The 57671-nt window shown below is 50.4% G+C and carries 49 protein-coding genes and 1 riboswitch (1 of these 50 cut by a window edge); of the genes, 18 read left to right on the top strand and 31 right to left on the bottom strand.

Annotated features, from left to right (window positions below):
- Positions 1-942: a hypothetical protein gene (locus AC2YIT_RS23805; RefSeq protein ID WP_430843685.1), complete on the bottom strand. Its 942-nt coding sequence runs from the start codon at positions 940-942 to the stop codon at positions 1-3.
- A gap of 140 nt (positions 943-1082) precedes the next feature.
- On the opposite strand from AC2YIT_RS23805, the gene AC2YIT_RS23800 reads away from it, so the two are divergent.
- On the top strand, positions 1083-1745 hold the full coding sequence (locus AC2YIT_RS23800; protein ID WP_487280816.1) for a YggS family pyridoxal phosphate-dependent enzyme: 663 nt from the start codon (positions 1083-1085) through the stop codon (positions 1743-1745).
- Here AC2YIT_RS23800 and AC2YIT_RS23795 read toward each other — a convergent pair.
- Complete coding sequence (locus AC2YIT_RS23795; protein ID WP_487280815.1) at positions 1737-2810, bottom strand: glycosyltransferase family 9 protein; 1074 nt, start codon at positions 2808-2810, stop codon at positions 1737-1739. The two genes, AC2YIT_RS23800 and AC2YIT_RS23795, sit on opposite strands and share 9 nt — an antisense overlap.
- A 192-nt stretch (positions 2811-3002) precedes the next feature.
- Here AC2YIT_RS23795 and AC2YIT_RS23790 point away from each other — a divergent pair, with 192 nt between their 5' ends.
- Entirely contained in the window at positions 3003-3380 is a 378-nt protein-coding gene (locus AC2YIT_RS23790) for a DUF423 domain-containing protein (RefSeq protein ID WP_430843682.1), read from the top strand.
- A 174-nt stretch (positions 3381-3554) separates the two neighbouring features.
- Here the strand turns inward: AC2YIT_RS23790 and rodA are convergent, their stop codons facing one another.
- The 8 genes from rodA to ruvC form a co-directional block, all read right to left on the bottom strand.
- Positions 3555-4838, bottom strand: a complete 1284-nt coding sequence (gene rodA / locus AC2YIT_RS23785) for a rod shape-determining protein RodA (protein WP_430843681.1) — start codon at positions 4836-4838, stop codon at positions 3555-3557.
- Positions 4839-4860: 22 nt separating this feature from the next.
- The gene (mrdA, locus tag AC2YIT_RS23780; protein ID WP_487280814.1) at positions 4861-6849 is read right to left on the bottom strand and encodes a penicillin-binding protein 2; all 1989 of its coding nucleotides are present in this window, start codon (positions 6847-6849) and stop codon (positions 4861-4863) included.
- A gap of 121 nt (positions 6850-6970) precedes the next feature.
- On the bottom strand, positions 6971-8539 hold the full coding sequence (locus tag AC2YIT_RS23775) for an NFACT RNA binding domain-containing protein (RefSeq protein WP_487280813.1): 1569 nt from the start codon (positions 8537-8539) through the stop codon (positions 6971-6973).
- Between the two features lie 271 nt (positions 8540-8810).
- Complete coding sequence (locus tag AC2YIT_RS23770) at positions 8811-10385, bottom strand: DHA2 family efflux MFS transporter permease subunit (RefSeq protein WP_430843678.1); 1575 nt, start codon at positions 10383-10385, stop codon at positions 8811-8813.
- 41 nt (positions 10386-10426) lie between these two features.
- Complete coding sequence (locus AC2YIT_RS23765) at positions 10427-11527, bottom strand: HlyD family secretion protein (RefSeq protein WP_430843677.1); 1101 nt, start codon at positions 11525-11527, stop codon at positions 10427-10429.
- Between the two features lie 119 nt (positions 11528-11646).
- The gene (locus tag AC2YIT_RS23760; protein ID WP_430843676.1) at positions 11647-12987 is read right to left on the bottom strand and encodes a TolC family protein; all 1341 of its coding nucleotides are present in this window, start codon (positions 12985-12987) and stop codon (positions 11647-11649) included.
- Entirely contained in the window at positions 12965-13609 is a 645-nt protein-coding gene (locus AC2YIT_RS23755; protein WP_430843675.1) for a TetR/AcrR family transcriptional regulator, read from the bottom strand. The genes AC2YIT_RS23760 and AC2YIT_RS23755 overlap by 23 nt, the downstream gene beginning before the upstream one ends.
- Before the next feature lie 266 nt (positions 13610-13875).
- Positions 13876-14460, bottom strand: coding sequence for a crossover junction endodeoxyribonuclease RuvC (gene ruvC, locus AC2YIT_RS23750; protein ID WP_430843674.1), 585 nt, complete (start codon positions 14458-14460; stop codon positions 13876-13878).
- Between ruvC and AC2YIT_RS23745 the strand changes: the two genes are divergently transcribed.
- Together AC2YIT_RS23745 and AC2YIT_RS23740 are read left to right on the top strand one after the other, a co-directional pair.
- Complete coding sequence (locus tag AC2YIT_RS23745; RefSeq protein ID WP_430843673.1) at positions 14459-15460, top strand: lysylphosphatidylglycerol synthase transmembrane domain-containing protein; 1002 nt, start codon at positions 14459-14461, stop codon at positions 15458-15460. The two genes, ruvC and AC2YIT_RS23745, sit on opposite strands and share 2 nt — an antisense overlap.
- Entirely contained in the window at positions 15442-16611 is a 1170-nt protein-coding gene (locus tag AC2YIT_RS23740; RefSeq protein ID WP_487280812.1) for a glycosyltransferase, read from the top strand. Before AC2YIT_RS23745 ends, AC2YIT_RS23740 begins: the two co-directional genes overlap by 19 nt.
- Positions 16612-16707: 96 nt before the next feature.
- Here the strand turns inward: AC2YIT_RS23740 and AC2YIT_RS23735 are convergent, their stop codons facing one another.
- On the bottom strand, positions 16708-18789 hold the full coding sequence (locus AC2YIT_RS23735) for a choice-of-anchor A family protein (RefSeq protein ID WP_487280811.1): 2082 nt from the start codon (positions 18787-18789) through the stop codon (positions 16708-16710).
- Positions 18790-19199: 410 nt separating this feature from the next.
- Positions 19200-20021, bottom strand: a complete 822-nt coding sequence (locus AC2YIT_RS23730; RefSeq protein WP_430843670.1) for an XRE family transcriptional regulator — start codon at positions 20019-20021, stop codon at positions 19200-19202.
- 128 nt (positions 20022-20149) lie between these two features.
- Between AC2YIT_RS23730 and AC2YIT_RS23725 the strand changes: the two genes are divergently transcribed.
- From AC2YIT_RS23725 to AC2YIT_RS23700, 6 genes are read left to right on the top strand one after another with little or no spacing between them, the layout of a single operon-like run.
- Complete coding sequence (locus tag AC2YIT_RS23725; protein ID WP_487280810.1) at positions 20150-21049, top strand: MerR family transcriptional regulator; 900 nt, start codon at positions 20150-20152, stop codon at positions 21047-21049.
- The gene (locus AC2YIT_RS23720; protein WP_430843668.1) at positions 21009-22529 is read left to right on the top strand and encodes a phytoene desaturase family protein; all 1521 of its coding nucleotides are present in this window, start codon (positions 21009-21011) and stop codon (positions 22527-22529) included. Before AC2YIT_RS23725 ends, AC2YIT_RS23720 begins: the two co-directional genes overlap by 41 nt.
- A 3-nt stretch (positions 22530-22532) precedes the next feature.
- On the top strand, positions 22533-23369 hold the full coding sequence (locus AC2YIT_RS23715) for a phytoene/squalene synthase family protein (protein ID WP_430843667.1): 837 nt from the start codon (positions 22533-22535) through the stop codon (positions 23367-23369).
- Positions 23370-23429: 60 nt separating this feature from the next.
- Positions 23430-23945: an isopentenyl-diphosphate Delta-isomerase gene (idi, locus tag AC2YIT_RS23710; RefSeq protein WP_430843666.1), complete on the top strand. Its 516-nt coding sequence runs from the start codon at positions 23430-23432 to the stop codon at positions 23943-23945.
- A gap of 28 nt (positions 23946-23973) precedes the next feature.
- Positions 23974-24447 carry a sterol desaturase family protein gene (locus AC2YIT_RS23705; RefSeq protein ID WP_430843665.1) on the top strand — a complete coding sequence of 158 codons (474 nt, stop codon included), beginning with the start codon at positions 23974-23976 and terminating at the stop codon, positions 24445-24447.
- Positions 24444-25160, top strand: a complete 717-nt coding sequence (locus tag AC2YIT_RS23700; protein WP_430843664.1) for a lycopene cyclase domain-containing protein — start codon at positions 24444-24446, stop codon at positions 25158-25160. The genes AC2YIT_RS23705 and AC2YIT_RS23700 overlap by 4 nt, the downstream gene beginning before the upstream one ends.
- Here the strand turns inward: AC2YIT_RS23700 and AC2YIT_RS23695 are convergent.
- The 5 genes from AC2YIT_RS23695 to AC2YIT_RS23675 all read right to left on the bottom strand — a co-directional run bounded on the left by AC2YIT_RS23695 (position 25138) and on the right by AC2YIT_RS23675 (position 31960).
- Positions 25138-26277 carry an NAD(P)/FAD-dependent oxidoreductase gene (locus AC2YIT_RS23695; protein ID WP_487280809.1) on the bottom strand — a complete coding sequence of 380 codons (1140 nt, stop codon included), beginning with the start codon at positions 26275-26277 and terminating at the stop codon, positions 25138-25140. The two genes, AC2YIT_RS23700 and AC2YIT_RS23695, sit on opposite strands and share 23 nt — an antisense overlap.
- Positions 26261-26956, bottom strand: a complete 696-nt coding sequence (locus tag AC2YIT_RS23690; protein ID WP_487280808.1) for a methyltransferase domain-containing protein — start codon at positions 26954-26956, stop codon at positions 26261-26263. Before AC2YIT_RS23690 ends, AC2YIT_RS23695 begins: the two co-directional genes overlap by 17 nt.
- Entirely contained in the window at positions 26943-28907 is a 1965-nt protein-coding gene (locus AC2YIT_RS23685) for a UbiA family prenyltransferase (protein WP_487280807.1), read from the bottom strand. Before AC2YIT_RS23685 ends, AC2YIT_RS23690 begins: the two co-directional genes overlap by 14 nt.
- Before the next feature lie 241 nt (positions 28908-29148).
- Positions 29149-31056, bottom strand: a complete 1908-nt coding sequence (locus AC2YIT_RS23680; protein WP_487280806.1) for a family 2A encapsulin nanocompartment cargo protein cysteine desulfurase — start codon at positions 31054-31056, stop codon at positions 29149-29151.
- Positions 31040-31960, bottom strand: coding sequence for a family 2A encapsulin nanocompartment shell protein (locus AC2YIT_RS23675; RefSeq protein ID WP_430843659.1), 921 nt, complete (start codon positions 31958-31960; stop codon positions 31040-31042). The genes AC2YIT_RS23680 and AC2YIT_RS23675 overlap by 17 nt, the downstream gene beginning before the upstream one ends.
- A 399-nt stretch (positions 31961-32359) precedes the next feature.
- On the opposite strand from AC2YIT_RS23675, the gene AC2YIT_RS23670 reads away from it, so the two are divergent.
- Positions 32360-32809 (top strand): transposase, encoded by a 450-nt coding sequence (locus AC2YIT_RS23670; RefSeq protein ID WP_430843658.1) that lies wholly within the window; start codon positions 32360-32362, stop codon positions 32807-32809.
- On the opposite strand, the gene AC2YIT_RS23665 is transcribed toward AC2YIT_RS23670, so the two are convergent.
- The 3 genes from AC2YIT_RS23665 to AC2YIT_RS23655 all read right to left on the bottom strand — a co-directional run bounded on the left by AC2YIT_RS23665 (position 32806) and on the right by AC2YIT_RS23655 (position 34982).
- Positions 32806-33270 (bottom strand): hypothetical protein, encoded by a 465-nt coding sequence (locus AC2YIT_RS23665; RefSeq protein WP_487280805.1) that lies wholly within the window; start codon positions 33268-33270, stop codon positions 32806-32808. The two genes, AC2YIT_RS23670 and AC2YIT_RS23665, sit on opposite strands and share 4 nt — an antisense overlap.
- Positions 33271-33371: 101 nt before the next feature.
- The gene (locus AC2YIT_RS23660; RefSeq protein ID WP_430843656.1) at positions 33372-33827 is read right to left on the bottom strand and encodes a hypothetical protein; all 456 of its coding nucleotides are present in this window, start codon (positions 33825-33827) and stop codon (positions 33372-33374) included.
- Positions 33828-33872: 45 nt separating this feature from the next.
- Positions 33873-34982 (bottom strand): glycoside hydrolase family 26 protein, encoded by a 1110-nt coding sequence (locus AC2YIT_RS23655; RefSeq protein WP_487280804.1) that lies wholly within the window; start codon positions 34980-34982, stop codon positions 33873-33875.
- Between the two features lie 214 nt (positions 34983-35196).
- Here AC2YIT_RS23655 and AC2YIT_RS23650 point away from each other — a divergent pair, with 214 nt between their 5' ends.
- From AC2YIT_RS23650 to AC2YIT_RS23635, 4 genes are all read left to right on the top strand, one after another.
- Positions 35197-35673: an Lrp/AsnC family transcriptional regulator gene (locus tag AC2YIT_RS23650; protein WP_430843654.1), complete on the top strand. Its 477-nt coding sequence runs from the start codon at positions 35197-35199 to the stop codon at positions 35671-35673.
- Positions 35674-35680: 7 nt separating this feature from the next.
- A complete protein-coding gene (locus AC2YIT_RS23645; protein WP_487280803.1) occupies positions 35681-36628 on the top strand; it encodes an EamA family transporter in 948 nt (315 codons plus the stop codon).
- Between the two features lies 1 nt (position 36629).
- Positions 36630-37493 (top strand): chromate resistance protein ChrB domain-containing protein, encoded by an 864-nt coding sequence (locus tag AC2YIT_RS23640; RefSeq protein WP_487280802.1) that lies wholly within the window; start codon positions 36630-36632, stop codon positions 37491-37493.
- A gap of 77 nt (positions 37494-37570) precedes the next feature.
- The gene (locus tag AC2YIT_RS23635) at positions 37571-38134 is read left to right on the top strand and encodes a hypothetical protein (RefSeq protein ID WP_487280801.1); all 564 of its coding nucleotides are present in this window, start codon (positions 37571-37573) and stop codon (positions 38132-38134) included.
- A gap of 6 nt (positions 38135-38140) precedes the next feature.
- Here AC2YIT_RS23635 and AC2YIT_RS23630 read toward each other — a convergent pair whose 3' ends face one another.
- From AC2YIT_RS23630 to AC2YIT_RS23615, 4 genes are all read right to left on the bottom strand, one after another.
- Positions 38141-38395 carry a hypothetical protein gene (locus tag AC2YIT_RS23630; RefSeq protein WP_430843650.1) on the bottom strand — a complete coding sequence of 85 codons (255 nt, stop codon included), beginning with the start codon at positions 38393-38395 and terminating at the stop codon, positions 38141-38143.
- Between the two features lie 121 nt (positions 38396-38516).
- Positions 38517-39959: a SusD/RagB family nutrient-binding outer membrane lipoprotein gene (locus AC2YIT_RS23625; RefSeq protein ID WP_487280800.1), complete on the bottom strand. Its 1443-nt coding sequence runs from the start codon at positions 39957-39959 to the stop codon at positions 38517-38519.
- Positions 39960-39973: 14 nt separating this feature from the next.
- Positions 39974-43168 (bottom strand): SusC/RagA family TonB-linked outer membrane protein, encoded by a 3195-nt coding sequence (locus AC2YIT_RS23620; RefSeq protein WP_487280799.1) that lies wholly within the window; start codon positions 43166-43168, stop codon positions 39974-39976.
- 141 nt (positions 43169-43309) lie between these two features.
- On the bottom strand, positions 43310-44488 hold the full coding sequence (locus AC2YIT_RS23615) for a cysteine desulfurase family protein (RefSeq protein ID WP_487280798.1): 1179 nt from the start codon (positions 44486-44488) through the stop codon (positions 43310-43312).
- Positions 44489-44603: 115 nt separating this feature from the next.
- A riboswitch (SAM riboswitch) is annotated at positions 44604-44697 on the bottom strand.
- A gap of 150 nt (positions 44698-44847) precedes the next feature.
- Between AC2YIT_RS23615 and AC2YIT_RS23610 the strand changes: the two genes are divergently transcribed.
- The 3 genes from AC2YIT_RS23610 to AC2YIT_RS23600 all read left to right on the top strand — a co-directional run bounded on the left by AC2YIT_RS23610 (position 44848) and on the right by AC2YIT_RS23600 (position 46817).
- A complete protein-coding gene (locus AC2YIT_RS23610) occupies positions 44848-45930 on the top strand; it encodes a Fic family protein (RefSeq protein ID WP_430843646.1) in 1083 nt (360 codons plus the stop codon).
- Between the two features lie 126 nt (positions 45931-46056).
- Complete coding sequence (locus AC2YIT_RS23605) at positions 46057-46476, top strand: hypothetical protein (RefSeq protein ID WP_430843645.1); 420 nt, start codon at positions 46057-46059, stop codon at positions 46474-46476.
- Positions 46455-46817: a hypothetical protein gene (locus AC2YIT_RS23600; RefSeq protein WP_430843644.1), complete on the top strand. Its 363-nt coding sequence runs from the start codon at positions 46455-46457 to the stop codon at positions 46815-46817. The genes AC2YIT_RS23605 and AC2YIT_RS23600 overlap by 22 nt, the downstream gene beginning before the upstream one ends.
- 71 nt (positions 46818-46888) lie before the next feature.
- Here the strand turns inward: AC2YIT_RS23600 and AC2YIT_RS23595 are convergent, their stop codons facing one another.
- From AC2YIT_RS23595 to AC2YIT_RS23565, 7 genes are all read right to left on the bottom strand, one after another.
- Positions 46889-48262 carry a sulfatase family protein gene (locus AC2YIT_RS23595; RefSeq protein ID WP_487280797.1) on the bottom strand — a complete coding sequence of 458 codons (1374 nt, stop codon included), beginning with the start codon at positions 48260-48262 and terminating at the stop codon, positions 46889-46891.
- A 1-nt stretch (position 48263) separates the two neighbouring features.
- Complete coding sequence (locus AC2YIT_RS23590) at positions 48264-49730, bottom strand: sulfatase family protein (RefSeq protein WP_487280796.1); 1467 nt, start codon at positions 49728-49730, stop codon at positions 48264-48266.
- A complete protein-coding gene (locus tag AC2YIT_RS23585; protein WP_487280795.1) occupies positions 49727-51157 on the bottom strand; it encodes a sulfatase in 1431 nt (476 codons plus the stop codon). The genes AC2YIT_RS23590 and AC2YIT_RS23585 overlap by 4 nt, the downstream gene beginning before the upstream one ends.
- 15 nt (positions 51158-51172) lie before the next feature.
- The gene (locus tag AC2YIT_RS23580) at positions 51173-52540 is read right to left on the bottom strand and encodes a sulfatase (protein WP_487280794.1); all 1368 of its coding nucleotides are present in this window, start codon (positions 52538-52540) and stop codon (positions 51173-51175) included.
- A gap of 31 nt (positions 52541-52571) precedes the next feature.
- Positions 52572-53936, bottom strand: coding sequence for a sulfatase family protein (locus AC2YIT_RS23575; RefSeq protein WP_487280793.1), 1365 nt, complete (start codon positions 53934-53936; stop codon positions 52572-52574).
- 74 nt (positions 53937-54010) lie between these two features.
- Positions 54011-55651, bottom strand: coding sequence for an arylsulfatase (locus AC2YIT_RS23570; RefSeq protein ID WP_487280792.1), 1641 nt, complete (start codon positions 55649-55651; stop codon positions 54011-54013).
- A 24-nt stretch (positions 55652-55675) separates the two neighbouring features.
- Positions 55676-57671, bottom strand: partial view of an arylsulfatase gene (locus AC2YIT_RS23565; protein ID WP_430843638.1) — the 3' portion only. 344 nt of this gene lie beyond the right edge of the window; only the last 1996 of its 2340 coding nucleotides appear in the window; its start codon lies beyond the right edge, outside the window; it ends in the stop codon at positions 55676-55678.

Here is a 57671-nt window from a genome sequence, read left to right as displayed (position 1 = left end):
TTATCTCACCGTAAAATCGCCCTGGCCGATTTTGAAACCTTCGCTATACAGCTCGATCACATATTTTCCGTCTTTCATCGGAATGCCGCCGCGGCCATAGAAAATGTCCACTGACTGGCCTGTATTAGTGAAGCTTACAGTCTGTTTAGAACTATAAATCAACTCCTTACCATTGTACATGAACGAACCTGAACCCGTAGCCATGTCTGAAAGCACTGCCCCGTCCGGATCAAGTATGCGCAGATAAATGTCTTTCTCGTTCTGCTTCGCAACCGCATTTTCCGCCAGCTTGAAGTTGACTCTCAGCTTGTCGATGCGTTTCGCCTTGTATTTGCCGCCTTCGCGTTCCTTTCCTTTGGAAGAAACCGCATTGACAGTCACGTTTTCAGCGTGCAGCGCGGAAGCCAGCGTTACTTTCTCGGCAAGCTCCTTATTTTGAGCCGAATACGTCGATACCGAATCCGCAAGCAACTGCTTCTCCGATTCCAGGCCGGTCACCTTTTGATTCAGCTCTTCGTTTTTCGTGGTAGCGATCCCCAGTTCCTGTTTCAGACGGGCAATCTCGCCATCTTTTTCGGACAATACCGACTCGTAGTTCTTGATCTTCTGGTTATAGCTGGCAGCCGAATACGTGTTGGCATTTTTGAGCTCCTTTTTATCCTTCTCAAGTTGAGCCTTCAATGCTACCAGCGAATCCACACTTCCACCCAGTTTCTGGATTTCCGCGATTTTAATGTCAAGCTCTGTGGAAATGGAATCCAGTTTGGTTTTAATGGAAAGTACCTCTTCGGTTTTGGCGGTGATAATCTCGTCCTTCGCGAGGTTTTCCTGTTTCTCGTGGTATATAAAGTACACAAGCACCAAATTAAGCAACAGCAAAACGGCCAATGCGGCCCATAGGAGAGTTTTTCTGTCTTGCTTTTGTTCCTGGTTGTAGTCCATACAGAAGGTTAAATTTTGAATTTAGTTGGTAAAAGAAGTATGTTTTTTTCAATTTTGAAACACGCCGACCGCGATTTGTAGTGTCCGGTCAATAAATTCCTGATTTAACCGGTTAATTATCAATTTTTTAGTATCTCCACATGCCTTTCATAGCCGACAATCTGGCCCAGATACAACAAGGATTACGCCCGGAAACGCGCCTGGTAGCGGTTACAAAAACCAAACCAACCAGCTTATTAACCAAAGCTTATGAGGCCGGCGCAAGGCTTTTCGGGGAAAACAAGGTACAGGAAATGGTCGCCAAATACGAGGAACTCCCCAAAGACATCGAATGGCACATGATCGGGCATTTACAGACCAACAAGGTGAAATACATGGCGCCGTTTGTAAGCCTGGTGCATTCGGTCGACAGTTTCAAATTACTGAAAGAAATCAATAAGGAAGCTAAAAAGAACGACCGGGTAATTGATTGCCTCTTGCAGATCTATATTGCAAAGGAAGAAACCAAATTCGGCCTCTCCGAAGAAGAGGCATTGGCCATCATCACCTCCCCTGAACTCTCCTCATTAACCCATGTAAGGATTGTCGGATTAATGGGCATGGCTTCCAATACCGACGACCTCGATGTGGTAAGAGCTGAATTCCGCGGATTGAAAAACACCTTTGAATCCTTCAAAAGCCACGAAAATGGCCAGGTTACGATGCGCGAACTGTCCATGGGCATGAGCGGCGACTACCTCATCGCCCAGGAAGAGGGCAGCACGCTCGTGCGCGTAGGAAGCGCGATTTTCGGCTCACGATAATACCTTAGGCGCACTATCCGCGCTCTTTTCAAGCACCGATCGTACCCGCTCCCGCACAAACTCAAACGGAAGCTGTGCACAAGGCAAGCCTGCCTGCCTTACCAGCAACGCATTCTCCTCCCGGCCGTATCGACCCGAATATGGATTGTAATTCAGGAAGTTATTAAGCGCGCCCATCAGGATAATGCCGAAAGTACCCGTTGCATTGCCCAAGTGCGAAGGCCCGCTGTCGAGTCCGATGAAGAACGACGCCCGACGGATCACTTCCGCGGTTTCCAGAATGCTCAGCTGCCCGCAGAGGTTCCGATATGCAGGTGTTTTCACATTCAAATTACTTTCCAAACCGATTTCCACCAGCTGGTAGTCATATCGTTCCGCCAGCCAATGCACCAACTGGTTCCAGCGTTCGGCCGGCCAGTCTTTGGGCTCGTAATTAGAGCGGCAATGCATGACGATGTACTTTTCGGGCAAACCGAGCTTATCGACTTTCGCTTTGTGCGACGGTTGCAGGTATAAACGCGGCTGGTCGTCGGCCGGAAATGCTGTTTTAGGAGGAATGAGATCACCTGTCTGCGCGAAAACTTCAAGCAAATTGCCGTAATCGAAGTAATTGTGCACATTAATGTCGCGCTTCAATGCCACTGGATTTTCGGTAAATACCTGACATTTAGGGCAATGATTATTATTCCGGAATTGTAGTTCAAAAACCTTATCGAATACATTTCCTTCCAGCAATACCCGCCGCTCGGTTACACAAAACTCTTTAAAAACCTCATCGATATCCGGATTATGGTTCACCAGCTCTGCAAAACCGGGCTTTACAAACCAGACGATGTGCGCATCCGGATATTGTTCGCGCACGTAACGCGAGATCGGCTCCGCCGCGACAATATCCCCGAAATGCTCCGTACGAATGATCCCGATCAATTCCCGCCCATTTTTCAGCCTTCTTTTCACGCTCCGGAAGTATGTGCGGGCCTGCCGGCCTTTCAAATGCGCCTTGGCAATGTGTGTATATTTATGATAGCGGTGTGTCCACAGCTGTATGAAGCGTTCTATGGTCATTGGTCAAATCGTTTCCCCTGTGATCGGCATATGGGAATGCCTTTCCGAAGCGCGCAAGTTAATAAAATTGGGATAAAGAGTTGGTCGCGCCTCCGCCCGGACCTAACTTTACCGGACCGATTTGCCCGGAATACAGAAAGCGGCAAATGGCTTTTGTACAATTTAACCAATACCTTGATACCAGTTTACGATATGAAATTCATGATACAGGCAGGCGGCATCCTCGGTGCACTGGCCGTTTCCCTCGGCGCGTTCGGCGCGCATGCATTAAAAGGAATGCTGGAAGCTTCCGGCCGCACCGAAACGTTTGAAACAGCCGTAAAATACCAGTTTTACCACGCCCTCGCGATGGTGCTCGTAGGCATACTCATGCAACGCGCGGGCGAAGATGCCGTGAAGTTGCTGGGCTGGTCGGGCAATGCATTCGCGGTAGGCGTGATCATTTTCTCCGGCTCATTGTATGCGATCTGCTTCACCGGCATTACCAAATTCGGCGCCACGGCACCAATCGGCGGACTCGCACTGATCGCAGGCTGGGTGCTGCTGATTGTGGCTGCTGGCAAGTTATGAATGACTGAATTTCGAATGACCGAATGATTGAATGATTGAATTTCGAATGATTGAATGACTGAATGAAGGAAATTAATAGTCAGGAGGTCATTCATTGTGAATATTGAAACAATAAATGACTATCATGACAATACCTGACGCATTCAGTCATTCAATCATTCGGTCATTCAATCATTAACCTCTGGATAGCGTAAACGGCCGCTGCGCGTCGATTTTCAGGAAGATAAAGAGGAGTACCGAAAAGGACCACAACGACGAACCTCCGTAGCTGAAAAACGGTAACGGGATACCAATAACGGGCATCAGCCCGATGGTCATCCCAACGTTGACCAGAAAGTGGAAGAAAATAATCCCGGCCACACAATAGCCATATACCCTGGCGAAGCGACTTCGCTGTCGCTCGGCGAGCACTACCAGCCTGGAAATCAGTGCTACAAAAAGCAATACTACGACAGTCGTCCCCAGGAAACCGTGCTCCTCTCCCACTGTACAGAAAATAAAGTCGGTGCTCTGCTCAGGCACGAAGTCGAATTTGGTTTGGGTACCCTGCAAAAAGCCCTTACCCCAAAGCCCGCCGGAACCGATGGCGATTTTGGACTGGATCACGTTCCAGCCGATACCGCGAGGATCCGAATCAGGGTCTAGCAAGACCATAATGCGACCTCTCTGGTGTTTTTGAAGCACATTATTCATAAAGAAATCCACCCCGAACACGATCCCGATCATCACCAAAGCAACGATGATCGTAGCCCAGAGTCCGCCGCGCCGCCGTGTCATGACCGGCATCAGCCAGATCACCAACCCGGCGATCACGATAATGGCTCCGGCAATATACCATTTGACAAATAGCAAGGTAATGATTAGCAAAGCCGCACCGATCATCCCGATCGCGGGAATGAAACCGGGCATTCCTTCGCGGTAAAGTACGATCGCGAACGAGGCAAAAACCAGCATGGAGCCCGTTTCATTCGATAAAAGGATCAGAAATGCAGGTAATGCGATAATCCCCATGATCGGGTAATAGTCCTTTAACTTCCGATTGAGACTGATCGCGGGATCGCTCAGGTATTTGGAAATGGCCAGGCTCACCGCCAGCTTCGAAAACTCGGCCGGCTGTAACGAAAAACTACCCAGTTTGATCCACGAGCGCGATCCATTGATGTTAGAACCCGCGAATAGCACGACCACGAGCAGGAATATCACCACCGCATATATCACGAAAGAAAACGTCTCGTAAAACTTGTAATCTATCACAAGAATGCAAATAATCAGCAACGCAGCCGTCCCGATCCACATCAGCTGTTTTCCGGCATTGTTCGACAAATCGAACATATTCGTGTGCGCTTCCGGATTGTAAACGGCGGCATAGATATTCAACCAGCCAATCATCAGGCAAGCGATGTAAATCAGCACCACCATCCAGTCTACGTTCTTGGTAATCGGCTTGCTTTCAGCCATTTCAGTATCGGTTTGTAAGTTCTTAAAGTGCTTTTTGCTGGCTCTGCTTTGGCAGGGTTACCGGTCCCCTCATCGCAGCCGGGTTGGCCGGATGCGGTGCGCCCGGCAGGCGGTTGGCCGGATCGTTCGGGTCGCCGGTCGGCTTTTTCACCTCTTCTTTCTTCTTCGTTTCAGATTCGCCCGGCTTTTTCGTCGTCGGCAGCACCACTTTGCTCATCAGGTCGAGCTTCATCATACGCTCTTCCAGCGCCTTGTTGGTCACTTTCCGCGACAGGTATTTTTCGATGATCAGGTTGGCAATAGGCGCCGCCGCCGAACCACCCGCTCCCGCATTCTCCACGAACACGGCTATGGCGATTTTGGGGTCATCTACGGGCGCAAATGCAATAAAAATCGAATGGTCGTCCCCCCGCTTATTCTGTGAAGTACCTGTTTTACCTGCGATCGTAATACCTTCGACCTTGGAGCGACGTGCCGTACCTGCCTCCACCGCTCCGATCATCCCTTCGATCACCGGCTCGAAATTATGCGCATCTACGCCGGTTTCGTGCCTTTCGAGAAACTCCGGCTTCACGGTTTTCTTGTCGCCAATACCATGGATAACGTGCGGCGTGTAGTAATAACCGCGGTTGGCGATAATAGCCGCCACATTCGCCATTTTCAAGGGCGTGATCAGCAACTCGCCCTCGCCGATACTCAGCGAGTAGATGTTCGAGAACTTCCACCGATACTCGCCGTAAAAGCGGTCGTAGTATTTCTTGTCAGGCAAATTACCCTTGTACTCACTCGGCAAATCGATCCCGAGCCGCTGCCCGATCCCGAACTTCGCAATGTCGTCGTGCCAGGCATCCAGCCCCACGGCCGAGGCCTTGAAGGTGTTTTTGATATTATTTTTATAAATCAGCCTCCTGAATACATTGTAGAAATAAGGGTTGCAGGAATGCGTCACCCCGAGCGCCACTGTACTCGTCGCGGGGTGGTTGTGGCATCCTACCGGGCAGTTGGCGTGCGTAAAACCGCTGCTGGGCGTGATCACGCCTTCCTGTAAACCGATCAGCGCCTGGATCAGCTTGAATGTGGAGCCCGGCCGGTAGCTGGCCATGACCGGCCTGTTGAACAACGGCTTGTACGGGTTGCGGGCCAGTGCAGCGAAGTTCTTGGAAAAGTAGCGGCTCGCAAGAATGTTCGGATCGTAAGTCGGAGCCGAAACCATGGAAATGATCTGCCCGGTTTTCGGCTCTATCGCCACCACACTCCCTACCTTGTTCACCATCAGGCTATCGGCATACTGCTGCACTTCGAGGTCCAGGCCGGTATAAAGGTTTTCACCGGCCACCGCCATCGTATCGAGCTCCCCGTTTTTCCAGGAGCCCTTGTATACCCCGGCTACGTTTTGCATTACAAACTTCGTTCCCCTTTTCCCCCTCAGCTCGTTTTCATAAATGCGCTCGATGCCGCTCTGACCAATGTAATCGCCTTGCCGGTAGTAGGGTTCCTCCTGTTTTTCGAGCTGACCTTTGGTGATCTCGCTCACATACCCGAGCGTATTCGCGAGCGTGGGCGCGGTGTAGGTACGCAGGGAGCTTTTGGCAAACTCAAAACCTGAGTAATCGACCATAATGTCCTGGATCGATGCAAAATCCTCTTTTGAAAGCTGTCGTAAGAACAACGACGGCTTCACGCGGCTGTAAGCGCTTGCTGCGGCCATGAGGCTATCGAAATCGTGCCTTTCAATACCCAAAACCTGGCAAAAACGCAACGTATCGTCCATTTTTACCTTGTAGGGCGTCACGAGCAGGTCATAAACGGGTGTATTATATACGATTAACTTCCCATAACGGTCGTAGATCTGACCGCGGAACGGGATTTCGGTAACACGTTTGATGGAGTTGCTGGAAGACTCTATAGAATAGCTCTCATCCAGCACCTGGAGGTAGAAAAGTCGTAATAAGTATATAACACCTACTAAAGCAAAGAATCCTATGATAACAAATCGACGACTTTCGAGCATTCTGCACTAAAAATTCCGGTTCTCAATTTTCACACGAAGTTCGCAATAGCAAAAGATTATTCAAAGGGAGATTTCGGTTAATAAATAATAAAAACTTCATTTTTAGGACATTTGCTCCCTTCTATTCTCCCTTAGCCACTACCATCACGATATCCTCCTTGTCTATCAGCACGAGACCATCGGGAAGGCCTTTCGGTTTGCGGATAAATTTCTTCGGTGTGACGATCACAGGACATAACGAATCGTTCTTACGTTTCGAATAAAATGCCGCCAACTCCGCAGCCCGCTCGATTACCGGCGCGGGAAATTTGCGTCCGGGCTGGTTTTTCACTACTACATGCGAACCTGTTACATCCTTCGCGTGGAGCCACAAATCCTCCTTATGCGCCTGCTTCGTCAGCAAATCGCTGTTCTTGGCATTCCGCCCGATCAGAATGGTGTAGCCCATAAAATCGACGCGTTTGAAAAGGTCATCCATGGCCGGGGCTGCGTTCCCTTGTTCCAACTTGTTGGCCTTGATATAAGCCCGCAGATCGCGCAGTAGTTCAATACCTTCAATATGCTCCAAGTGCCCCCGCAATCTCCTCCGGTCTGCCTCGCGCGCGGCGATACTATCATTCAGCCTGTCTATTTCGATCTTTTCGTTCTTGGCCTTCCGGTAATAACCTTCCGCATTCTTCTGCGCGGACAGATCTTTTTTCAATTTAATGGTAATGGGCTGATCCCGATAAAAGTCGTAGAGTTCCACTTTTTCGGCCCGCTCGGGAATAATGTGCAGGTTGGCCATGATAATATTAGCGAGCTCATCGTTTTTCGTCGCATTTTCCAGGTCTACGAGTTTCTGAAAAGTATTTTCAAGATAATTATCCGTCTGCTGAATGCGCTTTTTCAACAATCTTACGATGTCGGCCTTCTCCTTGTCCAGCCCGCTTAGCCGGATATAAGCCAGGTAAAACGCATTCAATGCCTCAATAGGATCATGCAGCACCTGCACAACCTCACCCGTTTCGAAAAGTGTGAGCGCGGGGATATTTTCAATTTTGGTAACGTAAAAAACCGACGATTCCAGCTCCTTCAACACTCCCTGCACAATGGCCCAGCGTTCAGTCAGATCCTCCTTCCCGGCGAGCTTATCGGAAAGGTATTTGTTAGCAACCTTTCCAAATGTCGGAAACAATGGCTCGAAGCGCCCACCATTCGCCACAAACGCCTCCCACGACTGATCGATCTCCCTATTCAGCGACGCTACGGTGAGGCCGCGGTCTGTTGACAGTTTGTTATTAAAAAGCTGCGTAACCTCGCCTTCCGCATTCAACGAAATGAAATTGGATCGGTTCCCGAAGAGTTTGAATATCAAATCCCTGCCGCTTTCAAAATGCACCTGAATCGCTCGCTCATTGCTGCAGACCTTCACAAACTCGACCGTATCTCCTCCGAAATCATTAAACAGATTGACACTATTCCGCCGCGCACGATCAAACCGCTCGGGAAAACTGAGGCAGGAAAAACTGTTTGTTAGCGTCGCTTTGATGAAGAATGGCTTTACAAGCTCCTCCCCGCTCTCCTGCTCCGCGAATACAATAATGAGTTCATCCCTTTGCTGGCTGAATGCTTCCACGAAATGTTTTCCGGCCAATTCAGAATGCAGGCGCGGCGCGAGTTGTTTGAGGAAATGGTAGTTCTGATGCACTTATTAATCGGGATTGTATTCGGGCAAATGTAGGGAGGAATGGAGGAAGGAGAAAGGGAGGAGTGAATAATTGAAAAAACGGCACATCTGTAGCGGTATCAAAGCAACAGAGGGCGGGGCTTCGTGCATACCCGACCGGCCGGAGGCCTGCGAATAGTTTTCGAAGCGGGAGCTTCGAATGATCCATCCCCCTCCCTTTTCTCCTTTTAAACAAGAGAAGCCTCCCAGTGTTGGAAGGCTTCTTCTGCAATACTACTACACTTAAAAAACACTAGTGCACGGACGAAGGATCGACTTTTGTTTTGCCGCTCCGCGTCCATAACACAAAGGGAACACAAATCAAAAACATCACGCCCAGGTACAGGAACACATCCATGTACGACATTACCTGTGCTTGCTTGGACACCGTATAGTCCAACATTTTATATCCGCTGTTCAGCGCGACGTCGGGCGTCATCCCTTTGGCCATGAAGCTATGTTGCAAGCCTTCGACACGCTGCTGTACAACAGGGTTGTTCACATCCAGCTTACTCACCAGGTCGTTGCGGTGGGCCATGTTCTGTCGTGCAATAAACGTGGTGATTACCGCCACACCGAACGAGCCGCCCAGTTGCCGCATCATACCGGTGAATGCAGCCCCCTCCCCGATTTCGCGGCCTTTCAGCGTCGATAATGCCAGGGTAGTAATGGGTACAAAAAGGAGTCCCAAGCCAATACCGCGAACGATGAGCATGCTGAAAAACGCATCTTTACCGGTGTCGGGCGTCAATATGAGGTAGCCCCAGTAGCTATACACAAAAAAGAATATCATTCCGATGGCGACGAGATACTGTTGTTTCACGCCGCGTTGCAGCAACTGGCCTACAACAGGCATCATCATCGCTGTCACGATTGCCGCGGGTACCATGAGCATACCCGATTGCGTGGCCGTCCAGCCCAGCGTCGCCTGGGTGTAAAGCGGGATAATGAATGTCGAGCCATACAAGCCGAAGCCCAGGATGAAGGATAGAACCGTTCCCACCCTCAGGTTACCGTTGGCGAGCACGCGCAGGTTCACAATGGGGTTTTTGTAGGTCCATTCTCTCCAAATGAAGAAGAAGAATGCAAAAACGGATACGACGGTGAGAATCAGAATAATCTCGTCATTAAACCAGTCTTCTTCCTGCCCTTTTTCGAGGACATATTGCAACGAACCTACGGCGACGGCCAGGAGGATAATACCCCACCAGTCGATTTCATTAGCCGCTTTTTTAGCAGCGAATTTCGGGCTCCTTACAAATTCCATAGTCAGCATCGCTGCGATGATACCCAGTGGAATGTTGATATAGAAAATGTACGGCCAGCTGTAATTATCTACTATATAGCCACCCAGCGGCGGGCCCAAAGTAGGGCCTACAATCACACCCAGACCATAAATGGCCTGCGCAATCCCACGTTTTTCGGGCGGGTAACTTTCGGTGATCAGCGTTTGCGCGGTTACGAGCAATGCACCGCCACCGAACCCCTGTATCAATCTGAAAAATACCAGCTCCCATATATTATCGGCATTACCGCACAGAAAAGAGGCCACTGTAAATATGATGATCGAAGCGGCAAAGTAGTTGCGACGGCCAAACTGCTGCGAGAGCCAACTGGTCATTGGCACGATGATCACATTACCGATTGCGTAAGCGGTAATCACCCAGCTCACCTCCGACAATGTACCGCCGAGGTTTCCGCGCATGTCGTTGAGCGCCACGTTCACGATCGTGGTATCCACGATTTCCAACAGCGCACACAATACAGCCGTGATGGTAATGATTACCCTGCGGTAGCCGTATTCGACGAGTGATTCCTGTAATTCCATTCGTTATTGGTTTTTAGAATCAAAAATTCGGTTCGGACACCTTAGTTCAGTTCCACGTCCACGAACACGTTCATGCCCGGGCGCAGCTGCGCGATTTTTTCGTCGTCGGCTTTGGTAAACTCGATGCGTACCGGCAGGCGTTGTACCACTTTCACGAAGTTACCACTCGCGTTGTCAGGAGGCAGCAGCGCGAAACGGGCGCCGGTTGCAGGCGAGAAAGATGCCACCCGGGCGTCGAACTCGTGTTCAGGATAAGCGTCCACATGGATTTTCACATGCTGGCCGATCTTCATTTTGGTCAATTGCGTCTCCTTGAAGTTCGCAGTTACCCATGGCTTATGGGTTGAAATAATGCTGAACAGCGATTGTCCTGCCTGCAGGTATTGGCCAAGCTGCGCATTCACTTTGGACACGCGGCCATCAGTAGGCGCCGTAATGACGGTATACGACAGGTTCAGTTCCGCATTCGCAATCTCCGCCTGACGAGCCTTGATGTTCGCATTCGCTACGGCCGATTGTACCGACGTAGCTTTGGTTTGACGACCGGCAGCCTTTGCCTGACGTTCGGCGGCTGCTTTCTGAGCCTCCAACACTGCCAGTGCACGTTCTGCTTTTTGTTTGGTCGCCTGTGCCTGCTCAAATTCCTGTTGGGTGATCGAGTGGTCCTTGATCAGGTTTTCGTAACGTGCGTAATCCTGATTAGCTCTCCAGAGATTTACCTTCGCTTCCTCGATCTGCGCGGCCACTACGGCGATATTCGCTTCGTAAGTAATGCCGCTGGCAGCCGACGCGTTGGTCGTTTCATGCGCCACGGTCAGGCTGCCTTCGGAACCCAGGAGGCCGGCTTTGGCTTGTTCAAGTTTGATGATCTGGTCGCGGTTATCGAGCACGATCAGTGTATCGCCTTTTTTTACAGTCTGGTTATCCTTCACGCGGATTTCGGTCACATATCCTGATATTCTGGGAATTACCGGGCTGATATCCGAGTCGATCTGTGCGTCGTCGGTTTCTTCATGGTGCAGGCCGTGGTTGTATTTGGTAAAACCCCAGGTACCGCCGCCGATAATCAGCGCAGCCAGGATAATGAGGAAGCGGGTATTTTTCTTTTTAGGTGCTTCTTCGGTGATGTTTTTGGTTTCCATATCAATTTTGAATGATTGAATGACTGAATGAGTGAATGTTTGAATGCGGGAGGAAAGGGAGGATGGGGTTTGCTTATTTTTTCAAAATTTTAACACTTCCTCCCTCCTCCCTTTCCTCCTTAATTAATGACTCCCGCTGTCTGTTCGAGTTTTTTGTATGCGACAACGGCATCGGCCTTCGCTGCTTCGTAATCGATGCGCGATTGTACCTGCGCCACATCTGCATCCAGCAGTTCGGTCGTAGTCACGAGGCTGTTGTCGTATTTGTTTTTGGTGATGCGATAGTTCTCATTGGCTTGTTCCACCGCTTTGGCATAAACATCGATCTTCTTTTTACTCAGCACGTAGTTGTAATAGGCCGTGTTCACTTCCAGGTGAATTTTGTCAAGAATGATCTGTTCATTGGTTTTCAATTGATAAGCCTTCGTACGGGCCTGCGCGATCTTGGCACCTGATTTCCAGAGCGATGCGACATCATATTTAAAACCAATGCCCGCATTTACCGCGTTGGGAACGGTCACAACACCCGGGATACTCAATGCCACATAACCGGCCGAGAGGGCTACGCTTGGATACAAATCCGCTTTCGCTACCTTGATATCGCTATCTGCCGCTTTCTGACGGATACCGTTCGCTGCGAAATCTTTACGGTGTTCGAGCGCCGTCTGCTCCCATGCTGCTGCATTGCCTTCTTCTTTTAGGACGGCAAAACTGTTGGAATCAGCTTCAAGCACCGTTTCTTCGGGCAAACCCAGCAACAGGTTCATATTAATGGTAGTGATTTTTAAATCGTTTTGCGCATTCAGCAATGCCAGCTCAACATTAGATTCCTGTAATTTGGCTTTCATCAGGTCGTTGCGGGCCAGCATTCCGTTCTTTTCCCGGTTGGTAAACTCCTGCACCCGCTCACGCTCGCTTGCGAGGTTTTCGGTTACGAGGTCTACCGCTTTCTGGGCTTTGTAAAGGTTACCATAGGCAGCGACGGTGTTCTGGATTACAGCCTCGCGATCATTGTCCGCATCCAGTTTTGCGGCTTGCTCTACATACCGGGCCGATTCGAGGCCATATTTGAAACGAAAACCCGAAAACAGTGGCATCGACGCGCTCGCCATTCCGTACATCGCCTGGTGCACATTCGGCATACCTCCTGAGTTACCGGTGCTGTCGTTGCCTTCCTGCTTGATTTTCAGGTTCACATTCGGCGAGTTCACCCGCAAATAGGAACCCGATACACTGAAACTCGGCAACTGATTTTCTTTCACCTGACGGATTCCCAGCCCGGCGAGATCGATGTTGCTTTGGCTCAGTTTCAACTGCTTGCTGTTTTGCAGGCTCATGGTTATCGCCTCTTCCAGCTTGATCGTGCGTGCGCTTTGTCCGTACGAATGGCCGACCGCGACAATCCAGATGATCCCGATTGCCAGATAAACCATTCTTTTAATTCTGGATGTGGTGTTCATTGGTTATTGTTGATTTAAATAGGTTCTTAAGATGCTGGCTCAGTTCATTCCGCAAATGCTTCTTGAATTCTTCATCTGACAGATGTTCGAGACCATTGAGAATTTTATAAAAATCCTGCGTGGCAATGGCATAATTGATTGTGCCGTAAAGTGTAGTAGTTACCAGGCTCACATTGATATCCTTCCGGAAATCGCCGGTCTCCTGCCCCTCGCGGATCATGCGTTTGATCAGCGCTACGTTACGCATTTTCAGCCCGCGGATATATTCGGAAATCACGGGCGTCCGCTCCGAGGATAGTTGCTCACGCAGCATGATGTTATGAAAGCATTGGTTGCCGATCAACCGATCGATCACGCTGTCGATGAAAACATTGAACTTTTGGAGTGCCGAAAGCTCGCTGAGCATCATCAGGGTTTCCAACCGGGAGCTCGACTCTGTCATACGTAGCTGGAAAAGTGCCTCGATCAACTTTTCCTTCGAACCGAAATAGTAGGATATCATCGAGACGTTCACATCCGCTTCCTGGGCAATATCCCTGACCGAAGTCCCGGCAAAACCTTTCTGTGAAAACAGCCGCTCCGCCACTTCTATTATCTGCAATTGTTTCGCGTTGTATTCCATTTAAGTAGCTCATTAGCAGGGATTTTTTTTGCTTTTTGCTAAGGGCGCTACAAAGGTAACCGGCTGTTAAACAAAAATCAAACGATCGTTTGATTTAATTAAACAAACGTTTGATTAGTAAAAGCAAATGTTGGATTAGTACCATTAAAATTTTTTAATCTGAGAATTAAAAACACATTAATAGCTGATTATCAGAAAGATAATTACATAGCAATACCACCCGCCTCATAATGCGACCGGTATTATTATATTAAAAGCTCGCGATTTTACTTTACACGTCCGGGATTTTCGCTCACAAAGGCGTCCCAACCGCCCTTTTTGGCCTTCCTCGAACCGCCGGAAGCCGCCGAGGCGGGCGAATTGGCATGGTACTGATGGCAAATCGCGATGGCAATACCGTCGGTAGCATCCATAAATTCACGGCTAAGCTCCATTTTCAGAATCTTTTCGAGCATGTAGGCTACCTGCTCTTTAGATGCATTTCCGCTGCCGGTCACGGATTGCTTCACTTTTTTGGGGGAATACTCGACGATCGGGATATTGCGGGCGAGCGCCGCAGCCATAGCCACGCCCTGCGCGCGGCCAAGTTTGAGCATGGATTGTGCATTTTTACCGTAAAACGGGTCTTCAATTGCCATTTCATCGGGCAGGTAATCTTCGATTAGCTGGGTTAGGCGTTCAAAGATTTTCTTCAACTTCAACTCGTGCGTACTATATTTGCTCAAATGAATCACACCATATTGAACCAGCGAAATCTGCTGTCCTTTGACCGAGATCACCCCGTAACCCATCACCTGCGTGCCGGGATCAACCCCAATAATGACCTTTTCCGAAACCTCCGTTTTTAACATGGTGCAAGATAAGGAACTCTCCCCTCCAAAGCCAAAAAGCAACCAGGCAAACCTGCTCTGGATGATCAAGCTCGTGGTGACGGCGTTGATACTGAGTTACATTTACCGCACTTTCCGAAATGAGCAAAATGGCATCGGCGATATTGGAAACGTGTTCGGGGAGATATGGACCGTGCCGAACGCCCCGGTATTCGTGCTGATGGCGCTACTTGTGCCCGTGAACTGGGCACTGGAAAGCCTCAAATGGCGGAAACTCACTTCCCGCATCATACCGCTTTCGTTCCGTGAAGCCATGCGGGGAACGCTCACGGGCCTGGCTGTGGGTGTGGCCGTGCCTGCGCAGCTGGGCGATACGCTCGGGCGCGTGGCAGCCCTGAAATCCGACCGGCGACTCGAAGCGATCGGCGCTGCCCTGGTTTCCAACGGGATCCAGTTTTATGTGTCGGTATTCGCCGGTGCCTGTGGCTGGGTTTACCTGAACAACCAGCTTCCTATTCCCCAAACGGTGCGACTAATTGTGAATGGCGTTTTATTCCTGATCATTTGCCTGGGGCCAGCGCTGGTACCATTCAGAAAACAGATCGGTGCCTGGGCACCTTCGAGAAAGATTTTTGTCAAAATAAAGACGTATTTAAATGTAATAGGCCGTTACACACCTGCCGAACTGGCAACCGGTACCGGCTATGGCCTGCTGCGTTACCTAGTGTTCCTCACCCAGTTCGTACTTGCATTGTCGCTGTTTCATTTTCAAGTAAGTGCCGGACAGCTGGCAGCGTGCGTTACGTTGATTTTTTTAGCTAAAACACTGATCCCGGCAATTAATGTGCTGGGCGACCTGGGCTTACGCGAATTTACAGCCCTGGTAGTGTTCGCACCATTCAAGCTGCCTGCCGAGCAGGTCGTCGCCGCCACGTTCCTGATCTGGATATTGAACGTCCTCGGCCCGATACTCGTAGGCATATTCCTGATCTGGAAATACAAATGGAAGAAATCCCGATGAACAGCATCGCATTCATTTCCTGGACAGCAACGGCCATCTGGATATTACTGGGCAGCTATGCGGTCTTCACTCTGGCATTAACTTTTCTATGGTCCGGGATCCCCAAGCCTGCGGCGCCCGCCAGCATTCCCGCTGACCTTTTTATTACGGTCATCATACCGGTACGGAATGAGGCCGGCAACATTCTCTTCCTGCTCGAAGACCTGGAACGACAAACCCTGTCGGTTAATCATTTCGAGGTCTTAATCATGGACGACAGCTCCACGGACAACACAGCTGCAATAGTCCATGCATTCGCCCAAAATTCAAAGGCACAGATAAAACTGATCCCCCTACCCGATGTGCGCACTTCGGCACCTAAAAAACGGGCAATTGAAACGGCAATCGGGCACGCGCGAGGCAAACTGGTCGTAACCACCGACGGTGACTGCCGCGCTCAGGCGGGCTGGTTGCACGCGATCGCATCGTGCTACCTGCGCACTGGCGCGAAGCTGATTAGCTCGCCCGTCACTTTTACGGACGAAACCAGCCTCACCGACCATTTGCAGACCGTTGAATTTGCCAGCCTGATCGGCAGTGGTGCGGCTTCGATGGCGGCCGGCTATCCGTCGATGTGTAATGGGGCAAACCTTTCCTATGAGAAAGCCACTTTCCTGGAAGTAAGCGGTTATGACGGCGTCCGGCACATTGCCTCGGGCGACGACGAATTCCTGATGCACAAAATCGCCGCACGGTTCCCCGGTTCGGTACATTTCCTCCGCCACCGCGACGCCATCATCCGCACCGCACCGCACCGCAACTGGGCCAGCTTTTACAGGCAGCGAAAACGCTGGGCCAGCAAATGGAAGCATTACCAAAGCAAAACCCCACTGGTGCTTGCCGTTTACATCTTCGCGAGTAATTTTTCGATCCTGCTCGCAGGAGGACTTGCGTGCCTCGGAGGCATTACCACGGCTACCTTTGGGGGAATGCTCGCGTTAAAATGCATTCCCGAATGGTTCTTCCTGGGCTCCGTACTCAGTTTTCTACAAAAAAGAAGGTCTCTTGCATTCATCCCTGTAACTCAACTCTTCTATCCTCTATACGTTTGCTTTTTCGGATTGGCCGCTCAGAAAGGCGAGTACGAGTGGAAAGGAAGGAAACTTTCTTAGATCAGACAGGCGCGGCCGGTCAGGCATATAAAAAAGCTGCCAGCAAAATGCCGGCAGCTTTAAGTTTCACATAACGCTATATAAGATCAATTCATTCTACTTTTTGAGCACTTTCGAGGAATACTTCCCTTCCGCATTTACAACGTCCACAATATACATTCCCTGTGCAAAAGCCTGAACATTAACTTTGATTTCTGTTTGACCGGTCACCGGCATTGCCTGATAAACCTGTTTTCCTGCTAGTGTGTAGATTTCGATTTTTTTCACCGGTGAGAAACTTCTGACATTCATTTCGTCCTGGGTAGGGTTCGGGAAGAAATCCACCGCCAACCGGGCGTCGCAGGTTCCGGCTTGTACGCTGCGAACTGCGCTGTATTCGAATGTCTCGTCGTTATCTACCTGCTTCAGACGATAATAGTAGCTCTTTACAGGTACAGACTCTGATGAAAATGGTGTGTCGTTGAAACTATATGTGGCCTTGGTGGCGTCGTAACCGATCCGCGCAACAGCACTGTAAGTCTTTGCATCTGACGAGCGCTCGACTTCAAAATGTGAGAAATTTTTGGCCTCGGTTACCTTCCATTTCAGTTCCGCATTGCAATTTACATTTTGTACATTAAAAAATGCTAATGTTACCGGTAAAGCTGTTGAAGGCGGCGGTGAAGTATAACATGCTGTGGTCGACCTCGGGAAGGTAATGTTCAGCACTGTCGATGGATCGACGGTCACACGGATGCTCGCTCCATCCGTACGCAACGAGCCGTAGCGGTCTTCCGGGGCCTCCACCCACTTGCTGTTTTCCTGCTTGTATCCTGGCCATGCAATGCCATTTCCATTGATATCCACAGCAGCACCCGGAAACAGAAGACTACCTGTCAGGGGCAAATCATTATCTTCCTGAATCACTTTTCCGTCAGAATTGATCCACTCAATTTTCGCTGTCTTTCCGGTCGCGTCGTAATTCGGTGTTACGCTATAATCCAGCCAGGGAGCATTTTTTATGCATTTCGAAGAAGCCGTAACGTCGATTTTCTTTTCAACCGGCTCGGGGATCGTGGGCAGGAATGGCCAGAAATGCACTTCGTCGCTCTTGTGTACAAAACTTTTGGCGATGATCTGTCCGTTGATATTTCCATTGTTCTCTTTCACCAAATCAGCCTGCGGGGCGAAAATGGTGCCGCTGATCTGTGCATTACCGCCCAGCGTAATGCCTTTGGTCGCATCCGGGAAATTGTAGATCACATAGCCGCCTTGTGAGTCGGACATACCACCGAAGCTGGGAAAATTAATGCGGTTGCTACCGGTCACCCCGCAGAATGTAGGGAAATCTACGATGTTGATGATCAGCCCAAAGTTATTGCTGGGAGATGTTTGTCCCAGCTGAGGGCCTTGCGGGATACCTTCGATGTTTGAATTTCCAATCTTGTTCCAAACAGCCGCAGAGACTGTCAATACGTTAATTTTGTTCGGATCAACGACAATTTTAGGGTTGTCGCCAATCGCGTTGGGATCAAGGTATGGCCCGATGGGGGCCGATGCCATGATGTCACCGTTCTGATCGCGGATAGGCAGGTTGTCCGCCATATCTCTCAGTTGGTTTGACCGCTTAATAAATGTGATGAATGCGCCATCGATATCGATCTGATTCGCGCCGGTTCCGAAGACATTTTCGCAAACCGGGTTCACCGATTCGCTCACACTTGGCGACCAGGTATTAATATTCGCATTGATCGTGATATTCGGTGTATCCCAGTATTGTTTGTTGTTTTCGGTGATGCGGATCGCGGACGCTGCATTGTTGTTGTCTTTGTACCAGACTTTCAGATTGGTACCCGAAGCATCGGAAGGAGTACAGTTCCCTATTTTTACGTAGTTGTCGCCGTTGACGATGAGCGAGCCGTTATTCAATTTCACCGCCCCCCGTACCGCCAGGCCGACCGATGCATTATTAACAAAAAGTACACCGTGCTGCTTGTTGAAACTGATCTGATATTGATCGGTGGTCACGTTTCCACCTACGGCGATAGGGCCTTCCGTTTCGCTGGATTGCAAAGTAGCGTTGCCCTTAATGAATATATTAAACCGCTGCGCGGCAGATGTAGGGCTTTGAGCTAAGGCTTGGTTTACATCTAACGAGAAGAGCGCTAATAGACTTATGAGGAGAGGTTTGGCAGACATTCAGTTGAGTCGTTTTATTTTCTTGCTCAACGAAAGTAGACCGCCCGTTTCGAACCATTATTCTTTTTGTGACCAGTCAGGAGTAGCTTGGGGTGACACCAACTTTTTAAGGGGTGACAAGTTTTCAAAAAATTGCACTAATCGAATATAATATACATCATTATATCAAAAAACATTAGCTTAACACAGACGTTCTAATACTTAGAGAATGATATTTATTCTACACAAACACTTAAAAATCACGCAATATTTCTAGAATTTCGTATTTTATTAAATATAAAACGTTCGATCCACACATTCTAACTCCATTTCTTACATTATAACATTTCCAATACGCTTTAACATACAAAAACAATAAAAGCCGGGTATTACCCCGGCTTGTCTAATTATTTGTAAAGTATTCGACTTACTTATTTAAAACTCGACCGCTTCTTCAATTCCCGCAGTTCATTTTGCATTTCCTGTAACATCCGCATGAGCTGTTGCATGTCGGTTTGCGGCTCAGGCAATGCCTTGCTATGGAAACTATAATATTCCCAAAGCTCAATCACTTCGCCAATCGGCACCGTATAAGCAAAATACTGTTTGTTGAACGATTGCAGCAGCATGGTACCAGCCTCCTGGTTAATCGTCACTTGCTTGAAGACAAAGTCCTGGTCACCCTTCAAAATAACAATACAAGGAGTTTCGGGTTTCACGGTCGTCCAGTCCTGAACATACCTCGTGATAATATCCGCCCCTTCGGGCACCGGCAACATGGAGTCTCCGACGGTCGGGAACATCCTGAACGTCCCGTTTTTGGGCACCGTAGGCAAGTTAAAACGAGGTAATGAAGCCAGGAACTCCGGATCGGCGTAACCGGAACGGTAACCCGCCCGCGCCTGTACCGGCACATATTCGATATTCTCCTTGTCTTCTTTATCAACCGTAATAGCCAACACGCGGATCTGGCTACCTTTCATAAACAGCTCGCTCCCCTCTTCCAGGTCTTTCAGTTTCTGATCGGAAAGCTTACCCAGGTCCATTTTCAGGAGGCTATCAATGCTCATCCGGAAATACTCAGAGAAATTGATCAGGTCATCGACAGTCGGATTGGCCGTCCTGCCACTTTCGATTGCATTGAGCTTCACCCTGCTGATCCCGAGCTTTTCCGCCAGCGCTTCCTGGCTCAATTTCTGACGCAAACGTAGGAATTTGATATTGACCGACCAGAATGTATCCTGCGCACCCATGAGTTGATATTTTTAAAATCAGACATAAGATATTATCAATATCAAAAGTAGCAGCAATTTTTATTTTTCCTACAAAAAAGTAAACAATTTATTTTGTTTAACTATTTTTGAAAAACATTAAACAATATATGTCTACCTATTCGATACGGGATCTCGAACGCATTACCAGCACCAGGGCACACACAATCCGCATCTGGGAGCAGCGCTACGGCCTGCTCGAACCGGAACGAACAGACACCAACATCCGATTCTACAACGATGAACACGTGAAGAAACTACTCAATGTCTGCACGTTGTTGAACCGGGGCATGAAAATTTCTCGCATCAGCCAGCTGAGTAATGCCGAAATATGCGAGGAGATCGACCGCATTATCGCGGAGTCGTTGCAAACGGATCAGCAAATCGAGGCGTGGATCAACCAGGCAGTGATCGCTATTGCGGCCTATGATGCGCCCTCATTCCATCGATTGTTCACCGACGCCTTGCAACGGCTTGGGATGGTCGCTACCTATGAAAAGGTCCTCTATCCGCTGCTTGTACGAACCGGGCTGATGTGGACCAAAGATGCGTTACTACCGGCCCAGGAGCATTTTTTATCAAACCTGATCCGGCAAAAACTATTTGCCGCCATCGACGCGCTGCCGGAGCCCGAATCGGGCCACCAGAAATGGCTGCTTTTCCTGCACGAGGGAGAAGAGCATGAAATCGGGTTGCTTTTTGCCTACTACCTGCTCTTGCGTGCGGGCCAGCACGCGGTGTACCTGGGCGCACGCGTGCCGTATCCCGACCTTCAAGCCGTAGCGAACGACATTGCTCCTACTCATATCTATACTTTTTTCGTAGGCAACCAGACCGAAAATCTGACGCCGCAGCTACTCGGCCAACTTGTTCACGACTTTCCGGATTGCCGGATCTGCTTTTCAGGCGACGTCGAAGGCCTTCAAAACGAACCAGCCGTGCGTCATATCAAATCCATTGAAGAACTACATGAAACAATCGGAAAGGATGCAAAACCTGCCAAGCCATAATGGAGCCCGCAAAAGCATCGGCGTGATCGGCGCCGGGTTTGCCGGGATGGCCGCCAGTGCCATTCTCGCAAACGCCGGCCATGAAGTGACGGTTTTTGAGAAAAACGATGCCATCGGCGGCCGGGCTCGGACGTTCTCCGAAATGGGTTTCACCTTCGATATGGGGCCAAGCTGGTACTGGATGCCGGACGTGTACGAACGCTTTTTCGGGCGATTCGACCGGAACGTCGCCGATTTATACCAACTCCGACAGCTCGACCCGGGCTTTGCAGTTGCCTTTCCCGACAATACCATAATTGACATTCCGGCCGATTTCGACGAGCTGTGCCGGTTATTCGAGCAAATAGAAACTGGCGCAGGCGACAAACTGCGTCGTTTCATCGCCGATGGGGAGTATAAATACCGCGTAGGAATGGATGAGATGGTATACAAGCCGAGCCATTCCATTACCGAATTCATCAGCTTACGCCTTTTCGGCCAGACGGTGCGTTTGCAGCTTTTCAGCTCATTCAGCAAACATGCGCGCCGGTTTTTCAAAGATCCGAGACTGCTCGCACTGATCGAGTTCCCGGTACTCTTCCTGGGCGCGATGCCCAAAGACACGCCCGCCTTGTACAGCCTGATGAACTACTCCGGCCTCAAACAGGGCACCTTTTACCCGATGGGCGGATTTGGAAAGGTGGCCGACGTGTTTCACGACATTGCCCGGCAAGCTGGCGTGCAGTTCCGCACCTCCGAGGCCGTTGAAAAACTGGAAACCTCCAATGGGTGCGTCCGGCATATTCATACCATCAGCCGGTCGATAGCAGCAGACGCGGTGATTGGCAGCGCCGATTACCGGCATATCGAGCACGCTTTACTATCCGCACCGGACCGACATTACAAGGAAAGGTATTGGGCTGATCGCACCTTTGCGCCTTCCTGCCTGCTGTTTTACCTCGGTGTCAGCAAGCGCATTACCCGGCTGCGACACCATAATCTGTTCTTCGACCAGGATTTCGGGCTGCATGCCGAGGAAATTTACCAACGCAAAATGTGGCCTACCGCACCGCTATTCTATGTGTGCTGCCCGTCGGTCACTGATCCGTCGGTAGCGCCCGAAGGCCATGAAAACCTGTTCATACTCATGCCTATTGCCAACGGTCTGCCTGACCCCGAACCGATCCGCGAGCATTATTACCAGTTGTTAATGGACCGGCTCGAAAAGTTCGCCGGCGAGACGATCCGCGACCACGTGGTATTAAAGAAAAGCTATTGCGTTTCCGATTTCAAAAACGATTACAACGCATATCAGGGCAATGCGTACGGACTCGCCAATACGCTACGGCAGACTGCGGTTTTCAAACCCAAACTGAAAAGCCCGAAAGTGCAAAATCTGTTTTTCGCCGGCCAGCTTACCGTCCCGGGGCCCGGCGTACCTCCCGCGATCATTTCCGGCACCATTGCCGCTCACGAAGTTCTCAAATACCTAAACAGCTAGCTTATGAAAAGCATTTTTGACGAATTGTCGGCGTCGTGCAGCAAGAAAACCACACAGCTCTACAGCACCTCGTTTTCACTGGGCATTTATTTCCTGAAACCTGCATTGCACAGGGCCATTTACGGGATTTACGGATTTGTGCGGCTCGCCGACGAGATCGTGGACAGCTTTCTGGGCTACGACCAGACCGTGATGATGGCGCGAATCCGCAAGGAGACCCAGGAGGCTATCCGCGAACGGATCAGCATTAACCCGATATTGAACAGTTTCCAGCACGTAGTGCACAGCTACCAGATCGAATGGGAACTTATCGACACGTTTTTGAAAAGCATGGAAACGGATTTGCTTCAAAAGGAACATACGCAGGACACCTACCAGGAATATGTACTGGGCTCTGCGGAGGTGGTGGGGCTGATGTGCCTGCGTGTTTTTTCAGAAAATGATACCACATTGTATGATGCTTTGAAGCCGTATGCGATGAAACTCGGCGCAGCCTTTCAGAAAGTCAACTTTCTGCGCGACCTGAAAGCCGATTACCAGACGTTAGGCCGCACCTATTTTCCCGGCGTAAATTTCAACCTGTTCTCCGATGCCGACAAGGCACGAATCCAGCAGGAGATCGAGGCAGATTTCGAAGAGGCCCTCACGGGTATTCGTCGCCTGCCAGCCAGTTCGCGCAGAGGGGTTTACCTGGCCTATTATTATTACAAAAAACTGTTTCTTAGGATCAAGGAAACGCCGCCGGAAAAAGTAATGAATGCGCGGATCCGGATTCCCGATATTGATAAGTTCGGATTGATGTTTCGGTCACTACTGAGGCACCAGTTTGATCTTTTATGACGTTTTTGTGTTGTACAGGGAGAATATGCCCACGACACAAAACCTGAAACCCACCATCCTATGAACGACCAAGTTGTGCTTGTAACGGAAGACGATGAAGCCATTGGCCTGATGCCCAAGCTGGAAGCGCACGAAAAAGGCGTACTGCACCGCGCATTTTCGGTGTTTATTTTTAATACAAAAAATGAAATGCTGCTGCAACGACGGGCATTCGGGAAGTACCATTCCGAGGGTCTGTGGTCCAATACCTGTTGCAGCCACCCGCTCCCGGGCGAGGCTGTGCACGATGGGGCCATGCGGCGCCTGCGCGAGGAAATGGGTATCGAAGCGGATCTGGAATTCCTTTACACTTTTCAATACCGGGCCGATCTGGAAAACGGCCTTACCGAGAATGAACTGGACCACGTATTTTATGGAGTAACCGATGCCATTCCGGCTATCGACCCAGCGGAAGCCAGCGATTATAAGTACCTGACCGTACCTGAAATACAAGCCGATATTGCACAAAACCCGCATGCTTACACCGAATGGTTCAAAATATGCATGCCGGTAATAGCGCGCAGGATCGGCCATTGATCCACCCAAGAATCCCGAAACCAGCCTGATGCCACACTGGATACTAAACGCGTTGATTACCCTGGCCGCATTCGTGGCGATGGAATGTGTGGCCTGGCTGGCTCATAAATATCTAATGCACGGACTATTGTGGTCATTGCATCACGATCACCACCAGCGCGATGACGGCGATTTTTTCGAAAAGAATGATTACTTCTTCGTCATTTTCGCGACGCCCGGCATTGTCTGCCTCTGGCTGGGGCTCGATGCAGGTTTCAACTCTTTCTTCTGGATCGGACTAGGCATCACCATTTACGGGTTCACCTATTTCCTGGTGCACGACGTATTTATCCATCAGCGGTTCCGGGCTTTCAGGAGCACCGATTCCGTTTACCTGAAAGCCATCCGGCGCGCCCATAAAATGCACCATAAACACCTTGGCAAGCATGGCGGCGAATGCTTCGGAATGCTGTGGGTACCGCTGAAATATTTCCGTGAGGCCCAAAAAGCTGCCGCGAAATGAAACTGCTTTATCTGCTGGTCGACCTGGGTGCGATCTCCGTGCCGCTGCTAGCCTCGTTTCACCCGAAAATACGGCTCCACAAGCATTGGAAGGCTTTGTGGCCGGCGATATTGATTGCCGCGGTGCCGTTTATTATCTGGGACAGCTACTTTACCAAAATCGGCGTTTGGGGTTTTACGCCGGAATATCTCACTGGTTTCGGGCTATTCGGCTTGCCTATCGAGGAGATTCTGTTTTTTCTCTGCATCCCGTATGCCTGCATGTTTACCTATTTCTGTTTTCGGCAATGGAAAGGACAGCTGAGTTTAAAGTCGGAGCAAAGGGTTACCTGGGTATGTATCGGCCTTTGTCTGGTACTCGGGCTGACAGGCGCGGGTCGGTATTACACTTCCTCTGCGATGAGCTCGCTGGCTATTTTTCTTATCTATCTAAAATGGCAGGCGAAACCGCAATGGCTCGGCTTGTTCTATTACTCACACCAGTTCCTGCTTATTCCTTTCTTCATTGTCAACGGCATTCTCACGGGCTCCGGCCTGAAAAAACCGGTTGTATGGTATAACAATGCTGAAAACCTGGGCGTACGCATTTTCACAATCCCGATCGAGGATATTTTTTACGGGATGTTACTGCTGTCGCTCAACGCGTTTTTGTTTGAATATTTTCTTCAAAAAGCCGAAAAAAGAGCCACCTCTAAAACACGTCCCCATGCGTAAGGGCCACCAGCTTTGAAGTAAGCCAAGGAAATTTGTCCAGCGTTCTCAATGCAAAATCAGTCGTGCGGCTTTTCCCGAAAAGCTTTTGCAAATGATACCCCGCCCTGATTCGCGTCCCGAATGCGGCATCCCATTCCCGACGGTAATTCTGCGACGCCTGGCCATACGTTTGTTTTCCGCTAAAAAGAAACAGTAGTTGTTCCGCGAGCAGCTTGGAAGCCCTGATCCCCATGCTCATGCCATTGCCGCAAAGCGGTGTAATGGAACCGGCCGCGTCGCCGAGCAGAAAGATACCATTCGAATCAGTTTGTTTCTTATTGAACTGAACGTTGCTGATGATCAACGGCTGGGGATTTATAAACTTTGAATTTTGAAAATAGTTTTTCAAGAAAGGATTTTGAAACAGAACTGCTTCTTCCATCTGCTTTACATCCTTTCCATTTTCGATGAGATTCCGCGCGGTAGTGAGGTAGCAGAGGCAATACCAGTCGCGGTCCACTTTGGAAACACCGCAATAGCCGTCGCTGAAATTGTGTAGTTCAATTCGGTTAGCCGGAAAATCAGTTTGAATATGGTACTTGATGCCGATATAATTCTGGTTATCGGTATTTGAGATATTGTTTTCGTGCAGGTGAACAAATTGCGGCGTGTATTTGCCATAGCTTCCGCAAACCACTTTGGAAGTGAAATCCCCGGCAGAAGTACGAACTTGAAAACCATCCGCAGGGTTCCCCTGCACATCCATAACGCGGCACTCCTGTATCACGTGGGCGCCCTTGCGCGAGGCGATTTCGAAAAGGTAATGATCCAGGCTGTACCGGCTGATACCGAAGCCGCCCATTCCAAGGCTGTGGTTTAATATAAATCCGCGATCAGAACTAATGCCCAGTCTATCGATTTTAGGCAACGAGAGTTCAGCAAGTGGTAATCCCAGGCTTTCCAGAAATGGCCAGCTTTCCATAGAAATGTATTCCCCGCAAACCTTATGAAAAGGATAGTTACCCCTCTCGAACACGACCACCGAAACGTCCCGATCAGCCAGCTGAATGGCCAGACAAAGTCCGGCCAGACCGCCGCCAACGATCGCGCATTCGAAATGTTCAATCCGCGTTCCCATAGACAATCACTTCATGCCGGAACGCCCATTTGTTGTGCACAGAAAAACGGGTGGCGCCGGACTGTTTCAATATTTCCAGCCATTCTTTCCTTTTGAAACCCCTTAAAACCGACAATGGCGCATCATTCTTTACAAGATATGATTTCGAAAAAAGACGCGTCAGAAGCTTAATCGAATAATGGGCCACGGGGTTTCGTTCGAGGTCATTGATAACGAGTATGGCCCCGTTGCTCAATGCAAACTGCACGAGTTCGATAAGGTCAATTTCCGTCAGATGGTGACAGAACAGGCACGCGTGGATAATATCGACCTTTTGCAAATGCCGGTAAGTGTTCCTATAATCATCGCAAATAAGCCTTACACCACTGCCTTGAAGGTTTTCTTCGGCATAGGCAATGCAATCGGGTTTGAGATCAATGCCGTAGAGGTCGAGCGCGAAACCTGCTCTCTGGTTCCAATGGGCAATGCGTTTGAGCGTATCACCGCCCCCGCAGCCTATATCCACGAGCGTGTAGTGCCTGCCTTTTTGCAAAACACGTTTCAATGCAGCAAATGAGATGTCATAGCCACCAAGCCAGTGGTTAATAAAATCCAGCTCACGGAGGTTCTGAAAAAGATCGGCCGGGGGAATATCGTCCCCATCGAGCAGCTCTTTCTGCGAACTCCTATGCCTGAACATAGCGCAATTGCATGGTTTCAATGCTCAGCCCCGGGCCGAATGCAGCGGCGAAAATGCGGTTACCCAAATCTTCGGGCCTGGCTTTTTCGAGCACCTCTTTCAGGACAAAAAGCACCGTCGGCGACGACATATTTCCATATTTCCTAAGCACATCGTAGGTAGGTTCGAGCAGGCATTTATCCAGATCCAATGCCGTCGCGAAATCATCCACAATGCGTTTTCCACCTGGATGCACCGCCCAATGCCGGTAATCTTCCGGTTTGAGCTGCACAGATTTGAGCATAGGGCCGATATTTTCGCGGATCAGATCGGGGACGTACGATGAAAGGTTCATGATAAAACCGGTTTCCGAAAGTTGCCAGGCCATATCCGAATAACCATTGTGCAATACCATCGAATTGAAAGCGTCGATTTTCACCGGATGCATATAACGATCGTCCGGTTGCGATGATACCAGCAATGCGGCAGCACCGTCACCGAAAATCATATTCGAAAGCAGGTAATCGTCATTATACCGCTTCTGAAAATGGATCGTGCAAAGTTCTGTGCATACCACCAGCACCTTTGCATTTGCATTGCTTTTGCAAATGGCATCCGCACTCTTCAATGCCAGAATGGCCGCATTGCAACCCATAAAATTGATACTGCTGCGTTCAATAGATGGATTTAACTTCAATTCACGCATCAACTCCACATCCAGCCCGGGCGCAAACAGCCCCGTGCAGGTAACGGTAATCAAATGGGTAATGCCCTTTTTAATATTTTGAAAATCCGGAATCTGTTCGATCGCCCTTTTGGATAGCGTCGTCGCATGTCGCTGGTAAAGCTGCATACGCTCGGAAAGCGTCGGCTCGGGCATTAATGCGGTATTGCGGTTGAAAAACGTGAATTCCTCAGGCGTTTTGTCGAAATCGGGGATTACTGAATACCGCTTTTCAATGCCGGTTTTGCTTGCCACGATCTTGATTTTCCGGCGCGTATTCAAGTCGTCGGTCGACCGCAGGTAGAAATCGGTGAGCGTTTCCTGTGCATAACCATAATCGGGAACGGCTGTTTCAATAGAGGATAGATAACTCAATGGAATTCTGTTGATAATAATTAAAACGATGAAACAACTATTCATACAAATGGCCGCCACCCAGTTCATCCGCATCGTATTCCGGAAATTGGCCTGCCTGCGGTCTCTCCAAACCAGCGAGAACCAGATCCCGAACCAGATTACAATAGGGATGAAAAACACCTGGACAATGTAAAAAATCATTCCAAGTTCCCTGGTCGTAAAGTACAAATAATAAAACACATTGCAGAGCACAAACATAGCTGCTGTGAAGGCAAAAGTGCCGATATAGCCCAGTTTGTAGCTCAATGTTACCACGCCGTCGCGCAGGTCCTGCTCGTGCTGGTACACCTGCGTGAGCGGATACGCGCCCGCGATCTGGAAAGAGCAGCCCAGCAATACAAAGATATTCGCCGTATCCAGCCGCAGTGCACCGCCCGAAATGCCGGCCATCGACATATAATAGGTAAATGCCCCCTGAAAAATCACAACGGTCAGAAAACCGGCGAACGGGTACCTTTTCAGCCTGACCTGCCGGGAACTATACGCCCGCGACGCTCCGATGTAAAGCACCAGACAAAACGCGAACAACGTATTTACGAAAGCAAGCGCCAGTACGGTTGCGGCGACATCCAAAAAAATAGTGAGGTAGAAGAGGTCTCTGGTAGGAGGCGGCGGCTTTTCGAGCCCGCCAATGCTGCCCTCGTCGCGGTCAACGTAGCTGTTATACCCATTACTGGCCGGGTAAACGAGGAAATGAATAATCAAAAAGCTCCACAACGCCTGCCTGTGCACCACCTGTTCCGCCTGGCTGTATGCAAACAGGAACAGCGGTGCGAGGAAAAAGGAGAACGGTATCCTCAGGAGTTTAATAGTGTTGCGGGTGATCGGCATGAGGCCAATTTATGCAAAAAAGCGATATCTCGACGTAAGGCGGCCGTTTGCGGTCCGGTATAGTCAGGTGTTGTCATTTATAGTCAGAAATGGTCAAGTATTGTTAGGGTGGTCAGGAACAGGCAACAATCCTAAAACAACAACACTTGACTACGCCTGCATACAGATGACTACACATGACAACTCCTGACTACAGATGACCACACTTGACTACTCTTGATGATATGCGATATTGGAAAATCTATGCTCTGCGCCCTCTGCCGCTTGCTGCGAGCCGGTGCAGTGTTGCCACGAGCACGTCTATCTCCTCACAGGTATTATAAAATGCCAAAGAAGGGCGCACGGTGGTTTCGAGACCGAATCTTCTCAGAATGGGTTGCGCGCAGTGGTGGCCCGAGCGCACGGCAATGCCTTCTTTATTGAGCGCCGCGCCTACTTCCTCGGTTTTATAACCGTCCAGAACAAACGATAGCACCGATGCTTTTTCTTTCGCCGTTCCGATCAGGCGCAGACCCGGCACATTTTTCATAAAACCTATCGCATATTCGAGCAGAAAATGTTCGTATTGATGAATATTTTCGATGCCGAGCTGATTCACATAATCCAATGCCGCACCGAGGCCCACCGCATCGGCGATGTTACCGGTGCCCGCTTCGAAACGCGAGGGCGCACTATGGTATCGAATATGCTCGAATGTCACGTCCACAATCATATTGCCTCCACCCTGCCAGGGCTGCGTCGCATTCAGGATTTCCTCTTTTCCGTACAGAGCACCAATGCCTGTCGGACCGAAAACCTTGTGCCCGGAGAATACAAACCAGTCGCAGTTGAGCGCGGTGACATCCGTACGCAGGTGCGAAACGGATTGTGCGCCGTCGAGCAGCACTTTTGCTCCGACCGAATGCGCCATCTCGATAATCTGTTTGGCGGGTGTTACAGTCCCCAACGCATTTGAAACCTGAGTAAAGGACACGAGTTTCGTTTTCGGATTCAATAGTCCGGCATAGGCATCCAATAAAATCTGTCCGTCGTCGTCGACCGGGATTACGCGCAGTACCAATCCCTTCTTATCAGCCAACTGCTTCCAGGGAACAATGTTCGCATGGTGTTCGAGATGGCTTACGATGATTTCGTCGCCTGCATTCAGGTTCTGATCGCCCCAGGTTTTGGCTACGAGGTTAATCGCCTCCGTGGTACCACGCACAAACACGATCTCATTCACCGACCTCGCATTCACAAACGCCCTTACCTTCTCGCGCGCGGATTCGTAAGCGTCCGTCGCACGGGCGGCGAGCTCGTGCGCAGCGCGGTGAATATTGGAATTTTCATGTTCATAAAAATAACTGATCCGGTCGATCACCTGTTTCGGCTTCTGGGTAGTTGCCGCATTGTCGAACCAAATGAGCGGCTTGCCATTTACGCGCTCCTTAAAAACCGGGAAATCATTACGAATGCGGTTTACATCGAAAGGGATCTTGCCAATCGGACTCTGCACGGCACGCCCCAGTTGATCGCGGTCATTACCTACATGGATATTGCCGAACGAAAAAGGCGAAAAACTATGCGGTAAAAAGTTGGCGGCGCCCGGGATATGCGCCTTTTCGGTAAAATTCTCGTTCAAAAAATAATAGGACGGCAGCGACGGCGATGTACCGGAATAGGGCAAATGAGCCGAACTGCCGAAATTCGGAATGCGGCTAAAAACGTCCGTCAGGTCATGTTGCGTATCGAACTGATGCGGTAATGCAGGATTCGTCTTGCCGACAGGCGTCTGGCCGACGGGCGTCTGGCCGGCCGGTGAAATGCCTACTCCGGCGGCCGACGGCGGAACATGGCCGTCGGTAAAATGGGGATCGGGCAGGCTCGTTTGCGGCTCGCTCAGATCAAAATCCTGATGCGATTGCGAATATGAGTTCGAGGGCGATTGTGCTCCTCCAAATTCCTGCTGAATGATCCCCAGCATCTTTTGCGCTTTGGGATGGTCTTCGAGATGCGGCGAGAATACAGGGGACGGCATTTCGCCCGGCAATGCCTTGAAAAGCTCATTAGCGAGCCGTTCCAGTACTCCGGCGTCGGGCAAGTTGCCCGAAGAACCGCCCGGAAACCCCGTTGGAATGCCATCAGGCAGGCCGTCAATATTTGTATTCATGGTAGTTTCCGATTTCTACATCCTCCAAAACCGCAATCGCGTCGTCGACCAGCACGGCCAGCGAGCAGTAAAGCGACACCAGGTACGAGGCAATGGCCTTATCATTGATGCCCATAAAGCGGACAGAAAGCCCCGGCGACTGCTCACCCGGCAACCCCGGTTGATACAGCCCTACTACTCCCTGGCGGCTTTCTCCGGTGCGGAGCAAAAGGATCTTAGTTTTGCCGTTTTCGATGGGCACTTTATCGGACGGAATCAGTGGAATACCCCGCCAGGTAATGAATTGGGAGCCAAAAAGCGAGATCGTCGGAGGCGGAACGCCCTTACGTGTACACTCGCGCCCAAATGCAGCGATGGCTTTAGGGTGCAGTAGGAAAAAGCCGGGCTCTTTCCATACTTTGGTCAGCAACTCGTCCAGATCATCCGGCGTTGGCGGGCCGAGGCGCGTAGAAATCTTCTGTTTATCGGCAATGCTCGAAAGCAGCCCGTACTCGCCATTATTGATCAGCTCGCTTTCCTGGCGTTCCTTAATGCTCTCGATGGTCAGGCGCAGCTGCTCGCTGATCTGATTGTAAGGTTTGCTGTACAAATCCGACACGCGGGTATGCACGTCGAGCACCGTGTTCACGGCTGTGAGGTTATACTCGCGCGGATTCTCAACGTAATCGATAAAAGTATGCGGCAACTCGCGCTCGTCGCGGCGGGAACAATCCACTTCCGCGGTGCTGCCTTCTTTTACCTTGTTCAGGCGGTATACGCCGGACTCTACGGGGATCCAGTTTAGCAAATGCGTCAGCCAACGCGGCGTGATCGCCTCGAATTGAGGCACCGTACGGGTTGCGATCGCCAACTGCCGTGCTGCCACGTCACCTAGCGCGGTTTGATTTGGGTTTAACTTGGCCATTCTGTATTTGATTATTAATGAGAAACGAACTGCATTGCGCCACCAGATATCGCCAGAGCGCGGCCGGATTAACGATCACAAACATACGTGAACTATAAATCAGGCTTTTAATGAACCCCATAACCTGCCACCAGCCGTTTGCCACCTCATTTCTCAAATCGGCCAGCTTCCATAGATTATACCAAGATACTGTTTTCATTGATCAAACACTAGAAATAATATGCTCAAAAACCAGCTGACTACCGACTAAAATTTGGCTCATCCTCCTATCGTTTTTATAGAATTCATGGATTGATCGATTCGAAAGCTTACCACTAAAAATATTCTATATTAATTCCATAGACTATATATTATATTTACTTTTTTGTAGCTTTGGACTTCTCATTCTATCATTTTATTATGCAAGCGGGTAATCTGATCGATATTTATAAGAACGAAACCGTCGCGACCGAGGCATTTAAGGATTTCAGGTTGCGGCGTGGCATCGTGTGCAAGAAATGTGGCGGCACCCATCATTACTGGCTCGCGCCGAAGCAGCAGTTTCAATGCAAGCAATGCCGGTTCCGTACGACGTTACAGAGCGGCACCGTGCTCGAAGGCAGCAAGCTGCCGATCTCCTACTTTTTTATTGCAGTGTATATGATCCTGAAAAAAGGCAACACCTTTACGATCCAGGATTTCCAGGAAGAAACCGGTCATAAATACTACGAACCACTTTACGACTTCGTCCGGAAAGTGCGGACGTATCTAAACGCCAACGATCCAAACACCGTGCTGATCGATTTGGTGGAGCTGTTCAATTACCATTTGGTCAACCGGAAATTTCAGGAGCGGGCGATGCATGATTAGTAGGTTTTAGTAAAGTCATTGTCGGCATACCGTACTTCGCCGCCTTTCACTTTTACATAGGCGCGATACGACAACGCATGCATATTGGTAGGGAAACCGATTTTAAAAGTCTCCGTATTGAGTCCTAATTTCGCTGTTCCTTTGAACTTTGCAACGGGATACGGACCATCCACTACGAGCTCTACCGACGTTATTTCGGGCAAAAACGCGTACACGACCCCATACTCCTCCACGGGAATATTCCCGAACTTTTCAAAATTCACGGTGAAAGTCTCGATCACGCCGCCCAGCACATGGAAGGTAGCCGGGCCGGTATGTATTTCCGGGTAAGTCTGCTCCTGAGGTTTGGGATCATTTTTATGCGTGTGATTCGTGCACGCGAGCATGACGATCGCAACTAGCATAGCAGTCAGCCATGAAAGTGGTCTTGTAGCACTGATGTGTTTTCGAGTGATAACCATAACTGTGTCTTTTTTCACAATTATAGCGTCCCCGGCCACCGTTTTCCTAGCTCATCCACCAAGCGGCAACCGTTCGATTAGCAAACGGCTTATTGATAAATTCAGTAAGTCGTATTCATCCGATTGGTCGCATAGCGCACTTCGCCGCCGACCACTTTTGCGTAAGCGCGGTAGGATAATGCGTGCATGCCGGAAGGAAGGGCGATGTTGAAAGTTTCTGTATTGGCACCTATTCGCGGGGCGTTTTTGAACTTTGCCGTGGGATAGGCTCCGCCGATGACAAGGTTCACAGCAGTAGTATCGGGCAAAAATGTGTATACAACGCCGTATTCCTCGATCGGTACATTGCCAAGGCTAACAAAATTGAGGTAAAAATTTTCTACCACCCCGCGCGAGGCATTAAAAGTGGCCGTACCAGTCTGTATTTCCGGGAGTAACCTGTCCGGCATGGGAGGAGGGCTGTACTTCGGAGCACAGGCCGCAACGAATATCGTAAGCAAGCCAGTCAGGAAAAAAAGGTTTTTACGGTCGGTAAGTTTGTGAATGAAGGTCATCATCTTTTTTTCAGCAATTTTATACAAATTCTCATTCCTAAGACACTTTTATTTATACACTTCCTTCAAATCCTTTTCAAACAATGTGTAAGGATCATGGTAAAACTTCACAAAATCAGCCTCGCTGACTTGACCGTGAAAGGGTGCGTAAAAATGAGTAGGGCTTTTGGTGTCGTTCCGCCAAACGAGCACGTACGCGAGCTGCAACCGCTCCGCTTTCAAGGTTTTGAGTAGCGTTTCGGTCCACCAGGTCGGGTTTGGAATGCTTTCCAGGCCCGTTTCCGTGAACGCCGCTAGCTTACCGGCTTTCTGTGCGTAGTCGGACACGATTTCAAGCTTCTTTAAACCGGCTTCGAGGTTGTATTTTCCGTCGCGGCCGAAATCGCCGTAGTTGTCCATTCCTACCATATCCACCCATTCGTTACCGGGGTAGCGTTCGAGGAATTCATATTCGGAGCTGAATTTATTGTCCGGGGAGAATGCGTAAAGAAAGTTGTGTACGCCGAGCTGATCGCGCAGATAAGAAACGGTAAACCGCCAGACGGCGATAAAATCTTCCTTCGAGGTATGCCCCTTACCCCACCAGAACCAGTCGCCGTCGAACTCGTGGAATGGCCTGAAAATCATCGGCGCCAGTGTACCGTCTTTACCTTTGACGGAGTGTGCGAAGTCGGCGATTGTTTTGAGGATCAATTTGTATTGCTCATGATGCGAGCCGCCCGGCTTGATGAGCGCCATGGCCGGTTTGGAAACGCCATCTTTCCAGTAAAAACCGCCCTCCGAAGCCGGATTGGAGAAATGCCAGGCCACGGTGGTAATGCCGCCGCGATTATAAGTTGCTACCACATTCTTCCGCAATGCCTCGGCCGTTTTGGCGATCTCCTCAGCAGGCCGACCCGAAAGTCCCATGAAATCCACGCCGATGACCGCCGGGTGCGAGCCCGTCACCGATTTCACGTCTGAGCGCTCCTCGTCACCCGACCACCCGTGGCCATACTCCGTCGCGTGCTGGTGCCCGAAAAGAATGTACTGTTCAGAAAGTTTTTTGAGGTTTCGGTAAAGCGCGGCAGTCTCCGGCGTCGCTTGGGTATCGATTTGTGCATTTGCGGCTGCGGTATAGAGCAATGCACTTAACAGGCTCATTACAAGTCTTTTCATGCGTGTATGGTTCAGGATTTGAGATCGTGTAAAGATGGCGAATAATCGCTTTCCACATGATCGTCATTTATTTTACGATTATTTCGAATAAAATTCGAAAATTCATCAACTCTGACGAACTTTTACAATCCACTCTTTGTAATAGGTGAACTATATTCAAGATACAACGCATTTTTTTGAATATTATTCTATTCGTATTCCACTCGACAGACTCATGAACGGAACTGACATTGTTCTCGATAAAACCGACCTCAGCATTCTGCGTCTTATGCAGGAGAATGCGCGCATGACCAATGCCGACCTGGCGCGCGAGCTGGAAATGGCGCCGTCGGCGGTGCTCGAAAGGGTTAAGAAGCTGGAACAGAAGCAGGTGATCGTCAAATACACGACACGGATCAGTCCGGTGGCGTTGGGGCAGACGCTGCTCGCATTCATCACCATGAAATCGTCGGAAGGTATGGGCAGCAACCATACCGCCAGGGAGCTCGCCAAAATACCGGAAGTACAGGAAGTTCACCACATTGCAGGCGAGGATTGTTACATGGTGAAAGTCCGCACAGCCGATTCGGCATCGCTCATGGACCTGATGCGCAACAAATTCAGCAAAATACAGAGTATCACATCCACACGCACTACGATCGTCCTCGAAACGGTCAAGGAAGAGCAACAATTAGTTATACCAGAAAAATGAAATCGCCATGCAAACATCAACAAAAACTCCGTCAACATTAATGGTGGTACTGGCATTCGCCACCGTTTACATCGTTTGGGGATCTACCTATTTTTTTATCCAGCGGGCGCTGGAAGGTTTTCCACCGTTTTTCCTTGGATCATTTCGTTTCCTTATCGCCGGCTTGCTGATGCTCGGCTGGAGCCTGATGCAAGGAGAAAAGGTTTTTTCCTGGAAAGTAATGAAACCCGCCATTGTGACGGGTTTATTGTTGCTGTTTGTGGGCAATGGGGTAGTGATTTGGGTGGAACAATTCCTGCCCAGCGCAATGGTGGCTATTATGGTATCATCGTCGCCGCTGTGGTTTGTGTTGCTCGATAAACCAAAATGGTCGGAGAATTTGAGCAACAAGTCAACTATTCTGGGCCTCGTGGTAGGTTTCGCTGGTGTGATATTGCTGTTTTATGAAAAAATCATGGCAACTATGTCTTCACTGAACAGCGGCCGTGACCTTTTTGCGATGGTGCTCGTCGTCCTAGGCTCCATGGCCTGGGCGGGTGGTTCTTTATATTCCAAATACAACTCGGTATCGAACTCGGCAACAGTCAATTCCACCTGGCAAATGCTCGCCGCCGGCATCGCATTCATTCCCGGCGCATTCTTTTCCGGTGAATTCGCATCCGTTGGACTGTCAACGATCCCCGTCAATGCCTGGCTTGCTACCGGTTACCTGATCATATTCGGCTCGATTGCGGCTTTCAGTGCTTATGTATGGCTTTTGAAGGTGCAGCCCGCCACCAAGGTAAGTACTTATGCATATGTTAATCCCGTCGTAGCAGTACTGCTAGGTGTTCTCTTCGCCCACGAATCCATCACGCCCTTGCAGATTTCCGGTTTGATCGTGATTTTGGGAAGTGTTCTTTTAATTAATTTGCACAAATACAGAAAACCTAAACAGGTAGTCGCAACTTACTAATATGAAATGGATCACCCGTGAGCGCCCGAAAATTGACCGACTGGCCTGTCCGTGGCTCATACGACGCTTCATCGATCCGCAAGCGGAAATTATATATGTACCCGAAACTGAGGTGTTGGGCCAGGCAAAAGCGCTGGGCGCAACACCTTTCGATATTCCCGGCGTGGAGTTTACGCATTACGATGACCAGTGCACATTCGACTATTTCATCAAAAAATACGAATTGAAAGACCCTGCGCTGAGCGTCATGGCACCCATCGTGCGCGGGGCCGACACCGATGATCATACGCTGGCATTGCAGTCGTCCGGTCTCTGGGCGATTTCGGCCGGATTGGCTTACAATACAAAGGACGACCAGGCGCTGCTCGAAAAAGGCATGGTCATTTACGATGCATTGTACAGTTGGGCCTGTCATTTACAGAACGAAAAACACACACAAAGCCCTACGGAGCATTTGCTTTTGCAGATTTATAAAACCTATCTTGACCGAAAGAGCGAGAAGAAACAAAAGGTGCCCGCCTGGACCAAGGATCTGAAAAATATGATCCAGGACCATATCGATACCAACCTCAACCTGAATCTTAAAATTGCTTCGGAAGAGCTGGACGTCAACCCCGCGTACCTTTCGCGGGAGTTTTCACGGTACTTCGATAACCTTTCCTTCGGCGAGTACATCCGCAAACAGCGGATCGAAAAGGCGATCCAATTGCTTGAAGCTACGGACGACACGCTTGCCGAGATCGCCTACCTCACCGGTTTCTCCGACCAGAGCCATTTCAACCGCGTTTTCAAGGCGCACACCGGGCAAACGCCTTCGGGATACAGAAAATTTGTCCGAAAAAGTAAAGGAAATACAAAACGTTAAAACCGTTCTATCCTGCCGGCGCATTGGTTTTTAGAATTGCATGGCGGTTTACCCGCTTTCATCTAAAATCTCATATTATGCTCCGTCGTTTTACCGGAAAACTCCTTATTACGTTTTGTATCCTCATTACGCTTGCCAACGTCTCGCGCGCGCAGCAGCAGACACAGCCCGCGTCGGCATCCGCAAGCACAGTTGCGCCCCTATCCCCCACATACCTGCGCGTAGCCGGTTATGTAGGCATTCTGCACCCCATCGTGACATTCAGCGACGAGGGAACTACCACCAATTTCGATAGTTATTATGTAGTTGGATTACCTACCGGCATTAATATCTGGAAGAGCCCAAAAATCGGCTTCTCTGCGGAGTTTGTACCGCTGGTAAGGGCTGAGAAAGGTACAAGCAAGATGGCCAATTTTCTATTCCACCCAGGCATCCTCGTGACATTAGCACCCGGGCTTACCTTCGCCGGCCGCGCCGCTTTTGAAACGGCCGGAAGGTACGGCTTTACGCCGGTTTTGAATAAGATCGTGAAGAAAAACAAGAACAGCGGCTATTTTGTGGCGGTACCGGTGCCATTCCGCTTCGGGAACGGGCACCCGGCATCGGTCACGATAGGATTTCAGTTCGGGATCACATTCTGATCACAATCAACAACAAAGTGAGCTGTCCATAATCCGTTCAACTTCTGAAATGTCGCGGTTACGGCGGATCAGCGTCATGATTTTTTCGAAGTCGATCAGTTGGGAAGCTTCGAAAGCGATCACGCCCACGAAATTCTTGCCCCTGCTGATAAAATTCAAATGCTTGATCTTCGCCCCGTTTACAGATTCCACACTGGAAGTGATTTTGTGCAGATTCCCGGCATTCCGGTAAATGATCCGGAGAAAAAAGGTTTTGCTCATTGGTCTTGATGTTTATGTGGTTTGTTGAGAATATCGGGACGGCCGCAATCGACCGTCCCTATTACCTTTACGCCTCCGGCCTCCATTTGGTGCCAAAAGGGCACATTAAATTTTGTTAAAATTAGAATGCATCGAACCAAAGCCTGGTCGTCAGACGGTCTTCCCCCTGGGCTGCCACGGCTGCTTTGTAGTTGGACGCGTTGAGTGCCTGTTCACCGGTCGGGTATGTGAGGCGAAGCGGTAATTTTCCATTCAAAACGCCGGCATAGGCCGGTTTTAACTGCGGGTAATCCAGCCGGCGCCATTCTGCGAATGCTTCCAGTCCCTGGCTGAACAAGGCCAGCCATTTCTGTTCTCCGATCGACTTTTTATAGTTCGCGGCATCGTATGCAACCGAAGGTTGGGCCAGGTAGGCGGCAATATCCGCATTACCCACCTTGAATTGCTGCAACGAAGCCGTCACTGCCTGCTTGTAAAGATCGGCTGCGCTTTCAGTAATAAATCCGCGTTGCGCCGCTTCCGCAAGGTTGAACAAAACTTCGGCATAGCTCACAAAAACCGCCGGTGAAGCCGGTGCGGTGAAGTAATCGCCCAGTTTGGAAGTTTTAGTAAAACCCAACTTCGCCGCTGAATCCGCAGGAAGGCCATTGGTTACGCCGATGTAGCCGGTAGGCGTCGCGTCGACGGTTTTATTGGCGAAAACGGCCAGGCGCGGATCTTTCAGCTCCTGCAACTTATCGATGATCGATTTGCTGACGCGGTAGTCGTCACGCGTTTCGCGGTCGCGCGAAACGGGGTTCTGGTTGGGCGATGCGAGGTAAATGAGCTGGGCAATTTCGTCGTTGGAAGCAATGAGAGCACTTTTGTCCCTGGCAAGCTCCGTCACCACAGCTTTGGCGGCCTCAGGTTCCTTGTCGGCAATGCGCAATGCAATGCGGAGGCGCAGGGAGTTCGCGAACTTCTTCCATTTGGTGAGGTTACCATTGTAAACAAGGTCCCCGCTGATCGGTGAACCGCTGGTATTGATCAGTTCGGCCGCTTTTTTGAGGTCATTCAAAAGACCAATGTAAACGTCCTTTTGCGCGTCATATTTCGGCGTGAGCGTCTCGTTCAATTGCAGCGCCTGGCTGTACGGAATGTTACCGTACAAATCGGTCAACAGCTGAAAAGACCACGATTTCAGGATCAGCCCTACCGCCTGGTAATTGGTATTGCCACTCTCCTCCCCGAGTTTGATAATGGTAGCAAAATCGGTGAGTCCCTGCGAGTAAAGGTTCGTCCAGACGTTCTGCACGTTGGCAATGCTTACTGTATACTTGTCCGGGTCTGTATATTGAATTTTAGCCCAATGCTGAATGAACAATGTGGTCGTTTCCATCGAAGCATCCGAGCCTAGCGTCAGGTCTGCATTCGACTTGATGGCATTGGCCAGCAAATATTCCGGCTGGGCTTTGATCGCCTCGTTCGGGTTGATATTCGTTTCTTCGAGCTGATCCTGGCAAGCCGTCAAGAGCAGGCCGGCGGCAGCGATCACAAATCCTTTGGTAATGTTATTGGTACGCATGAATATGGGTCAATTTAAAAGCCTAATGAAATGTTAAAACCGTAAGAAGCTGTCGTCGGCAGCTGCAACGATTCGAGCCCCTGGCCGGTATTGCCGGTGTTGAAAGCCGTTTCAGGATCGATGTTGTCCGCTTTCTTTTGCAGAAATGCCAGGTTGCGTCCATACAGAGAGAGGATCAGGCTTTGCAGTTTGAATTTGGAAATAAATGCCTGCGGAACGGTGTAGCCGAGTTTTACCTCACGCAGCTTGATGAACGACGCATCGAACACGCTCGCCTCGTTGATACCCGCGCTGTTGCTGTAAACACCTTTGTAATAGCGCTCCGCCGGAACGATCACGGTATTCGGCTTGCCATCGGTGGTTACGCCTTTCGCAATGATACCATCGTCGTACACGATCGCGCCCGAAGGTGCCGCTGCCGCATTAGCCACTTGCACAGCCACACCGGCTTTGTTGTTGCCAGGATAATAGTAGGTCAGCCCGCCATGTTCCGCGTCGCGGCCGGGCAAAGTCGATTTCAGCACGCCGGTATAGCGGCCGGTCGCATTCGTAGCCGAGTAAATGGAGCCGCCTTGTTTGGTATCAATGAGCACGCTCAGGTTAAAACCTTTGAAAGAGAACGAATTGTTCATCCCGCCCATCCATTTCGGGGTGTAATGCCCCAACACTTGCAGGCTCGGATTCTTGGTAGGCAAGCCGTTGGCACCGATGATCTGCTCGCCGTTTCCATCCCGTGCAAATGCCGAGCCGAATATCGCGCCGTAGCCCAGTCCTTTGCTGGCATAAACCGTTACTCCATTGGTACCCAGTTTATAATCGTTCAGAAAACCCTCGTCGTCGAGTTCCACTACCTTGCTGCGGTTTCTTGAAAAGTTGATGCCGATGTCCCATTTAAAACCCGATTCGGTTTCGATCGGCTTCACATTCAGCATCGCCTCAATACCACGGTTATTAATACGCCCTGCATTCAGGAGTTTCTGTTTGTAGCCTGTCGAAGGGCTCACGTCCGCACGTAAAATCTGGTTATAACTATCGGTATTATAATAACTCACATCCAATCGCACACGGTTGCGGAACAATGCGATATCGGCACCGATTTCCGTCGACTGTGTGATTTCCGGCTTCAAGTCCTTGCTCAAAAACACATCCGAAACCGTCAGCAAAGGGGCTGCGCCGAATGGCTGATTGAATGGATAGGTATTTACCAATTGATATGGATCGGTGTCTTTACCGACTTCGGCCCAGCCGCCGCGGAGTTTGGCATAGGTAAGTACATTGGATTTGATATCGAATGCGTCGGTCAGTACCAGACTCGCATTCACCGAAGGGTAAAAGTACGAATTGTTACCGGCAGGCAAGGTCGACGACCAGTCGTTACGCGCCGTGAGGTTCAAAAACGCGTAGTTGCGGAAGCCCACCTGCGCGGAGCTGAATGCGCTGTAAACCTTCTGTTTGCGCAACACATTATAGGATACCAGCGGGTCGCGCGAGTTATTCAGCGTGTACAGGTCAGCTACGGCCAGGCGGGGTGCCTGCTGGTAGTTCTGCTCGTTGAAATTGCTTCGAATGTTTCCACCCACCAGCCAGTCAAGTTCAAAATCAGCACTTACATTCTTGTGAAAATTGAAATTGAAGTCTGTATTGTTCTCATTCACGACATAACTGTCCTCGGTATAAGAGCCATAAGGCGTACCATTGGTGCCGTAAGCGACTTTGAACTTGCGCTTGTCGTTATAGTAGTCGTTACCCGTGCGCACATTGGCTGTGAGCCAGTCGGTAATTTTATAGTTCAAATTCACATTACCGAAAAAGCGGTCGCGGCGTTGCTGGGCGGTATTTTCGTATTGCAGCAGGTAAGGATTGCTGTAATAGCTGTGGTTCCAGTTGTAATCGAAACCGCCTTTATTGTAGTCTTTCAGCAACTCGGTATCCACCTGACGCCCAAACCACAGGAATTGAAGCATTACGCTGCTGCCGCGCCCAGACGTACCGGGCAGGTTATCGGAGCTGTTTCTGGCAAAATTCGCGCTCGTCGACAAAGTCAGCTTGTCGTTCAAACGGTAAGTCGTATTTACCCCGAATGAATTTTTGGAAATATCCGTATTCGGGATCACACCGGTTTGCTTGCTGTTGTTGAAGGAGAAGCGGTAATCCACCTTGTCGTTCGAGCCTGCCACCGACACGCCCGTGGTTCGCGTATGCCCCGTTACGAAGAAGTTCTTTACGTTATCCGGGTGCGCCACAAACGGTACTGCCTCTCCATTCGAAAAGAACTGGGGTATCAGCCGTCCGTCCATTCTTGGGCCCCAGCTTTCGTCGGTAGCGTCATTGACACCGCCACCCTTACCATTCACATAAGAGAATGCGCCACCCGTTCCCTGACCGAAAACATTCTGATATTCAGGCAGCACCAATAGCTTCTCCGAAGAATAGCCAAAATTCACATTCACGCCCAGGCCGCGCTGCGTGCCTTTGCCGCTTTTGGTTTTAATTAAAATCACCCCGTTGGAAGCGCGGGAGCCGTACAATGCAGCCGCATTCGGCCCTTTCAGCACGCTGATCGACTCGATGTCGTTCGGGTTAATGTCCGCAATCGCATTCGCAAAATCGCGCGAACCATTGGCGCCGGCACCTAGCTGCGAGTTGTCGACAGGGATACCATCCACCACGAAAAGCGGCTGGTTATTGCCCGCGATCGACGTTTCGCCCCGTATCACGATCCGCGATGAGCCCATCCCGCCCTGGCTGTTGGTAATGTTCACACCAGCAACTTTACCCGATAATGCATTCACCAGGTTGCCTTCGCGCGCCTCTGCAACGTCCTTCGTTTGCAACTCCTGCACCGCATATCCGAGCGACTTCTTCTCTTTCGCAATGCCGAGCGCCGTTACCACCACTTCCTGCAAGATCGTTTCGTCGCTTTCGAGCCGAACGTCGAGCTTTCCGTCCCGCGGAACGGGTAATTCAATGGATTTTAAACCGATAAACGAAAATTTCAATATCGAACCGGCGTCGGCCTCGATGGCGTAGCTGCCGTCGCCGTTGGTGGAGGTGCCTTTGGAAGTACCTTTGATAAGAACGGTTACGCCGGGCAGCGTTTCGCCGCTGGTGGAAGTGACCTTACCGGTCACCGGGATCGTTTGCGCCTTTGCCGGTTGCAGCCAGGCGACACTGAACAGGAGGAAAATCAGTACTAAATTTCTTCTCATGATGTGGATTGGAAGTTAGGGACAGCTTAAATGTTTGGGACTCAGTTTATATTCTACTTATTTTATAGATTAAATATACAAATATAATACAGCGGCATTATTTCCAATACTCAGGCTACTATTTTTCGGTTAAATTAGCTACTACGCCCAGCTGGCGATCTTTTTCCAACCCGCTTGTGTCGAAACCACTGGGTCGGATTCGTAGATCCGCGTAATGGCGTCCACTACGAGATCCAGCTCTTCGAATGTGTTGAACTTGCTGAACGAGAACCTTACATTCTCCTTGTCGGCCTCGCACGCCAGCGCCTGTATCACATGCGACGCGCCACCACCCTGGCACGCGCTACCGCCCGAAACCTGAATGCCGACCTGGTCGAGCTTGGCCACCAGGCTCCCCGTGCTTAAACAGGGAAACGAAACGCTCAGCACATTGGCGACGCTATTTTCCGTCGATTTGCTCTCGCCGTTATAACAAATTCCCTCGATCCCGCTGATTGCCAGCTTCGATATCAGGTATTGTTTCAGCTTGGAAACCTTGCTCCGGCTGGCTTCCAGGTTGCGGTAAGCTACATCCAGCGCTTTCGCCAGCCCCACGATGCCCACGACATTCTCCGTCCCGCCGCGCTGACCACGCTCCTGCCCTCCGCCGTAAATCAGCGGTTTCAGGTGGTGCTTTTGATTAATGTAAACAAAACCCGCTCCCTTCGGACCGTGAAACTTGTGTGCCGAGCCCACAAGGAAATCGATATCGGCCTCTTGCAAATCGAAATGTGCCTTACCCATCGTTTGGGTCGTATCAGTAAAAAACACCGCATTGTACCGCCGTGCCAACACGCCGATCGCGTGGATGTCGGTCAGATTCCCGATCTCATTGTTCCCATGCATGAGCGCGATGAGTGTGCGCGGGTTCGCCCGCAGTAGGTTTTCGAGGTGGTAGAGATCTACATTACCGCGTTCGTCGAGCTTCACGAAGCTTGTTTCAATGTCTCCCTCTTTCTCGTGGCGCTTCAATGTCTGCAACACCGCCTTATGCTCAATGCGGCTGGTAATAACGTGGCTAAGGTCATAGGCCTGAATTGCCCCCGACAATGCAAGGTTGATTCCCTCCGTCGCCCCGGCCGTAAAGTATATCTCCTCCGGCGCAGCGCCCAGTAAATGCGCTACCGTACGCCGTGCCCGATCAACGGCCTCTTTTACCCTTCTGCCCGCGCCGTGCGCCGACGAGGGATTCGCATAATGGTTGGTCAAAAACGGCAGGATTGCCTCAATCACTTCAGGGTCCAGCGCGGTAGTAGCCGCATTATCCAGATAAATTTCCATGTGTTTCTGGTTTGTCGTTGATCAAAGTTTGTTAGCGGCAAGGCACAGGTTTTTCAAGGCCTAACCAGCCTGATTTACTGCACGGTACCAGTTTATTACTGTGGTTGGATTTTCAGATTTATCAATAGAATTAGGTTGGGGCACCTTGACGTGTCACAGGTTGCCAGAAGATCACAGAGCCTAACCTCTCCCTTCGTTCTTAATAAATCTATAAATTCGATAGACAAAGATTGATAAAAGATTTTAAGAATGCAAAAAAACGAGGGCGTTTTTTACCATCGAAATTTGAACGAGGGCGTTTTTTTGATATTTTTACCCTCGTTCTAAAAACGCAGGTAATTTTCACCGTCGTTCTTTTTATGAAATACAGCCCGTTAATACCTTATAATAATCTACCTGATTTGCCTCCAAAGGGCAAAATAGAAAATATAACCGTTCTCAAAAAGGTGATTTCGGCCAGTAGGGCACTCTCGGAACTAAAAGGTGCCATTACGAATCTCCCTAATCCGCTGCTGTTTATCGACACGATCAACTTACAGGAAGCGCAGGCCAGTTCCGCCATTGAGAATATCATCACTACGCAGGATGCTCTTTTTCAGGCATCCATTGTCGAAAAGAATATCGATGACGCTCCCACGAAGGAAGTAATCCACTATAAAGATGCATTATGGTATGGGTTAGAGGAAATAAGGAAAAAGCCAGTCCTGACGACCAACCTTTTTATCGCGATCATGCAGATCATTAAGGAAAATCAATCAGGCATCAGAAACATTCCGGGGACTCAACTAAAAAACCCGGCGACAGGACAAGTTATTTACACGCCGCCTGACAGCGAAGAAATTATCCGGAAAAAGCTGGCTGCACTTGAAAACTTTATCAATATCGACGACGATCTGGATCCGCTGATCAAACTTGCACTGATACACTATCAGTTCGAAGCCATTCACCCGTTTTTTGATGGTAACGGCCGTACAGGACGGATTATACTGCTTCTTTATCTGAAACAATGCGGCCTGCTCGATTTACCCGCGCTCTATCTGAGTAGCTATATTCTGAAAAACAAGAATGCATACTACCTCAATCTTCGCCATGTGACAGAACAAGGCAAATGGGAAAACTGGATCCTGTACATGTTGGATATGATCGAAGTTACTTCGCGTGAGAGCCAAATCCGGATCGAGCGTATTGCAGCTTTGATGAAAGAAATGGGCGAAGAAATCCAAAGGACGCTTCCGAAAATTTATTCCAAAGATCTGCTGGAAGTCATTTTCAAGCTGCCTTACACTAAAAGAAGTTCATTGGAACACGCCGGACTGGGAAATATCAAAACGGTTGGCAACTATCTGAAAACCCTTGAAGAGAACAATTTCCTTCAAAGCGTGACGGTGGGAAAGGAAAAGCTCTATCTGAACTTCCGGCTTATGAATGTGTTGAAAAGTTAACCCAGGTTCCTCAATACAGCCGGTTGCACACCCATCAAGTGACTTTGCACATCTGATTGACTTTCGAACCGTAACAGGGGTTAGTTTGCCAAAATCATTCATCTGCAAACTAAAATCAATCAAACCTTGGCAAATGCTGCAACATTGAAATCACTAGCGCTCGAACGGCTGCGCGACGCGGAATGCCTCATTGCAAACGGTCATGCTGGCGCGGCGTATTACATCGGTGGGTATGCGATTGAATTAGCCCTCAAAGCCGTGGTTTGCAAAAGACTGAACATCGAAATATTTGAAAAAGAGGTGGTGCCGCGGCATATTGCCAAGTCATTTATGATTCATGACCTCCTCGACCTTTTAATTCTATCTGGCCTGACGAACGATTTGGAAAACGCCTGTATAGATGACTATGTCTTTCAGGTAAGCTGGACCCGGATAGCGATATGGTCGGAACAACGCAGATATGAAGCAGGCTGTTCGGCTACAAAAGCCGAAATATTTGTTATTTCTCTAAAAATTGTCATGCAATGGTTGCAACAGCATTGGTAGAAACACTGCAAAAAGTGTTTCGGGAAGCAAAAAAAGATGGTCTGATCATAGATGCAATCGGCCTGGCACCCGCCTTTCACGGAATGGTAAAAGACAGCTACGTGCTCGGCGTCAGTGCGCCATCACTCTCGGAAGTACATGAGTATGAAAGTATGGAGATCATCCTAAAATTACTGTGGCAACGTGTAACACCAGAACAACGAAGGATGATTAACCGGGTCAGAGTATTTAATAATAAAGAAGACCTCGATGACCATAAATACAACGACTTTGCAGATTACCCATACGAAGGTTACGCCGGCATTCAACGAAAATTGCCCCTATTATATCCAGTCGATTAAATGCCCTCCAAACGAGGCGTTTTTTGACGTTTTTCACCCTCGTCCGAGTACCGAGGTAACTTTTCCCTTTGTCATTTCACCTCCTTCTTCAACTCTTTATACCGCTTCCGTAGCTTTTCCAGCGTGGGTTTTTCCGAAGAACGCTTCGCCAGGTTCACCGTCTCGTGCGGATCTTTAACAGTATCATAGAGCTCCTCATACCCGTGCTCGGTGTAAAGCATATATTTCCAATCACCGCTCACAACGCCCTCCACTTTTGGCAAACGCGGGCTTCCCAGATAGGTGTGTTCATAGAAGAAGTCCTTGCGGGCAGCTCGCTTCTTTTGCTCGACTGCGAGAAGATCGTAACCCTGGACTGCAGATGGCACAAGTATTCCCGCGAAAGAAAGAATGGTAGGCGCAATGTCGATATTCAATGCGAGCTGGGATGATGACTTGCCCTGGAGACTCTTGGGCAGTGCTCCGCCGGAAATAATCAGCGGAACGCGGATGGATTCTTCAAAACCAAACCATTTCCCCTCCAAACCATGCTCGCCGAGTGAAAAACCGTTGTCACCCATAAAAATAATGAGCGTATTCTGATCGATTTTCAGGTTTTTAAGCTGCGCCACCATATTACCCACCACTTCGTCGACGCCGGTAATGAGGCGGTAATAGTCGCGGGTGGTTTGCTGGCGAAGCTCCGGGGTCGAAAGGAGCGGCTTCCACCTGTCACGGCCAATGTTCTGATCGGTGCGGAAGAACGCTGGAAGACTATCCCAATATTGCGGCGCGGCAGTGAGGGGATCCGGGATTTTCACATTTTCGTATAAAGGCTTAAAGCGCTCCTGAACAGGGTATTGGGGCGGATTACCATCGAGTTCGTGTGGTGCTTTGAAGCTCACGGAAAGGCAGAAAGGAGCCTCGTTACCTGCAAAACGCCCGAGAAATTGCGCAATATCCTTTCCTACGCTGTCGGTGTGGTGAATGGTGTGACCGCTCTCATTGGCTAACTCATATTGAGGCTGGCCTTCCTTTTTGGCTGCCCAGTAGTCAAACAGCGTGTCGGGCTGATTCTTCACCCCGATGCCGAATTTCCCTATGAATCCGATCTTGTACCCCGCCTTTTTCAGCAATGCGGGGTAGGTTTGAGCAAGGGCTTCCGGTTTGAAATCAGTACCAAAATCATTGATCCCGTGTCTGGACATATATTGCCCGCTCAGCAAGCTGGCCCGACTCACCATGCATATCGCCGTGGTGACATGCGCATTCCGGAACAGAATGCCCCGTTTCGCCAGCGCATCAAGGTGCGGGGTTTGGATGATCCTGTTACCCATTGCGCCGAGCGCATCCCAGCGATGGTCGTCGGTGAGGAGGAAGATGATATTCGGTCTTCTTCCCTGCTGCGCGAGCGCGGCACCGGTACACACCAGCGCCAGCATGATAATGATCAATGTCTTTTGCATATTACAAACCACTCGCGCGGAGACTATCCTTGCCGTCATACCGGTAATTCCATTGCCGCATATATTCGTCGGCGGTCAGGAACTGATCCTTTGCATCAGCCAGTTTCGCCCTAAGTGTTCTTTCAAGTTTTGCCTGCACATCAGCGTACGCCGGTGAGCCGATGAGGTTTTTCAGTTGAAAAGGATCCTTTGCATTATCATACAAAAGCCATGGACCTTTCAAATCTCTTACATAGGTGTATCTTTTCGTGCGGATACCCCGATACTCCTTACCGCCATTCAGGAAATTGTTTTCATGGAACGGCACAGGTACCTGGATCAACGCAGCTTCATTACCTGTCGGTTTTTGCCTGCCAGTCAGAATAGCGGCATAGTTGTTCCCCTCTACGGTTTCCGGAATTTTCATATTACTGATTCCCAACAAAGTAGGCAATATATCAACATTAGAAAAAGGCAATGCGAGCTCCCGCTTCGCAACTCCTAACCCCGCCGGATAATGCACCAGCAACGGCACCAATACCGATTCGTCCCAGGGTTTCTGCTTCCTGACTTTGCCTTGCGAGTAAAGCATATCACCGTGGTCAGAAGTAAAAAGCAGGATCGTATTCTCTTCAATATCTGCTCTTTTCAATGCATTCAAAAGATCGCCTGCCGATTTATCCAGTGCCGTGCAATGGGCATAGTAGCCAGCCAGGTCCTTCCGGGCTTTGGCTTGCAGCGAATCGGGCACGTTCGGGCGGAGTTTCAGCCTTGCGGGATCGTACATTTTACGGTACGCCTCGGGTGCGGTCTGGTAAGGATCGTGCGGCGGTCCCCAGGATAATACCAGCAGGAACGGGTTGTTCTTATTTTTGTCAATGAAGCTGATCGCACTGTCGGTCTGGGGAAATACATCATAGCCCGGCCATTCGTGGCGCACATCATTTTCGTCGAAATAGAAGGAGCTATTGTAATCGTGCGTCACTTCGCGGGCTTTCCAGTAATCGAACCCCTGACGACGGTCGCGCGGAACGGCGCGGTTACGGGCGGCGAACTGCTTTTCATAGTTGGCTTGTCCGTTGATGTGCCATTTCCCAATGTACCCGGTCGCATAACCTGCCTCCTTGTAAATTTCTGCCAATGTGAGCGCCTCGTTCCGCAGGGGACGGTCGTTGTAAAAAACCCCGTGCGTGAGCGGGTACTGGCCCGTGAGCAGGCTCGCCCGCGCCGGGCTGCACACCGGCATGACCGACACGGCGGTTGTAAAAATCACGCTCCGCTGCGCCAGCTTGTCCAGATTTGGCGTTTTCACATCCACATTACCTGCATACCCGAGCGACTGCGCATTCCATTGATCGGCGAGCACGATCACGATATTAGGCTTGCGCGACGTCTGCGGCCTGTTGGCTTTCCACGCAAAACCGGTTGCCACCGCCAGCACAATGCCGACGACCGACAACCGGATCACATACTGATGTTTTGAACTCATCTTCCTGCTTCCTGCGCTCGTTCCGGGTAACCTTTTTTCAGCAAAACAGCCAGTTCATTCACCGTAATCACGAAATTCTTATCCTTCACCAGATTTGTAAATTCTCCCGGATCTTTCTGGTGGTCATATAATTCCGACCCTGCTTTCCCGCCGTCCCATTCGGTGTAACGGAACCGCTCTGTGCGTACGCTGCGGCCGAAAATCTGACCTCGCCGCACCTGGGTGTAAGCCGGCTTGTTCCAGGGAGCAGCCGGATTTTTCAGCAATGGCGTCAGGCTTTTACCCTGCAAATTCTGCTTCGGATCGAGTCCGCACAGCTCGGCCAGCGTCGGATAAATGTCGACCAGCTCCACGGTGCGGCCGGATGCCTTCCCTTTGGTACCACCCGGAACCGAGATAATGAGCGGCACGCGTGCCGAGTTTTCAAAAAGGCTCTGCTTCATCCACTGCCCGTGCTGACCCACGTTGTAACCGTGATCGCTCCAAAGCACGATGATGGTCTTATCGGTCAATTTAAGTTTGTCGACGGCGTCGATCAGCTTGCCCACCTGCGCGTCCATGAATGTGATCGTAGCATAATAGGCCCGTAATGCCTCCCGGCGCTTAGCCTCATCCAGGCCCCAGTGCGGCGGTTTGGTAAATAATGCGGCTTCGGGTACGTCGTCGAGGTCGTTCGGGATCTCTTTGGGAAGCGGCACCTGGTCTACCGGGTACATATCAAAGTACTTTTGAGGTGCCACATAAGGCGTATGCGGCCTGAAAAAGCCCACGGCAAGGAAAAACGGCTCGTTCTTTTTCTCAGTCATGATCTTGATTGCCTCGCTGGCGATCATCCCGTCGGTCTGCTCCTCGTCAGTGCCCTCGGTAGCGCGCCACGCTAATGCGCTCCCCAGCCCGCGGTCTGGTGTGAGGTTTTTGATCAATGGCTCCTCGGTTTTGTCACGCCCTTTGGGATTTACGCGGTAATGCCACGAATCCGGGTCGTCCAGGCCGTCGGTACCAATCTGGCCCGGTACGCCGTAATGGTATATTTTGCCAACCCGAGCACTATAATAGTCATTGTTCTTAAAAAGCTGCGGCAGCGTAACGACATCCGGCAGGTTTTTGCGAAAATGCGTCTGCAACTCATAGATCTTCGTCACGTCCGGCCGCTGGCCGGTGAGCAGTGACGAACGGCTCGGACTGCAAAGCGGGAACTGCGTATAAGCCTTATCGAACCGAACACCCCGCTTCGCCAGGCGGTCGATGTTCGGTGATTTCACAAATGTATTTCCGTACGTGCCCAGGTCATTATTCAGGTCGTCGACGGCAATGAACAGGACGTTGTATTTCGGTTTAGCCTTATCGTCGCCATCCGCGGCTGCCGACGCAGCAAAAGGAACAAGTGAAAGCGCCGCCAGCGCCAGCAATGCGTATTTTCTCATCATAGATTTTGGTTTGAATTATTCCTTGCCCTCTTTCACGGTCGGGGCATCCTTTGCATCGGTTTTGGGCAAAGACTTTGCCAACGCTGCCTTCACCGACGCATATTTCGCATCAGCAGCCAGGTTTTTCCATTCCTGTGGGTCGGTATCATGATCGTAAAGTTCCTCCGAACCGTCGTTGTAACGGATATAGCGGTATTTTTCAGACCGCACCGCGTGATTACCCAATCCGTGCGTGGTAACGGAAGGGTGGTTCCATACCGCCGCGGGATTTTTCAGCAGCGGCACGATACTGTTGCCTTCCACCCCTTTCTTAGCAGGTAATTTACACAACTCGGTGAGCGTCGGATAAATATCCATCAGGTTCACCGTGCGTTCCGAAATGCCATTAGCTTTCGACAAACCCGGCGCATAAACAATGAACGGCACGCGCGAAGCCTCTTCCCACAATGCAAACTTCCGCCAATGTTCCTTTTCGCCCAGGTGCCAGCCGTGGTCACCAAAGAAAACAATGACCGTATTTTGGGCATATGCGCTTTTCTCCAACGCATCCAGCAAGCGGCCAATCTGCCCGTCGGCAAACGTAATGCTCGCCAGATAACCCTGTACCGCCTTCTCCCATTGCTTATGCTCGACGATAAACTTGTGATCACCCTTCGGCTTGGCGATCTTCACGCCGGCATCCGGTACATCCTGCAAATCGTTGGCAATGGTTTTCGGTAACCGAATGGAAGACAATGGATATTGGTCGAAATACTTTTGCGGAACATACCACGGCAAATGCGGCCGCGTAAAACCAACGGCCAGGAAAAACGGCTTGTCATGCCGGTCATTCAGGAAGCCGATGCCCTCATTCACCACCTTGTAATCACCCATATCCTCATCCTGCACATTCACAGGGCTCCAATCGAAATGCGCGAAGCCATTAACCGGGGCCTTGGGCGGCCCGGGCGATTTGGGAACATCAAAATAGGAAGGCCACGAAGCCTCATCGTTGAACGCATTATGAAAAATCTTACCGGCCCCCTTCACTTCGTACCCGTTGGCAGTGAAGTATTGCGGAATGGTCACGGCATCCTTCAAGACCGGTCGCCAGGGCTGGTTGTTATGGTACACCCCCGAACTCGACGGCCTCACACCCGTAAGCAGGCTCGCACGCGACGGGTTACACGCGGGCGCGGAGCAATAGGCCCTCTTGAAAACAACGCCTTTCTTCGCCAGCCTTTCGATATTCGGCGTTTTGATACCCGGGTACCCGCCAAATGGCCCGACCCAGTCGTTCATATCGTCGACGGCGATGAAGAGAACGTTGTATTTCGCGTTTTGGGCGATTGCGTCCAGGCCTGGTAACACCGCCAGGGCCAGTAACCAAATAATTCTTTTCAAATTCCCGATCATGTTAATCGTCATAAATATATTATTCCCCTTTGTCTGCAAATGCCGGATCGGGTTCCAGGCCGGGTAATATCACTTTCGCTACGCCCGGATCGCCGAATTTCCAGGCCGGCAGCTTATCCATTTCAGCCTGAAACACCTTTCTGATTTTTTCTCCTTCCGTTCCCGCCTTACCCAACGCAATCGGATTTTTCTCCTCAATATCCTTCTGCAAATCGTAAAAACGACCGTCGGAATAGAGCTTGTAATGGCGGTCCCTGAAAAAACGGGCCGATTGCCTGTTAGCCGCTTCCGAATGGATGGGCTGGTAATGCGAGAAAATCCACTTCCGCGGAACACCTTTTTCGCCTTTGATCTGCGGAAGAATGCTGACACCATCGGTATTCCAGGCGGCAGGCACTTTTACATTTGCGGCCTGTGCGATGGTCGGAAGGATATCGGTAAAATCGACGAGATCATTCGTTTCGTGAGTTTTGTAGCGACCGGTCCCCCAATTGACGATCAGCGGCACGTGATGGCCGCGATCGATCGTCAGCCCTTTGCCGCCTTGCAGCCTACTGCCGTCTTTCAATTGTGTCACGATAGGCCGGCCGGTGCCGTTATCGCCGGTAAAAATGATGATGGTATTCTCATACAGTCCGAGGTCTTTCAGTTTCTGCACAATCTTCCCGACATTTTTATCCAGATAAGAAACCATATCCCTGAAATTGGCCGTGTCCTTTTTAAAACGCCCTTCCACGTCCGGTTTCCAGCTTTTACTATCGGGAGTAGGCAGAAAAGGATCGTGCACAAGCGCCATCGGGAAATACGCCAGGAACTTGCGGTCCTTGTTCTTTTCGATGAAGTCGAGCATGTAGTCCGTGAAAATATCCGGGCCGTAATCGTCGGCGTCCGTTTTCAATAGCTCCCCGTCGCGGTCGATGAGCGGTTTGGCGTAACGCTCGCCCTCACGGCGCGGCTTGCTGAGCTGCCACAAACAATACTGGTCAAAACCAAAGTGTTTCGGCAACTTCTGGTTCGCGCCGAGCTGCCATTTGCCGGCAATGGCCGTGGTATAACCGGCTTCCTTCGCCAGATGCGCGAAAGTCTTCTGGTCCTGGTTCAGAAAGCCGAACTCGGAGTAATTCTTGTAGTTGTACTTCCCGGTCATGATTTGCACACGCGACGGCGTACAAAGCGGCTGCGAAAAGCCATAGTTGAATTTCAAACCCTCTTTGGCGAGCCGGTCGATATTCGGGGTCTGATAGGTACTTCCGTAGGTCCCAATGCATTCTTTGCCCATGTCATCCGCCAGGATCAGGACGATGTTGGGCGTTTGCTTCTGCGCCAGCGCCGGTATGAAAGCGAGGAGCGTCAGCAGCACGGTCAGGTGTTTTTTTGTGGTCATTTGTGGTCAGGTGTTGTCGTGAAATAGTCAGGTGTGGTCATTTGTGGTCAGATATTGTCATGAATAGTGAAATGCTACTTCCCGCCTCCTGCGCCGGTTTCTTGTTTGGCTTTGTCGTAGTCATAAAACCATTTGAAGGTCTTGTCATAATCTTCCGCGCCGACGCGTTTGTACCATTCTTCATATTTGGCCACCAGTTTTTGGGAAATTTCAGGCTGTTTGTCGAACTGGTCGTGCAATTCCGTGCGGTCTTTTTCCACGTCGTACAATTGCCATTTCTCGGTTTTTTCTGCTACCAGTTTCCATTTACCGTCACGGATAGCGCGGTTGCCTTCGTGTTCCCAGAAAATCGGGTTCCTGCGATTGACAGGCTTGCCGGTGAAAGCAGGTTTCAGACTGGCGCCTTCCAGCGGTTGGATCGTATTGCCTGCATAAGTAGAAGGGTATTTCGCATTACCAAGATCCACCAGGGTCGCCATAATGTCGATGATGTGCGCCGGCTGACGTTCCAACTTGCCATTGCGTGCGGCAGGGATACCCGCGGGCCACGAGATAATACCCGGCGAAGAAATACCACCCTCGTGCGTGTGGTGCTTGTAGGCCCAGAACGGTGTGCAAGCGGCTTCCGCCCAGCCCTGGCCCAGGAATACCGTGGATTTAGCGGTACCCGGCTGATCGCCCTCGTAACGGCCTTCGATCCCCGGCTCGGCATTACCGCCATTGTCGGACACGAAAAGAATGACGGTATCGTCAAAAACACCGCGCTTTTTGAGCCCTGCCACGAGGTCGCCGATGCTTTTGTCGAGCCGGTAAATCACCGCGGCGTAGATCGCCATCATGTCGTCGTAACGTTTCTTCTCCGCATCGCTCAGGCTATCCCATTTCTTCACATTCGGGTTAATAGGCGGCAGCTTCCACGATGGGTCCACCAGCCCCAGCTTGATCTGCTTTTCATACCGTTCCTGGCGCAGCTTTTCCCAGCCTTTCAGGTATTTGCCGCGAAATCGGGCGATGTCCGCTTCGGGTGCCTGCAAGGGAAAATGCGGCGCATTGTGGGCGAGGTAGAGCATAAACGGCTTTTTATCAGCCACAGCCTCGTCGATGAAGCGCAGGCCATAATCCGTCCAAAGGTCGGTCGAGTACCAGTCTTTCGGCAGCTTGTCCGAGTCGTTGGGAATTTCCTGTCCGTTCAGAAAAAGCTTGGCATTATTGCCATTTCCATAATAAAATCCTCCCGCAGGCGCGTGCAGCGAGCGGTCGAAGCCGCGGTTCGACGGATACACACCATGTTGGTGCCCGACGTGCCATTTACCGGTCATGGCTGTAAAATAGCCGGCGCTTTTCATGACCTCGGCGATGGTCACGCTGTTATGGTTGAGTTGCCCGCGGTAGGCGGGATGGTCTGCCCCCTTGTCGTCCATCATGTGGCCGATACCCGCCTGATGGCTGTACACCCCCGTCAGCAGGGCTGCCCGCGTGGGGCAGCAGCGGGCGGTGTTGTAAAAATTGGTGAGCCTTACGCCATTCCGGGCTAACTCGTCGAGGTTAGGCGTCGGGATTTCGCTGCCGTAACATCCCAGATCCGCATAGCCCAGGTCGTCGGCCAGGATTACGATCACATTGGGTTTCTTTTGGGCAAAAACAGTTTGCGCGGCAGCGGTCGTCGCAGTGAGCGCAGCCGCCAGCAAGAGCCGGCCGATTCGTTTTTTAAACATGTTATAAATGATTATTTCAAAAATCTATTGATACCGGATTGTGACCTTCTTCAACTTTCCTGTAAATGCAAATGGCGATTGGTACTGGTCCGAAACCGGAAACTTCTGGTCGCGCCCAACGTCCGTGCCATCGATCTGGCGTGGTCCCTGCACCTGTGCCTGCGTAGCCGCGAAGCTGCGCTCGCCTATCTTTTCGTCGTTGATATAAACCGTCTCTTTACCCACCGACTTGCTGCCTTCCGAGGGACCGGTAAATTCATAAATCAGTTTGAAATGCACGCGGCCTGTCGGGATGGCACCGATTGAAGCCAAACGGTACGAATCCCGGGCAGTTTTGTGCGCATAATGCAACTTCCCGTCCTTCACGAACAAGCTGATACCGCTCTTCTCCCCTCCTACCGCAAAAAGTACGCCCTCCTCTTTACCCGTAGCAATATCCGCTTCTGCATCCACCGTGAACGACCGTCCGTCATACAGCGGGCTGCTTACGCCTACAAGGTTATCGACCCCGGGGAAAAGGGTGATTTCAGGCATTTTCCCATAGACTGTCCGCCCCGCAGGCATATCATGCGCGGTGAAATCTTTCAGCGGGTACACGTTGTACTTCTTCGCCTCCTGATCGAAAACAGCTTGCAATTCTTTCAGCTTCTCCGGGTTTTCAGCGGCCAGATTGACGCGCTCATTGAAATCCTCATTCAGGTTATACAATTCCCACACATCTTTACTGAAATCCACCGACTTGCCCGACGGATCTGCCTTGCTGCCCGCGTCGAAACCTTCCCAAACCGAATGCCCTTTCGAAGCCTTCCAGCCGTCTTTGTAAATGGACAATGCGCCGGCGATCTCATAATACTGTACCGTATGCTGCGAAGGAGCGTTCTTCTGATCCACGGCATAGGCAAGGCTCGTACCCTCGAAAGGCTCCTGCTTATAGCCGTTGATCACCTTCGGCGCCTCGGCTTTTGCCAGTTCGAGTGTCGTAGGCAAAATATCGTTCACATGCCCGTACTGATTACGGATGCCTCCTTTCTCCTTAATGCCTTTGGGATAATACAGCACCATAGGGTTACGCGTGCCCCCCTCGGTGTTGGCATCGCCTTTCCAGTAACGGAATGGCGTGTTGGCTGCCGCCGCCCATCCGATAGGGTAATCCGTGCTCGACTCGTCGGTACCGATAAGATCGCGGGCATTCAGAATGGCATCGATCCGGGCCTCGCCTTGCAAACGGTTAATCTGCGGACTGATCGTACCGTGCTGGGTACCGCCCTTGCTCGCCCCGTTGTCACCCAAAATCACCGCAATGACCGTGTTATCGAGCTGGTCGATCTGTTCCAGGTAGTTCACAATACGGCCGATCTCGTAGTCGGTGTATGTGTAAAATGCCGCATACACTTCCATGAAATGCGCATAGGCTTTCTTTTCCTTCTCCGTCAATGCAGCCCATTCCTTGACGCCCGGGTTACGTTCGGGCAGCACCGCATTTTGCGGGATAATACCGAGTTTCTTCTGTTTTTCAATCACGATCTCGCGGTACTTGTCCCAGCCCATATCGAACTTGCCTTTGTACTGGTCAATCCACTCTTTCGCTACCTGGTGCGGTGAATGCGTGGCGCCCGTCGCGAGGTACAGGAAAAACGGCCGGTCCGCATCTACGGATTTCTGGTTGGCAATGTATTTGATCGCCTTATCGGCCAGGAGTTCGTTCAGATGTTTGGTGTTCGGCTCGATATCGAGCTTCGTCACATCCTCCCAAAGCTCGGGGTGCCATTGATCGGTGGCACCGGGCAGGAACCCATAGTAATGGTCGAAACCGCGACCGGTGGGCCAGCGGTTAAACGGCCCGGCCTGTGAGTTTTCGGTTACTGGAACAAGGTGCCATTTACCCAACGCGAATGTGGCATAACCATTCTCCCGCAACACCTCCGCGGCAGTACCTTTCTCGAAAGGAATGTAGGTATCATACCCAGGAAAATCAACCGCAGCCGGCGTCAGCAAGCCGACGTGTACCGAATGATGGTTC

It is taken from the genome of Dyadobacter sp. SRI_021 (genome assembly GCF_057586235.1).
The sequence above is the reverse complement of the archived record's forward strand: the minus strand, read 5'-3'. Positions and strand labels throughout refer to the sequence as shown.

Coding starts and splice junctions, on each gene's coding strand:
- AC2YIT_RS23805 (WP_430843685.1), bottom strand. CDS start 942: ATGGACTACAACCAGGAACAAAAGCAAGACAGAAAAACTCTCCTATGG.
- AC2YIT_RS23800 (WP_487280816.1), top strand. CDS start 1,083: ATGCCTTTCATAGCCGACAATCTGGCCCAGATACAACAAGGATTACGC.
- AC2YIT_RS23795 (WP_487280815.1), bottom strand. CDS start 2,810: ATGACCATAGAACGCTTCATACAGCTGTGGACACACCGCTATCATAAA.
- AC2YIT_RS23790 (WP_430843682.1), top strand. CDS start 3,003: ATGAAATTCATGATACAGGCAGGCGGCATCCTCGGTGCACTGGCCGTT.
- rodA (WP_430843681.1), bottom strand. CDS start 4,838: ATGGCTGAAAGCAAGCCGATTACCAAGAACGTAGACTGGATGGTGGTG.
- mrdA (WP_487280814.1), bottom strand. CDS start 6,849: ATGCTCGAAAGTCGTCGATTTGTTATCATAGGATTCTTTGCTTTAGTA.
- AC2YIT_RS23770 (WP_430843678.1), bottom strand. CDS start 10,385: ATGGAATTACAGGAATCACTCGTCGAATACGGCTACCGCAGGGTAATC.
- AC2YIT_RS23765 (WP_430843677.1), bottom strand. CDS start 11,527: ATGGAAACCAAAAACATCACCGAAGAAGCACCTAAAAAGAAAAATACC.
- AC2YIT_RS23760 (WP_430843676.1), bottom strand. CDS start 12,987: ATGAACACCACATCCAGAATTAAAAGAATGGTTTATCTGGCAATCGGG.
- AC2YIT_RS23755 (WP_430843675.1), bottom strand. CDS start 13,609: ATGGAATACAACGCGAAACAATTGCAGATAATAGAAGTGGCGGAGCGG.
- AC2YIT_RS23745 (WP_430843673.1), top strand. CDS start 14,459: ATGGTGCAAGATAAGGAACTCTCCCCTCCAAAGCCAAAAAGCAACCAG.
- ruvC (WP_430843674.1), bottom strand. CDS start 14,460: ATGTTAAAAACGGAGGTTTCGGAAAAGGTCATTATTGGGGTTGATCCC.
- AC2YIT_RS23740 (WP_487280812.1), top strand. CDS start 15,442: ATGGAAGAAATCCCGATGAACAGCATCGCATTCATTTCCTGGACAGCA.
- AC2YIT_RS23735 (WP_487280811.1), bottom strand. CDS start 18,789: ATGTCTGCCAAACCTCTCCTCATAAGTCTATTAGCGCTCTTCTCGTTA.
- AC2YIT_RS23730 (WP_430843670.1), bottom strand. CDS start 20,021: ATGGGTGCGCAGGATACATTCTGGTCGGTCAATATCAAATTCCTACGT.
- AC2YIT_RS23725 (WP_487280810.1), top strand. CDS start 20,150: ATGTCTACCTATTCGATACGGGATCTCGAACGCATTACCAGCACCAGG.
- AC2YIT_RS23720 (WP_430843668.1), top strand. CDS start 21,009: ATGAAACAATCGGAAAGGATGCAAAACCTGCCAAGCCATAATGGAGCC.
- AC2YIT_RS23715 (WP_430843667.1), top strand. CDS start 22,533: ATGAAAAGCATTTTTGACGAATTGTCGGCGTCGTGCAGCAAGAAAACC.
- idi (WP_430843666.1), top strand. CDS start 23,430: ATGAACGACCAAGTTGTGCTTGTAACGGAAGACGATGAAGCCATTGGC.
- AC2YIT_RS23705 (WP_430843665.1), top strand. CDS start 23,974: ATGCCACACTGGATACTAAACGCGTTGATTACCCTGGCCGCATTCGTG.
- AC2YIT_RS23700 (WP_430843664.1), top strand. CDS start 24,444: ATGAAACTGCTTTATCTGCTGGTCGACCTGGGTGCGATCTCCGTGCCG.
- AC2YIT_RS23695 (WP_487280809.1), bottom strand. CDS start 26,277: ATGGGAACGCGGATTGAACATTTCGAATGCGCGATCGTTGGCGGCGGT.
- AC2YIT_RS23690 (WP_487280808.1), bottom strand. CDS start 26,956: ATGTTCAGGCATAGGAGTTCGCAGAAAGAGCTGCTCGATGGGGACGAT.
- AC2YIT_RS23685 (WP_487280807.1), bottom strand. CDS start 28,907: ATGCCGATCACCCGCAACACTATTAAACTCCTGAGGATACCGTTCTCC.
- AC2YIT_RS23680 (WP_487280806.1), bottom strand. CDS start 31,056: ATGAATACAAATATTGACGGCCTGCCTGATGGCATTCCAACGGGGTTT.
- AC2YIT_RS23675 (WP_430843659.1), bottom strand. CDS start 31,960: ATGGCCAAGTTAAACCCAAATCAAACCGCGCTAGGTGACGTGGCAGCA.
- AC2YIT_RS23670 (WP_430843658.1), top strand. CDS start 32,360: ATGCAAGCGGGTAATCTGATCGATATTTATAAGAACGAAACCGTCGCG.
- AC2YIT_RS23665 (WP_487280805.1), bottom strand. CDS start 33,270: ATGGTTATCACTCGAAAACACATCAGTGCTACAAGACCACTTTCATGG.
- AC2YIT_RS23660 (WP_430843656.1), bottom strand. CDS start 33,827: ATGATGACCTTCATTCACAAACTTACCGACCGTAAAAACCTTTTTTTC.
- AC2YIT_RS23655 (WP_487280804.1), bottom strand. CDS start 34,982: ATGAAAAGACTTGTAATGAGCCTGTTAAGTGCATTGCTCTATACCGCA.
- AC2YIT_RS23650 (WP_430843654.1), top strand. CDS start 35,197: ATGAACGGAACTGACATTGTTCTCGATAAAACCGACCTCAGCATTCTG.
- AC2YIT_RS23645 (WP_487280803.1), top strand. CDS start 35,681: ATGCAAACATCAACAAAAACTCCGTCAACATTAATGGTGGTACTGGCA.
- AC2YIT_RS23640 (WP_487280802.1), top strand. CDS start 36,630: ATGAAATGGATCACCCGTGAGCGCCCGAAAATTGACCGACTGGCCTGT.
- AC2YIT_RS23635 (WP_487280801.1), top strand. CDS start 37,571: ATGCTCCGTCGTTTTACCGGAAAACTCCTTATTACGTTTTGTATCCTC.
- AC2YIT_RS23630 (WP_430843650.1), bottom strand. CDS start 38,395: ATGAGCAAAACCTTTTTTCTCCGGATCATTTACCGGAATGCCGGGAAT.
- AC2YIT_RS23625 (WP_487280800.1), bottom strand. CDS start 39,959: ATGCGTACCAATAACATTACCAAAGGATTTGTGATCGCTGCCGCCGGC.
- AC2YIT_RS23620 (WP_487280799.1), bottom strand. CDS start 43,168: ATGAGAAGAAATTTAGTACTGATTTTCCTCCTGTTCAGTGTCGCCTGG.
- AC2YIT_RS23615 (WP_487280798.1), bottom strand. CDS start 44,488: ATGGAAATTTATCTGGATAATGCGGCTACTACCGCGCTGGACCCTGAA.
- AC2YIT_RS23610 (WP_430843646.1), top strand. CDS start 44,848: ATGAAATACAGCCCGTTAATACCTTATAATAATCTACCTGATTTGCCT.
- AC2YIT_RS23600 (WP_430843644.1), top strand. CDS start 46,455: ATGGTTGCAACAGCATTGGTAGAAACACTGCAAAAAGTGTTTCGGGAA.
- AC2YIT_RS23595 (WP_487280797.1), bottom strand. CDS start 48,262: ATGCAAAAGACATTGATCATTATCATGCTGGCGCTGGTGTGTACCGGT.
- AC2YIT_RS23590 (WP_487280796.1), bottom strand. CDS start 49,730: ATGAGTTCAAAACATCAGTATGTGATCCGGTTGTCGGTCGTCGGCATT.
- AC2YIT_RS23585 (WP_487280795.1), bottom strand. CDS start 51,157: ATGATGAGAAAATACGCATTGCTGGCGCTGGCGGCGCTTTCACTTGTT.
- AC2YIT_RS23575 (WP_487280793.1), bottom strand. CDS start 53,936: ATGACCACAAAAAAACACCTGACCGTGCTGCTGACGCTCCTCGCTTTC.
- AC2YIT_RS23570 (WP_487280792.1), bottom strand. CDS start 55,651: ATGTTTAAAAAACGAATCGGCCGGCTCTTGCTGGCGGCTGCGCTCACT.